Source organism: Caldicellulosiruptor hydrothermalis 108 (genome assembly GCF_000166355.1).
Classification (GTDB): Bacteria; Bacillota; Thermoanaerobacteria; order Caldicellulosiruptorales; family Caldicellulosiruptoraceae; genus Caldicellulosiruptor; species Caldicellulosiruptor hydrothermalis.
Map to the genome: position 1 here is coordinate 2,276,100 of NC_014652.1, position 57,671 is coordinate 2,333,770.

48 protein-coding genes, 1 tRNA gene and 1 other RNA gene (2 of these 50 cut by a window edge) are annotated in these 57,671 nt (G+C 36.2%); 11 read left to right on the plus strand and 39 right to left on the minus strand.

Features of this window, described 5'->3' with window-relative positions; genetic code table 11:
• Positions 1 to 115, plus strand: a transfer-messenger RNA (tmRNA) gene (ssrA, locus tag CALHY_RS13470); it begins 250 nt to the left of the window's first position.
• A 28-nt stretch (positions 116 to 143) separates the two neighbouring features.
• Here the strand turns inward: ssrA and CALHY_RS11150 are convergent.
• From CALHY_RS11150 to CALHY_RS11160, 3 genes are read right to left on the minus strand one after another with little or no spacing between them, the layout of a single operon-like run.
• Positions 144 to 1,001, minus strand: a complete 858-nt coding sequence (locus CALHY_RS11150) for a hypothetical protein (protein ID WP_013404053.1) — start codon at positions 999 to 1,001, stop codon at positions 144 to 146.
• 27 nt (positions 1,002 to 1,028) lie between these two features.
• The gene (locus CALHY_RS11155; RefSeq protein ID WP_013404054.1) at positions 1,029 to 2,369 is read right to left on the minus strand and encodes a sugar transferase; all 1,341 of its coding nucleotides are present in this window, start codon (positions 2,367 to 2,369) and stop codon (positions 1,029 to 1,031) included.
• A gap of 16 nt (positions 2,370 to 2,385) precedes the next feature.
• Entirely contained in the window at positions 2,386 to 3,609 is a 1,224-nt protein-coding gene (locus CALHY_RS11160; RefSeq protein WP_013404055.1) for a glycosyltransferase family 4 protein, read from the minus strand.
• A 261-nt stretch (positions 3,610 to 3,870) separates the two neighbouring features.
• Between CALHY_RS11160 and CALHY_RS11165 the strand changes: the two genes are divergently transcribed.
• The 3 genes from CALHY_RS11165 (at position 3,871) to CALHY_RS11175 (ending at position 10,303) form a co-directional block, all read left to right on the plus strand.
• On the plus strand, positions 3,871 to 6,306 hold the full coding sequence (locus tag CALHY_RS11165; RefSeq protein ID WP_013404056.1) for a GH36-type glycosyl hydrolase domain-containing protein: 2,436 nt from the start codon (positions 3,871 to 3,873) through the stop codon (positions 6,304 to 6,306).
• A 25-nt stretch (positions 6,307 to 6,331) separates the two neighbouring features.
• The gene (locus tag CALHY_RS11170; protein WP_013404057.1) at positions 6,332 to 8,704 is read left to right on the plus strand and encodes a GH36-type glycosyl hydrolase domain-containing protein; all 2,373 of its coding nucleotides are present in this window, start codon (positions 6,332 to 6,334) and stop codon (positions 8,702 to 8,704) included.
• Positions 8,705 to 8,944: 240 nt separating this feature from the next.
• Positions 8,945 to 10,303, plus strand: a complete 1,359-nt coding sequence (locus CALHY_RS11175) for a GH1 family beta-glucosidase (RefSeq protein WP_013404058.1) — start codon at positions 8,945 to 8,947, stop codon at positions 10,301 to 10,303.
• Positions 10,304 to 10,332: 29 nt separating this feature from the next.
• On the opposite strand, the gene CALHY_RS11180 is transcribed toward CALHY_RS11175, so the two are convergent.
• The 3 genes from CALHY_RS11180 to rlmD are packed head-to-tail and all read right to left on the minus strand — an operon-like array spanning position 10,333 to position 12,588.
• Entirely contained in the window at positions 10,333 to 10,815 is a 483-nt protein-coding gene (locus tag CALHY_RS11180) for a methylated-DNA--[protein]-cysteine S-methyltransferase (protein ID WP_013404059.1), read from the minus strand.
• A gap of 19 nt (positions 10,816 to 10,834) precedes the next feature.
• Positions 10,835 to 11,218 (minus strand): YkvA family protein, encoded by a 384-nt coding sequence (locus CALHY_RS11185; protein ID WP_013404060.1) that lies wholly within the window; start codon positions 11,216 to 11,218, stop codon positions 10,835 to 10,837.
• Positions 11,219 to 11,232: 14 nt separating this feature from the next.
• Positions 11,233 to 12,588 carry a 23S rRNA (uracil(1939)-C(5))-methyltransferase RlmD gene (gene rlmD / locus CALHY_RS11190; protein WP_013404061.1) on the minus strand — a complete coding sequence of 452 codons (1,356 nt, stop codon included), beginning with the start codon at positions 12,586 to 12,588 and terminating at the stop codon, positions 11,233 to 11,235.
• A gap of 163 nt (positions 12,589 to 12,751) precedes the next feature.
• On the opposite strand from rlmD, the gene CALHY_RS11195 reads away from it, so the two are divergent.
• On the plus strand, positions 12,752 to 14,017 hold the full coding sequence (locus tag CALHY_RS11195; protein ID WP_013404062.1) for a hypothetical protein: 1,266 nt from the start codon (positions 12,752 to 12,754) through the stop codon (positions 14,015 to 14,017).
• 60 nt (positions 14,018 to 14,077) lie between these two features.
• Here the strand turns inward: CALHY_RS11195 and CALHY_RS11200 are convergent, their stop codons facing one another.
• Positions 14,078 to 14,494, minus strand: a complete 417-nt coding sequence (locus CALHY_RS11200; protein WP_013404063.1) for a bacteriohemerythrin — start codon at positions 14,492 to 14,494, stop codon at positions 14,078 to 14,080.
• Between the two features lie 306 nt (positions 14,495 to 14,800).
• Positions 14,801 to 14,889 (minus strand) — tRNA-Leu (locus CALHY_RS11205).
• 228 nt (positions 14,890 to 15,117) lie between these two features.
• On the opposite strand from CALHY_RS11205, the gene CALHY_RS11210 reads away from it, so the two are divergent.
• A complete protein-coding gene (locus CALHY_RS11210; RefSeq protein WP_013404064.1) occupies positions 15,118 to 16,263 on the plus strand; it encodes a DUF58 domain-containing protein in 1,146 nt (381 codons plus the stop codon).
• Positions 16,264 to 16,340: 77 nt separating this feature from the next.
• On the opposite strand, the gene pulA is transcribed toward CALHY_RS11210, so the two are convergent.
• Positions 16,341 to 18,818: a type I pullulanase gene (gene pulA / locus CALHY_RS11215; protein WP_013404065.1), complete on the minus strand. Its 2,478-nt coding sequence runs from the start codon at positions 18,816 to 18,818 to the stop codon at positions 16,341 to 16,343.
• Positions 18,819 to 19,006: 188 nt separating this feature from the next.
• Between pulA and CALHY_RS11220 the strand changes: the two genes are divergently transcribed.
• Positions 19,007 to 20,656 carry an EAL domain-containing protein gene (locus CALHY_RS11220; protein ID WP_041723456.1) on the plus strand — a complete coding sequence of 550 codons (1,650 nt, stop codon included), beginning with the start codon at positions 19,007 to 19,009 and terminating at the stop codon, positions 20,654 to 20,656.
• Between the two features lie 13 nt (positions 20,657 to 20,669).
• On the opposite strand, the gene rimI is transcribed toward CALHY_RS11220, so the two are convergent.
• The 14 genes from rimI to CALHY_RS11290 all read right to left on the minus strand — a co-directional run bounded on the left by rimI (position 20,670) and on the right by CALHY_RS11290 (position 33,581).
• The gene (gene rimI, locus CALHY_RS11225; protein ID WP_013404067.1) at positions 20,670 to 21,113 is read right to left on the minus strand and encodes a ribosomal protein S18-alanine N-acetyltransferase; all 444 of its coding nucleotides are present in this window, start codon (positions 21,111 to 21,113) and stop codon (positions 20,670 to 20,672) included.
• Positions 21,110 to 21,775 (minus strand): tRNA (adenosine(37)-N6)-threonylcarbamoyltransferase complex dimerization subunit type 1 TsaB, encoded by a 666-nt coding sequence (gene tsaB / locus CALHY_RS11230; RefSeq protein ID WP_013404068.1) that lies wholly within the window; start codon positions 21,773 to 21,775, stop codon positions 21,110 to 21,112. Before tsaB ends, rimI begins: the two co-directional genes overlap by 4 nt.
• Positions 21,756 to 22,229 (minus strand): tRNA (adenosine(37)-N6)-threonylcarbamoyltransferase complex ATPase subunit type 1 TsaE, encoded by a 474-nt coding sequence (gene tsaE / locus CALHY_RS11235; protein ID WP_013404069.1) that lies wholly within the window; start codon positions 22,227 to 22,229, stop codon positions 21,756 to 21,758. The genes tsaB and tsaE overlap by 20 nt, the downstream gene beginning before the upstream one ends.
• Positions 22,230 to 22,248: 19 nt before the next feature.
• Positions 22,249 to 23,415 carry an amidohydrolase gene (locus CALHY_RS11240; protein WP_013404070.1) on the minus strand — a complete coding sequence of 389 codons (1,167 nt, stop codon included), beginning with the start codon at positions 23,413 to 23,415 and terminating at the stop codon, positions 22,249 to 22,251.
• Positions 23,416 to 23,450: 35 nt separating this feature from the next.
• On the minus strand, positions 23,451 to 24,890 hold the full coding sequence (locus CALHY_RS11245; RefSeq protein WP_041723459.1) for a TMEM106 family protein: 1,440 nt from the start codon (positions 24,888 to 24,890) through the stop codon (positions 23,451 to 23,453).
• Between the two features lie 62 nt (positions 24,891 to 24,952).
• On the minus strand, positions 24,953 to 25,723 hold the full coding sequence (gene folE2, locus CALHY_RS11250; RefSeq protein WP_013404072.1) for a GTP cyclohydrolase FolE2: 771 nt from the start codon (positions 25,721 to 25,723) through the stop codon (positions 24,953 to 24,955).
• Positions 25,720 to 26,082, minus strand: a complete 363-nt coding sequence (queD, locus tag CALHY_RS11255) for a 6-carboxytetrahydropterin synthase QueD (RefSeq protein WP_013404073.1) — start codon at positions 26,080 to 26,082, stop codon at positions 25,720 to 25,722. Before queD ends, folE2 begins: the two co-directional genes overlap by 4 nt.
• 84 nt (positions 26,083 to 26,166) lie before the next feature.
• Positions 26,167 to 26,421: a hypothetical protein gene (locus CALHY_RS11260; protein ID WP_013404074.1), complete on the minus strand. Its 255-nt coding sequence runs from the start codon at positions 26,419 to 26,421 to the stop codon at positions 26,167 to 26,169.
• 92 nt (positions 26,422 to 26,513) lie between these two features.
• Complete coding sequence (locus CALHY_RS11265) at positions 26,514 to 29,987, minus strand: Ig-like domain-containing protein (protein WP_013404075.1); 3,474 nt, start codon at positions 29,985 to 29,987, stop codon at positions 26,514 to 26,516.
• 160 nt (positions 29,988 to 30,147) lie between these two features.
• On the minus strand, positions 30,148 to 30,918 hold the full coding sequence (locus CALHY_RS11270; protein WP_013404076.1) for a SigB/SigF/SigG family RNA polymerase sigma factor: 771 nt from the start codon (positions 30,916 to 30,918) through the stop codon (positions 30,148 to 30,150).
• 4 nt (positions 30,919 to 30,922) lie between these two features.
• Positions 30,923 to 31,279 (minus strand): ATP-binding protein, encoded by a 357-nt coding sequence (locus CALHY_RS11275; RefSeq protein WP_013404077.1) that lies wholly within the window; start codon positions 31,277 to 31,279, stop codon positions 30,923 to 30,925.
• 17 nt (positions 31,280 to 31,296) lie between these two features.
• On the minus strand, positions 31,297 to 31,605 hold the full coding sequence (locus tag CALHY_RS11280; protein WP_013404078.1) for an STAS domain-containing protein: 309 nt from the start codon (positions 31,603 to 31,605) through the stop codon (positions 31,297 to 31,299).
• 52 nt (positions 31,606 to 31,657) lie between these two features.
• A complete protein-coding gene (locus CALHY_RS11285; protein ID WP_013404079.1) occupies positions 31,658 to 33,046 on the minus strand; it encodes a hypothetical protein in 1,389 nt (462 codons plus the stop codon).
• Positions 33,039 to 33,581, minus strand: a complete 543-nt coding sequence (locus tag CALHY_RS11290; protein WP_013404080.1) for a sigma-70 family RNA polymerase sigma factor — start codon at positions 33,579 to 33,581, stop codon at positions 33,039 to 33,041. The genes CALHY_RS11285 and CALHY_RS11290 overlap by 8 nt, the downstream gene beginning before the upstream one ends.
• A gap of 160 nt (positions 33,582 to 33,741) precedes the next feature.
• On the opposite strand from CALHY_RS11290, the gene CALHY_RS11295 reads away from it, so the two are divergent.
• The gene (locus CALHY_RS11295; protein WP_013404081.1) at positions 33,742 to 34,371 is read left to right on the plus strand and encodes a manganese efflux pump; all 630 of its coding nucleotides are present in this window, start codon (positions 33,742 to 33,744) and stop codon (positions 34,369 to 34,371) included.
• Between the two features lie 60 nt (positions 34,372 to 34,431).
• Here CALHY_RS11295 and pepV read toward each other — a convergent pair whose 3' ends face one another.
• From pepV to zapA, 8 genes are read right to left on the minus strand one after another with little or no spacing between them, the layout of a single operon-like run.
• The gene (pepV, locus tag CALHY_RS11300; protein ID WP_013404082.1) at positions 34,432 to 35,823 is read right to left on the minus strand and encodes a dipeptidase PepV; all 1,392 of its coding nucleotides are present in this window, start codon (positions 35,821 to 35,823) and stop codon (positions 34,432 to 34,434) included.
• Positions 35,816 to 36,577 (minus strand): N-acetylmuramoyl-L-alanine amidase, encoded by a 762-nt coding sequence (locus CALHY_RS11305; protein WP_013404083.1) that lies wholly within the window; start codon positions 36,575 to 36,577, stop codon positions 35,816 to 35,818. The genes pepV and CALHY_RS11305 overlap by 8 nt, the downstream gene beginning before the upstream one ends.
• A 2-nt stretch (positions 36,578 to 36,579) precedes the next feature.
• Positions 36,580 to 37,281 carry a TVP38/TMEM64 family protein gene (locus tag CALHY_RS11310; RefSeq protein ID WP_013404084.1) on the minus strand — a complete coding sequence of 234 codons (702 nt, stop codon included), beginning with the start codon at positions 37,279 to 37,281 and terminating at the stop codon, positions 36,580 to 36,582.
• A gap of 1 nt (position 37,282) precedes the next feature.
• Positions 37,283 to 39,091, minus strand: coding sequence for an ASKHA domain-containing protein (locus tag CALHY_RS11315; RefSeq protein ID WP_013404085.1), 1,809 nt, complete (start codon positions 39,089 to 39,091; stop codon positions 37,283 to 37,285).
• Between the two features lies 1 nt (position 39,092).
• Positions 39,093 to 40,214, minus strand: a complete 1,122-nt coding sequence (ytvI, locus tag CALHY_RS11320; RefSeq protein WP_013404086.1) for a sporulation integral membrane protein YtvI — start codon at positions 40,212 to 40,214, stop codon at positions 39,093 to 39,095.
• Entirely contained in the window at positions 40,214 to 42,517 is a 2,304-nt protein-coding gene (locus CALHY_RS11325) for a peptidase U32 family protein (RefSeq protein ID WP_013404087.1), read from the minus strand. Before CALHY_RS11325 ends, ytvI begins: the two co-directional genes overlap by 1 nt.
• A complete protein-coding gene (locus CALHY_RS11330; protein WP_041723203.1) occupies positions 42,514 to 43,395 on the minus strand; it encodes an alkaline phosphatase family protein in 882 nt (293 codons plus the stop codon). The genes CALHY_RS11325 and CALHY_RS11330 overlap by 4 nt, the downstream gene beginning before the upstream one ends.
• Before the next feature lies 1 nt (position 43,396).
• On the minus strand, positions 43,397 to 43,870 hold the full coding sequence (gene zapA / locus CALHY_RS11335) for a cell division protein ZapA (protein WP_013404089.1): 474 nt from the start codon (positions 43,868 to 43,870) through the stop codon (positions 43,397 to 43,399).
• Between the two features lie 157 nt (positions 43,871 to 44,027).
• Between zapA and CALHY_RS11340 the strand changes: the two genes are divergently transcribed.
• A complete protein-coding gene (locus tag CALHY_RS11340) occupies positions 44,028 to 45,017 on the plus strand; it encodes an aldo/keto reductase (protein ID WP_013404090.1) in 990 nt (329 codons plus the stop codon).
• A gap of 55 nt (positions 45,018 to 45,072) precedes the next feature.
• Here the strand turns inward: CALHY_RS11340 and CALHY_RS11345 are convergent, their stop codons facing one another.
• Positions 45,073 to 45,627, minus strand: a complete 555-nt coding sequence (locus CALHY_RS11345) for a rubrerythrin family protein (protein WP_013404091.1) — start codon at positions 45,625 to 45,627, stop codon at positions 45,073 to 45,075.
• Positions 45,628 to 45,793: 166 nt separating this feature from the next.
• Here CALHY_RS11345 and CALHY_RS11350 point away from each other — a divergent pair, with 166 nt between their 5' ends.
• The gene (locus CALHY_RS11350) at positions 45,794 to 47,224 is read left to right on the plus strand and encodes an ISNCY-like element ISCahy1 family transposase (protein WP_013402019.1); all 1,431 of its coding nucleotides are present in this window, start codon (positions 45,794 to 45,796) and stop codon (positions 47,222 to 47,224) included.
• A gap of 274 nt (positions 47,225 to 47,498) precedes the next feature.
• Here CALHY_RS11350 and CALHY_RS11360 read toward each other — a convergent pair whose 3' ends face one another.
• Together CALHY_RS11360 and CALHY_RS11365 are read right to left on the minus strand one after the other, a co-directional pair.
• Positions 47,499 to 48,185 (minus strand): family 1 encapsulin nanocompartment shell protein, encoded by a 687-nt coding sequence (locus CALHY_RS11360; protein ID WP_238524531.1) that lies wholly within the window; start codon positions 48,183 to 48,185, stop codon positions 47,499 to 47,501.
• 108 nt (positions 48,186 to 48,293) lie between these two features.
• Positions 48,294 to 48,662: a hypothetical protein gene (locus tag CALHY_RS11365; protein WP_013404092.1), complete on the minus strand. Its 369-nt coding sequence runs from the start codon at positions 48,660 to 48,662 to the stop codon at positions 48,294 to 48,296.
• Positions 48,663 to 48,864: 202 nt separating this feature from the next.
• On the opposite strand from CALHY_RS11365, the gene CALHY_RS11370 reads away from it, so the two are divergent.
• Positions 48,865 to 51,210 carry a glycoside hydrolase family 65 protein gene (locus CALHY_RS11370; RefSeq protein ID WP_013404093.1) on the plus strand — a complete coding sequence of 782 codons (2,346 nt, stop codon included), beginning with the start codon at positions 48,865 to 48,867 and terminating at the stop codon, positions 51,208 to 51,210.
• A 71-nt stretch (positions 51,211 to 51,281) separates the two neighbouring features.
• Here the strand turns inward: CALHY_RS11370 and CALHY_RS11375 are convergent, their stop codons facing one another.
• The 5 genes from CALHY_RS11375 to CALHY_RS11395 all read right to left on the minus strand — a co-directional run.
• Entirely contained in the window at positions 51,282 to 52,301 is a 1,020-nt protein-coding gene (locus CALHY_RS11375; RefSeq protein WP_013404094.1) for a LacI family DNA-binding transcriptional regulator, read from the minus strand.
• Positions 52,302 to 52,392: 91 nt separating this feature from the next.
• On the minus strand, positions 52,393 to 53,226 hold the full coding sequence (locus tag CALHY_RS11380) for a carbohydrate ABC transporter permease (protein ID WP_013404095.1): 834 nt from the start codon (positions 53,224 to 53,226) through the stop codon (positions 52,393 to 52,395).
• Positions 53,227 to 53,269: 43 nt separating this feature from the next.
• On the minus strand, positions 53,270 to 54,157 hold the full coding sequence (locus CALHY_RS11385; protein ID WP_013404096.1) for a carbohydrate ABC transporter permease: 888 nt from the start codon (positions 54,155 to 54,157) through the stop codon (positions 53,270 to 53,272).
• Positions 54,158 to 54,256: 99 nt separating this feature from the next.
• Positions 54,257 to 55,483 (minus strand): ABC transporter substrate-binding protein, encoded by a 1,227-nt coding sequence (locus tag CALHY_RS11390; protein ID WP_013404097.1) that lies wholly within the window; start codon positions 55,481 to 55,483, stop codon positions 54,257 to 54,259.
• A 226-nt stretch (positions 55,484 to 55,709) separates the two neighbouring features.
• Positions 55,710 to 57,671: the 3' portion of a glycoside hydrolase family 65 protein gene (locus CALHY_RS11395; protein ID WP_013404098.1), read on the minus strand. Its footprint extends 306 nt past the window's final position; only the last 1,962 of its 2,268 coding nucleotides appear in the window; its start codon lies beyond the right edge, outside the window — the gene reads right to left on this strand; it ends in the stop codon at positions 55,710 to 55,712.

Genomic DNA, 57,671 nt, shown 5'->3' on the forward strand with positions numbered 1-57,671 from the left:
GAAAAAGCCTGTCAGTGGGCGTTTTCTTCCCGAGAGTTTAGTACACTGACTGCACCCGGAGAAGTTTGGGGTTCGATGCCTTCGGACGGGGGTTCAAATCCCCCCGCCTCCACCAATAAAAGGTAATTAAAAAAGTGGTTTAATTACATAAAAACACAACCAATGCTTATTAAATCATGTATAATAGATGCTAAGTCTTTTTCGCCGCTATTTACTTCAGGAACAAAAAAGCGCTTATGTTCATCGTCAAAGGTATCTTTTATACATTTCAAAAAAATCATCTTGGCTTCAAGATTGCCATTAAAATAAGAAGTTAAGTCTCCTATATGTGATTGACCTTTACCTTTTTTCCCCCATAAGTGTATTCCATAGATATAGTCTTTGATTTCTTTAATAATCTGAAATATTTCAGTAATTCTGTTTATATTGTCTGTATTTATATAATGGGCAGTTAATAACTGAGGAATATCTAATGTGATCCTTAATTCAATCTTCCTTTTTTCAATTTCATTTACCAGGTTCATTAACTGCTGGGATGTTGAAACAATAAACTTTCCTTTGCTATATAAACTACCACATCTATTTTCTATCAAAATTAAAGTGTTTTTATATCTTTCTTTTATTTTCACCTCAAATATGGTGTAAATGTCTATAAATTCTTTCAACGAAGTATAGTTGGAAAAAGGTGGATGAATTTCAATTATTGTAGGTTCTCTTTTTCCCCAGGTCAAGCTTAAAATAAACTCAGCAAACTCTTCTGCCCATTGTTTTGAGTACCAAAGCATAGGTATACCTTGATAGATAGCTTCTCTTAACACATTAAACTGTTGAAGTATTCTTGAACTCATATTTCGCTTAGAAAAACTATACTCTGTGTGTAGTGAATACGGCATAACTGGAGAAATTTCCTTCACATCAAAATGTCCAGCAATTTCTTCTATTTTTGGCAATATAGTAGCAGGATATCTGAAGCCATGATATTGGACCGGAATTAAGTACACTTAAAAACCCTCTCCTTTCTTTGGTTATTAATTCTTTTTTACCCCCTCAGCTGCCTCTTTGGTAAAAATTGTTTTTAAGGTCAACAGTAAAATCTTGATGTCCAAAAAAACAGAATAATTCTTTATATATATCAAATCAAGCCTGAGCTTGTCTTCTGGGGTTGTTGCATACTTGCCGTAAACCTGTGCAAGCCCTGTGAGCCCTGCCTTTACATTGTGGCGAAGAGAATACTCAGGATAGAGCTTTTTAAACTGCTCAACAAAATAAGGACGCTCTGGTCTTGGTCCTATAAAACTCATCTCACCCTTTAGAATATTTATAAGCTGCGGAAGTTCATCAAGTCTTGTTGCGCGCAAAAATCTCCCAACCCTTGTTATCCTCGGGTCGTTCTCGGTTGCCAGAACAGGGCCTGTCATCTTCTCGGCATCTTTCACCATTGTCCTAAACTTTAAAACATAAAACTCTCTCTCTCCTTCTGTAATCCTTTTTTGCCTGTAAATCACTGGTCCTTCAGAGTCAAGTTTTATGGCAATTGCAATCAAGATCATTATAGGAAAAGCAATAACCAGCGTAACTGTAGCAAGAAGAATATCGCACACCCTTTTTATGAGCTTTTGTTCAGAAGTTAGCTCTGGCTGTTCAATTGAAAGTGTTGCAACATCATCAAACTGAATCACCCTCGCTCTTGAAACCAATATATCTCTAAAGTCTGGTGCTATGAAAATATGTTTTTTGAATTCTATTGCCTTTCTTACAATCTCACTTTTTAAATTCTCATCCATTTTTGAATAAAGATAAATTGTATCAACAACTTTTATATATGGTATCAACTCTTCAATAGCCTTCGGCTCAAGAACATACTTTACATCAATCCACCCTTTTGAAATATTTTGAAGCTTTTGAGCAAACTCCTGCGCTTTTGGCATCTCTCCAATCACAAGTACATGCTTGACACCTTGAACTCTTTTGAAAACATATAGGACAAGCCCTCTCCAACCCAAAAGCAATAAAAATTGCACAAAAAAGGCAATTATAAATATACTGCGCGGGAAAGCAAAGTGTCTGTAGAAAAATGTTGATACAACTGTTAAAAATTGTAGAAGCATTAGAGCCAGACCCAGCGAAAATGCTATTTCGCTAATGGTTTTCATTGTTATTGTATAAAGTCCGTAAATATTCAAAAGTATAAGAGCAAAGAGAGTTATTTGAGGAATTAATGTATAATAAGGCATGAAATTTTTCTCTGGGAATGTAAAGTTGAATTTTATTATATATGCAAGAATGTAACCTGCGTGTATAAGTAAAATGTCCATAAGAACAACAAAAAATTTGCTAAGCTTGTGATAGCTTTTAATATACGACTTCATTTCCTACCATCTCCGCTTATAATATTTTTTCTAACCTGTCTGCAAGCATCTTTATATCATGGTGCTTTTGAACATACTCTCTTCCCTTTTGTCCAATTCTCTCTCTTTCTTCTTTTGACATAGCATACAAGCTCAATATTGCCTCAGCAAATGCTTTGCTGTCATAACTTTGGCAGGAAATTCCTGCACCCGACTCTTTGACAATATCATTTGCTACATTTCCCGCAAAAACAATCGGCTTTGCAGCACACAAATAGTCAAAAAGCTTATTAAGTGATATTCCAAACCTGTAAACTTTTAGATTGTGCATAGAAACAAGTGTTATGTCAACGCGCTCAAGTAAGCTTGGCACAGAAAGCTTTGAGATAGGAGAATAAAAAAATACATTTTTAAGTCCAAGCTCCTTTGCCATGTTTTCAAGCTTTTCTTTTTCAGGACCGTCACCTATTATCAAAAAATGGATTCTATCACCTACATTTTCCTGGACAATTTTTGCAGCCTCTATTATGGTCTCCATTGCATTTGCTTGTCCAAGCGCACCCAAGTAACAAGCCTTAAAACATCCTCGATGCTCATCTAAAATCTTTTTCGCTTCTTCTGAAAGAATACTTTTAAGACTATCAAACCTTTCTATATCACATCCGTTAGGAATATGAACAACTTTCTTTTTATCAATACCCAAACTTTCTATGTACTGGTCTGCCTTTGGCAATACCGTTACAACATAGTCTGCTTTTGTGTAAATAAACTTTTCAAGACTTCTCAAAAGCTTTACAATTATACTCTCTTCCTTCAACGCACCAAGGTCAATACCACTTTGGGGCCAAAGGTCCCTAACCTCTGCAATGAATCTGCATTTAAATTTTTTTGATAGTAGATACCCTACAATCCATGCAAGAGGATGAAACGAAGATGCCAATATTACATCAGGCCTTTCAAACTTTCTTGCAATGAAATAAAGGTTTTTGGCATATGAAAATATGTTAAAAAGTCTTTTTATATCATTCTTTTTATAAGGAAACGTCTTTATCCACACAAACTTTACTTTCTCATATTCCTCTATTTTAAATTTCTTGCCTTTTTCTAACATCTCAACCCTCTGTTTGTGGTCAAAACTTGAAGCAAAGATGGTAACGCTATAACCTCTTTCTGCAAGCTGCTTAGCAAAATCAAAATGCCTTGTAATTCCTCCAACTTTTGGTGGAATTGCATAGTGATTAAATATCCAAACCTTTTTCAACTTTCTTCTTCCTCTCTGCAAGACTACTTTTCTAAAACTTTGCCTTTGTAACAAATCCGAAACATTGTCCATATTGAGTATATCACAATTCGGACTGATTATTAATATCCAAAATCAAACTGATATAATTGACTGTTTTATGTCAAAATAGTGCAAAATAAAGGCAAAATAATTAAAGTAGGCAGTTTGGCAAAAAAGATATAATTAAGATAAGTTCATTGGCTAACAAAGACTTTCTTTTAGAAAGGAGTTTAATAAAAAATGAAGTTTGGATATTTTGACGATGCCAAAAGAGAGTATGTCATAACAACACCTCTTACACCATATCCTTGGATAAACTATCTTGGAATGAAAGACTTTTTATCTTTAATCTCAAACCACGCTGGAGGTTACTGTTTTTATAAGGATGCAAGGCTTCGAAGAATAACAAGATTCCGTTATAACAATGTTCCACTTGATATGGGCGGAAGATATTTCTATATAAAAGACAATGAGGATTTCTGGTCACCCTCATGGATGCCAACAAGAAAAGATCTTGAGTTTTATGAATGTCGCCATGGTCTTGGATATACAATCATAACAGGAAGAAGAAATGGCGTTGAGGTGGAGCAAACATTTTTTGTGCCAGTTGATGAAAACTGTGAGATACACTATCTTAAGATAACAAACAAATCTACCCAGCCAAAGGATTTGACACTCTTTTCATTGATTGAGTTTTGTCTTTGGAACGCGCTTGACGATATGACAAACTTCCAAAGAAATTTAAGTACAGGTGAGGTTGAAATAGAAGGCTCTGTGATTTACCATAAAACAGAGTACAGAGAGCGTAGAAATCATTATTCTTTTTATTCTGTAAACGTTCCAATCGATGGATTTGACACAGACAGGGACACATTTCTTGGTCTTTACAGAGGGTTTGATGCGCCTGTGGCAGTTGAAAATGGGCAAAGTTTTAATTCAGAAGCTCACGGCTGGTCACCTATTGCATCGCATATGATAAAAATCTCTTTGCAGCCAGGGGAGACAAAAGAGCTTGTATTTGTGCTGGGTTATGTAGAAAATGATGAAGATAAAAAATGGCTCAAAAAAGGCGTCATAAACAAAGAAAAGGCTTACAAAATGATAGAAAAATTCAAAAACCCAGAAGACGTCCAAAGATCATTCGAAAATTTGAGGCTATTTTGGAGCAATCTAGTGAACAAGTTTAACGTTCTAACTGGCATAGACAAGGTAGATAGAATGGTAAATATCTGGAACCAGTATCAGTGTATGGTAACATTCAACCTGTCAAGAAGTGCTTCATACTTTGAGTCTGGAATAGGAAGAGGAATGGGGTTCAGAGATTCTAACCAAGATATTCTTGGTTTTGTTCACCAGATACCAGAACGGGCAAGAGAAAGAATATTGGATTTAGCCGCAACCCAGCTTGAAGATGGCGGTGCTTACCATCAATATCAGCCTCTTACAAAAAGAGGCAACAATGAAATAGGTAGCAATTTCAACGACGACCCGTTGTGGCTCATACTCTCAACTGCACATTACATCAAGGAAACAGGAGACTGGTCCATTCTTGATGAAATTGTTCCTTTTGAAAATGACCCGCAAAAGGCTGCTTCAATGTTTGAACACCTGAGAAGGGCATTTTACCATGTTGTGAACAACTTAGGACCGCATGGACTTCCACTCATAGGCAGGGCTGACTGGAATGACTGTTTGAACCTCAATGCTTTTTCAACAAACCCTGATGAGTCGTTCCAGACATGTGATAACAAGGACGGCAAAACTGCAGAATCTGTTATGATAGCAGGGATGTTTGTCTATGTTGGAAAGGAATTTGTAAAGATTTGTGAAAGGTTGGGTAAAGAAGATATTGCAAAAGATGCACAATACCACATTGAAAAGATGAAAGAGGCAATTTTAAATTATGGTTACGATGGCGAGTGGTTTTTAAGAGCATATGACTACTTTGGAAACAAAGTTGGAAGCAAAGAAAATGATGAGGGTAAGATATTTATTGAAACACAAGGTTTTTGTGTAATGGCAGGAATAGGACTTGATGATGGAAAGGCTATCTCTGCACTTGATTCTGTTAAAAAGTATCTTGATACAGAACATGGAATTGTACTGGTTCAGCCGGCATTTACTGAGTATAAAATTCATTTAGGAGAGATTACAAGCTATCCACCCGGCTATAAGGAAAATGCAGCAGTTTTTTGTCACAACAACCCGTGGATTATAATAGCAGAGTGCATAGTTGGAAGAGGAGACAGAGCATTTGAATACTGGGCAAAGATCGCACCATCGTACAGAGAAGAGATAAGCGATGTGCACAAGCTTGAACCATATGTATACTGCCAGATGATTGCTGGAAAAGATGCATACAAACCGGGAGAAGCAAAAAATTCATGGCTCACTGGATCTGCTGCATGGAATTTTGTTGCAATGACACAGTGGATTTTAGGAATAAGACCTGACTTTGACGGACTTTTAATAGATCCTTGCATACCAAGAGAGTGGAAAGGATTTACTGTAAAGAGGGTGTTCAGAAATGCAGTTTACAATATCCAAGTAAAAAACCCTGATGGCGTTTCAAAAGGTGTCAAAAAAGTGGTTGTTGATGGTAAAGAACTTTCTGGCAATTTAATACCAGCTTTCTCAGATGGCAAAGAGCATTTTGTTGAAGTGACAATGGGATAGAAAAATTTTAAGGAGGGTATTTTTTATGAATTATGGATACTTTGATTCTCAAAACAGAGAGTATGTTATAACAAACCCCAAAACACCAACTTCATGGGTAAATTATTTAGGAACAAGTGACTATTGTCTTATAATCTCAAATAATGCTTCAGGTTATTCTTTTTACAAATCCCCAAAGCTTGGAAGAGTGACACGTTTTAGGTTTAACAGCATTTCAATGGGCAGACCTGGAAGATATGTATATATCAAGGATGAAAAGACAAAAGACTTCTGGTCAATAAGCTGGCAACCTGTTGGAAAGCCTCTTGAAAGTTTTAACAGCATCTGTCGACATGGTCTTGGATATTCAATATTTGAAAGTAAATATAGCAACATAACCTCATCTTTAAAAATCTTTGTGCCAGTAGACAAACCAATTGAAATCTGGGAAGTTAAAATCAAGAATGAGTCAGGTGAGAAAAAGGAACTATCGGTATTTACTTATACAGAGTTCTGTCTTTGGAATTCCATGCTTGACATGATGGATTTTCAGTATATTCTTTACACCTGCAGAATGGGTTACAACAAAGAAGATGAAATTGTAGATTATTCTATCAAGCTCTGGAGTCCTTATGAACCAAAAGCTTTTTTCACATGCACAAATAAAAAGATTGAAAGTTTTGATACAGACAGAGATGTGTTTATTGGTCCATATAACAGTGAGGCTAATCCAGAAGCTATTCAAAATGGCAGGTGTTTTGGGTCAATTGCAATAGGTGGAAACCCATGCGCTGCAACACAGGTAAAAATTGAACTTCAGCCCGGTCAGGAAGAATATTTAGTGTTTGTACTGGGAATAGGAGATGCATACAAGGAAGGAAAAGAATATAAAAAACTATTTGCATCAAAAGAAAATATCCAAAAAGAATTTGAAAAGGTGCAAAAGTACTGGGATGACAGACTTAGCAAGTTCAAATGCTCAACACCAAACGAAAAGATGAATTTGATGTTGAACATATGGAACCAGTATCAGTGCCATACAACATTTAACTGGTCAAGATCTGCATCATTTATAGAGGCTGGCGGAAGAGACGGACTTGGCTTTAGAGATTCTTCACAGGATGTATTAGGCGTTGCACATTCAATCCCTCAAGAGGTAAGAAAAAGACTTATTGAACTTTTGAAGGCTCAGCTTTCTGAAGGATATGCGATGCATCATTTCCAGCCTCTTACATGGGCTCAAGGAGAACATAATATACCACCACGTGAGAGAATTTATTCAGACGACCACTTATGGCTTTTGATTGCTGTGCCACACTATATAAAAGAAACAGGTGATTTTTCTATCTTAGATGAAGTTGTTGAGTATGCGGACAAGTCAAGTGCTTCTGTTTATGAGCATTTAAAACAAGCTTTGGAGTTTTCATGGAGGCATAGGGGAAAACATGGACTTTTGCTTGGTCTTGCTGCTGACTGGAATGACTGTATCAACCTCAAAGACGGTGGCGAGAGTACATGGTCAACCCAGCTTTATTACAAGGCTTTATCTGAGTTTATAGAACTTGCTGAGTATATTGGAAAGACTGATGATGTTGAAAAGTACAAAGCTTATAGAGATGAAATCAAAAAGGCAATGGAAGAGTATACATGGGATGGCGAGTGGTTTGTAAGAGGGTATTTGGCAAGCGGCAAAAAACTTGGATCAAAAGAAAGTGATCAGAGCAAGATTTTCCTAAATTCTCAGTCATGGTCAGTATTCTCTGGCGCTTTTGTTGATGAAAAAGGCAAAATGGCAATGGACAGTGTCAAAAAGTATCTCGCAACAGAACATGGGTGTGTCAAAAACTGGCCAGCTTATGTTGATTATATTATAGAGGTTGGGGCTGTAACCTCTTTCCCGCCGGGATTAAAAGAAAATGCTGCTATTTTCTGTCATGCTAATACATGGGTAATTATTGCAGAGGCTGTACTTGGAAGAGGCGATTATGCTTTTGAATACTATATGTCGTTTCTTCCTGCAAACAAAAATGATATTGCTGAAATCTATACCATAGAACCTTATGTTTATTCCCAGTTTATTACCGGAAAAGAACATCCATATTATTTTGGTCGTTCGCGAAATCCATGGTTGACAGGTACTGCAACATGGGCATTTGTTGCAGCAACACAGTATATCCTTGGAATAAGACCTCACTATAAAGGGCTTATTATTGACCCATGCATACCACAGCAGTGGGACGGTTTTGAAGTTGAGAGAGTTTTCAGAGGAAGAAAACTTTCCATTAAGGTTTCAAATCCAGACCATATTTCAAAAGGTGTTAAAAAGATATTAGTAAATGGAAAAGAGATTGTGAGTAATTTGATTCCAGTAGAATTGCTTGACAATGAGAATGTAATTGAAGTTGTAATGGGAAAATAATATTTAAGACAGGAAAATAAAACTACAAAAAAGAGGAGGCACACCATTGCATATTTAAAGTGGTGTGTCTCTTTTTTTGTTTCTTTTCTAAAACATCTACTGGTGAAAAACATCTAAAAATTTTGCTATATTCACTTAAAATTTTTATTTGCAAACTCAAATTTTATATGGCAATATATTTTGATATGAGTGTAATTGATTTCAAAAGAAACAAAAGCTTTATGTCAAGGAGGTCACAACATGAGTTTTCCAAAAGGATTTCTGTGGGGTGCTGCAACTGCATCATATCAGATTGAAGGTGCATGGAACGAAGATGGAAAAGGCGAGTCTATTTGGGACAGGTTTTCTCACCAGAAAGGAAATATTCTATACGGTCATACAGGCGATGTTGCGTGTGACCATTACCACAGGTTCGAAGAAGATGTTTCTCTTATGAAAGAGCTTGGACTCAAAGCCTACAGGTTTTCCATTGCATGGGCAAGAATCTTTCCAGATGGCTATGGTACTGTGAATCAGAAAGGTCTTGAGTTTTATGATAGACTCATCAACAAGCTTGTTGAAAACGGTATCGAACCTGTTGTCACCATTTATCACTGGGATCTTCCTCAAAAGCTACAAGATATCGGTGGCTGGGCAAACAAGGAAATTGTAAACCATTATTTTGAATATGCAATGCTTCTTATAAACCGCTACAAAGATAAAGTAAAAAAATGGATAACATTTAATGAACCTTATTGTATTGCCTTTTTGGGTCATTGGCATGGAGTTCACGCACCAGGAATAAAAGATTTTAAAGTTGCGATGGATGTCGTGCACAACATTATGCTTTCTCACTTTAAAGTTGTAAAAGCTGTAAAGGAAAACAATATTGATGTTGAGGTAGGAATTACACTAAATTTAACTCCAGTTTACCTTCAAACAGAGCGTCTTGGATATAAGGTAAGCGAAATTGAAAGAGAAATGGTAAACCTCAGCAGCCAGCTTGACAATGAACTTTTCCTTGACCCAGTGCTCAAGGGAAGCTATCCACAAAAGCTCCTAAATTATCTTGTTCAAAAAGATTTGTTAGATAGCCAAAAAGCCGAAAAGATGCAGCAGGAAGTAAAAGAAAATTTCATCTTCCCTGATTTTCTTGGTATCAACTACTACACACGTGCAGTCAGGCTTTACGATGAAAATTCTTCTTGGATATTTCCAATAAGATGGGAACATCCTGCAGGAGAATACACCGAGATGGGCTGGGAAGTGTTCCCGCAAGGACTTTTTGACCTTTTGATGTGGATTAAAGAAAACTATCCACAAATTCTAATTTATATAACAGAAAATGGTGCTGCCTATAACGACAAGGTAGAAGATGGAAGAGTTCATGACCAAAAGAGAGTGGAGTACTTAAAACATCACTTTGAGGCAGCAAGAAAGGCAATTGAAAATGGAGTGGATTTGCGAGGCTATTTTGTGTGGTCTTTGATGGACAATTTTGAATGGGCAATGGGGTATACAAAAAGGTTTGGAATTATATATGTAGATTATGAAACTCAAAAAAGGATTAAAAAAGACAGCTTCTATTTTTATCAGCAGTATATAAAGGAAAATTCGTAATTACAAATAGAAGCGGGCTTTTGGAAAAATCACTTTCTCAAAAGCCCGTTTTCTATTTTCCATCCCTCATGTGAAAGTAGCCAAATCTTTTTTTCAAGCCCACCACTAAAACCGCCCAAGGACAAATCTGACTTGACCACCCGGTGGCATGGAACAATTATCACAGCTGGATTTTTCCCAACAGCATTCCCAACTGCTCTTGCACCCTGGAGCTTTCCAACTTTTTTGGCAAGTTCTCTATAAGAAATTACACTTCCAAAGTGAACTTTTATAAGTTCATTCCAAACTCTTTTTTGAAACTCTGTCCCTTGCAGCTGAAGTTTTAGCTCAAAAGTGGTTCTCTTCCCTTCAAAATACTCTTCAAGTTGCAAAATAGCTTCCCTTACAACAGGGCTTATTACCTCTCCCTCATCTTTGCGTGAAACAAACTCCACTGATACTATGCTATCGTCTTGTCCTACAATCTTTATCAGTCCAATTGGAGATAGCAGATAACCAACAGATTTTTTCAATTTAAATTCCCCCGCTCTTTTAACTAATACTTTTAACAACTTTGTATATAATCGCTCCAATAATTAAGCTCCAAAAAATAATAATAGGAATACCATAATACCATTTCTTTGGCTTTCCTTCTTGCCAAAGATTTTCTGCCTCTTTCTGGCATTCATTTAAAATAGAATCTGGTATAAGCTTTATTGTTATTGTAACCAGAAGTGGAAGAATTATTATATCATCAAGATAACCCAAAATTGGTACAAAATCTGGTACAAAGTCAATTGGCGACAAGGCATATGCAATGGTAATTAAAGCAAATATCTTAGCTAAAAGAGGTGTATCTCTTCTTTTCATAGCTAAAAAAATAGCCGGAATTTGTTTTTTTAACAATTTTGCTTTTTCTCTTATATTTTTTCTCAATGAATCCACCTCTTTTAACTGTAGCCTTTTTTAAACAATGCTACGCACTCTACATGAAATGTCTGTGGAAACATATCAACAGGTTGAACTTCTAAAATCTCATAGCCGCCCGAATAAAGTATGTTAGCATCTCTTGCAAGTGTTGAAGGATTGCAGGATACATAGATTATGTTTGAAATCTTGTGCTCTATCAAGCTTTCTAAGAGCTCTTTTTCACATCCACTTCGCGGAGGGTCAAGAATCACAGCCTGGGGTATAATTCCGCTTTTCAATAACTTTGGAATTTCAATCTCAGCACAGCCGCATATAAATTCAATATTCGAAATGCTGTTATTCTTGCTGCTTTTTTTAGCATCTTCAACTGCATCTTCAACAATCTCTATAGCGTAAACCTTTTTGCAAAAAGGAGCAATGAACATTGAAATGGTGCCTATCCCGGAGTATATGTCAAATACAACTTCTGCTTCAATATTACGCAGATATTTAACTACCTGACTGTAGAGCACCTCTGTTTGTACAGAATTTACCTGAAAAAATGATTTTGGAGAAATTTCAAATGTTAAATTCCCTATCTTATCTTTTATTGTGCTACTGCCCCAGATTAATATGTCTTCATCACCCAGTATTACATTTGTCCTTTTAGGGTTCAAGTTTAAATAGAGTGATTTAATTTTGGGAAACTTGTCTAAAATGTCTTTTTTAATAGCCTCTAAATTCTCTGGTACTTTTGCGCAAACAAGAATGAGCATCATCTCATCAAATGCAAATGAATTTCTAACAACAATGTGCCTCAAAACTCCCTGATGCTTTCTTTCGTCATAAACCTCTATCTTGTGCTTTTTTATCATCTCTTTCATACCTTTTATCACATCATCGCAAAACTCATGCTGAATAAGACAGTAATCTATATCAACAATATCATGTGTCATCTTTTTATAAAATCCTATTTGGGGTTTTTTATAATCTCCTCCTACTGGAAGTGCAGTTTTGTTTCTGTACCTAAAAGGTTTTTCCATTCCAATAACATCATTTATTTTGGGGCTGAGCTTCCCTATTCGCCTAAAAGCATCTTCAACAAGAAGTTTTTTTAGGCTTAGCTGATGCTGGTATTTTGCATGCATTAAATGACATCCACCACATAAGTGGTAATAAGGGCATTCTGGGTCTTTTCTATATGGGCTTTTTTCTAAAAATTCGACCAGTTTTGCTTTGGCATATTCCTTTTTTACCTCTTCTATTTTGATTTTTACAACCTCATCAATAAGAACATTGTCAACAAACACTACAAACCCATCAATTCTTGCAATGCCCTGTGCCTGGTGATTGAGCGTGTCAATCTTGACAATATACTCTTGCGATTTTTTTACCACATCTTTTCCCCCTGATACTTCTTTGTTTTTTTCGCTTTAATATTTTACACCATTTTTTAATAGCAAGAAAATAATAATTTCATAAAGTCTTAGAGAAAATATATATTGAAAATCCAAAAGCTACTGTTCATTCGACATTTAATCTAAAGGAGGTTTGAAAAAATTGTTCAACCCGTTTGAAGAAAAGCCAAAGCCGATTGAGAATTTTCTCATGGACTGGAAAACAATATATCCCAAGTCATACTGCAAAAATGAAGTTGACCCTTACACAAAGACAAGAATAATTCTCATGAACGGGATTGAAGTTGAAGCCTCGATGTTTTCTCATCAGTTCCATCGTCACTGCACTGACAATCAAACAAGGCAAGACTTAGCAATGATGAGAAGAATTGAGCAGATGCAACAAAAGCATATCAACTGGTTAAAACCTATTGATGAAACACCACTTGAAACTACAATTGGATACGAACACGTTGCTGTAGACCTTACCGCCTGGCTTGCTCAAAACGAACCTGACCCTTATGTTAAACAAACTCTTGATTTTATTTTGCTTGAAGATTTTGACCATCTTTATCGCTATGCAAATCTTCTTGACATGGATTCAAACATCCAAGCAAACAATCTGGTAAAAAACTATGTTGAAATCATCCCTGGTCGGCCGACAATTGCACATCACAGACACCCTTATGATACTGTCAGCAGATATGTTGATTTCAAAAAAGCAGATATTAGAACAAAGCTAAACATTTTCATTATAACAGCCGGTGAGCAGCAGACAATGAATTTTTATAATAACATCGGCAACACTTATTATAACGACCTTGGAAGACAGCTCTATTTAGAAATAGCCTTAGTGGAAGAAGAACACGTAACCCAGTATGGTTCGTTGATTGACCCGAGACTCACATGGTTCGAAAGTCTTCTTTTGCATGAATACACAGAATGCTATCTGTATTATTCATTTTACGAATCTGAGGTTGACCCAAATGTAAAATCTATATGGGAGATGCACCTTGATGCTGAAATTGCCCATCTTCACAAAGCTGCAGAACTTTTGCAAAAACATGAGAACAAATCTTGGTACGAGGTCACCCCTGGCGGACAGTTCCCGAATCTTTTAATGTTCCATGACACACGCGAATATGTGCGCAAAGTTCTTTCACAGATGGTTGAAATCACAGCTGACAAAGAGGACCTGAGAAACGTAAATGACTTGCCAGATAGTCACACATTTTTCTGGTTCCAAAACAAAGTAAATCACGATATAAATTCAGTTGCAAGCCATGTGGTAATTGATAAGCACAAAATAATAAAAGGCGAAGATTACAGGTGTGAGATGGCTCCACACCCAGTTGAAAGTTTGAGAAATAGAAAAGAAGACAATTTCTTAATTGGAAGAACAAAGCAGAAAAAGCTTGTTAGCATATAAACAAAAAAGCTGTCTACCCTTGCGGTGGACAGCTTTTTACAATATTTTAAAATCTATTATCTACTTTGATTGCATCTTTTCTTTTAAAAAAGCTCCAAGTTTTCTATCTGTACCAAGGATATGATTTTTGAGCCAGTCAACAACAAGTCTGTTTGTCTTTATAACTGCTGCAACTCCTGCTCCCTCTTTCTCTATCTCCTCTCGAAACTTTTTGTATGTTTCAACAAAGTTATCATGTTCATTTTTGTGAGCAGCATAGTGGGGGTATAAATACTCTTTCATGTACTTTTCTTCTGTGGAGAAATGAAATACTACATAATCACCTAAAAAATCCAAAACCTCTGGCAACACCTTTTTCCCTTCCCCTTGAGAACAAGCATCTAAGAGTTTGTTTATCCTTGCAAATAGTTCTTTGTGCTGATTGTCTATTGACTCAACTCCAACAGAGTACTGGTCAAGCCATTCAATTTGCGGCATTTTTTCACTCCTTTCCACTTCAAATGATTTTTCAAAATATTTTATACCCTTTAGATTAGTACTCTTAACATATCTTCTTACAATCTTTTTTCTTTCTGGCTTTGTCCAATATTTTGCATAATTTAGTTATAAATAAATCAATGAACTTTAAAATTTGAATATTATGTTAACCCTAATGAATTTATCTTCCATTTTAGCATCATTCTAACATTTACTGCCATTTATTTTCAACTCTAAAAAGCAAAAATAAAAAACCCCTTCTTAAACCCTTGCAGGTTTAAAAAAGGGGTTATATGCGAATACTTATGGTGCCGAAGGCGGGAGTCGAACCCGCACGGGGTGTGAGCCCCACTGGATTTTGAGTCCAGCGCGTCTGCCAGTTCCACCACTTCGGCACATTTTCCTTTTGAATTTTCAAGCAAGATTGATTATATCATAAATTTTTGAGGTTGTCAAAGCGGTAGATTTTGATAAAATCCTGCCGGTAGATTGAATTACCAACTTCATTTTACCGTCTTTCAAGGTAAAAAGTCAAGGGTCTAAAAGTGGAAATTTCTAATTTTAATATTCAGACTGTTAGGTTATAATAGAAATAAATTCAAAAAAAACGCGAGGTTATTTGTATGGAAACCTTTTGGCTGTTTATAATATGCTCTTTGTTATTTGCTCTGAACTTTTTTATAACTAAAAAGTTCGGACTCAAAAATGTAGAGTATGAAATCTACTTTGAAGAGAACAAAAAGACTGAAGGTGATGAGATTCACATTGTCGAAAGAATATACAACGGTAAGATCCTGCCACTTCCTTGGGTAAAATCTGAATTTGAAGTGTCAGCATCCTTTTTCATGGAAAATGCAAAAAATTATGTAGTGGGAGATAAGCTAAGGTACATCAGCATTTTCTTTCTTCTGCCTTACCAGCAAATAGTAAGACGGCACAGATTTGTTGCAACAAAAAGAGGATTTTATAAGCTTGACAAAATCTATCTTGTCACAGGAGACCTTTTCGGTCTTTCAATGGATGACAGGTGCTACTATGTAAATTCTAACATTACCATTTACCCTGCATTTTTGGACCTGAAAAAACATCTTCTGCCCCGTTCAAGCCTCTCGGGTGAAGTTGTGGTAAAAAGACATTATTATGAAGATATATTTCACTTTGCAGGAATAAGAGAGTATCAGTCTTTTGATTCTTTCAATAGAATAAACTGGAACGCAACTGCAAAGTATAATACTTTGATGGTAAACAAGTACGAATACACCTCATCAGGTGATGCTTTAATACTTTTGAATGTCCAAAGTTCAGAGTATGAAAGAAAAGAGGTTTTTAACAAAAACGCAATTGAACTTGGAATAAAGATTGCAGCAAGCTTGGCAAAAGAATGCTTGGATGCTCACATTCCAGTTGGTTTTGTTTGCAATGGTATAGATGAAGAAACCTTGCAGCCACTTGAAATTCTTCTTCCATCACAAGATTCAAATCAGCTTCTAAAAATTCTCGAAACCCTTGCACATATTAAGATTCAGGTGAACGATTACTTTGAAGCTTTGCTTTATCAGGTCTTAAGAAGTTACAACTTTCGCGAGCTTTTTATAATTACCTCATTTGTTAACAAGGAGATGGAAGACTCTATTCTTCTTTATTCCTCGCTCGGAGTTAAGTTTACCATTATTCTTCTTGAATATGATGAGAAAGCTTTAAACTTAGAATCAGAAAATGTAAGAATTTTCCTGGCAAAACATCATCTTTTAGAAAGCGCCAGAGTATAAGTAAAAATCGCCGCAGGCAAATTCTATGTTTGTATTCGCACCTGCGGCTTAATATTTTTTGGGATACCAAAAAGATATCATTTCTGATATGCTATGAAAAGACTGCTAGGTGCAATTTCAAAACTACCTATTGCTTCCTGTTCATTTTCTTCTGAAAATATTATGCCATCATTTGCTTTTATTTTCCATACTCCTTCAGGAAGTGTAATTACCTTTTTTTCTTTAAAAGGATTGTAGGCGACAATAATTTTTTTCCATACATCATAGGGATACGAAATCAAAAAAGCCACAATGCCATCAGGTGCTGGCAAGAATTTTAGATATTTTCTTATTTCACCTGATGAGCGCATTCTAAATGCCAAATGTTCTTTTCGCAATTTTATAAGGTCACAATAAAATTTAAAGGTGTCATAGAACTTTTCTTTTAAACTCCAGTCAATCTTGTTTATACTATCCCCTGCGTTGTATGTGTTTGGATGCCCTCCTTTGCTCCTATTGAACTCAACTCCACCGTGCAAAAACGCAATGCCCTGAGATGTTAAAATGATTGCATTTGCCAAGCGGCATGCACGGTCAATCCAGAATATATCTTCACCAACCATTGTCTTTTGTGCCTTGTCAAAGAGGGTCAAGTTGTCATGGCAGGAACAATAATTTACACACTCATCTGGTTCTTTTGCAAAATCGTCAATAGCTGCCTTTATACCTTGTTTTAATCTCTCAACATCAGAAAGGTTTCCATGCATATACCCAGTTTTAAAGCCATCAAGGTCACCTCTTATACTGTCTCTTATTCTATCGTTAAAAAGTCCAATAGAATACCCCTGGTGTACTGTTGACTCAATTGTTGCCATCTCCTCTAACAGGCATAAACTATCACCCATAACCCACCCTTCACCATAAATGAGGGCACGAGGATTTCGCTTCCGCACTTCTCTTGCAATCATTCTCATAGTTAGACCATCAATAAGCCCCATTAAGTCAAATCTAAAGCCATCTATGTGAAATTCTTCTGTCCAGTATATTATGGTATCAAGTATAAATTTTCTTACCATTGGTTTTTCTGTCGCAAGCTCATTACCACAGCCTGTTGCGTTTGAATAATCGCCATAGTCATCTATCCTGTAAAAATATCCTGGAACAATTTTGTCAAAAATAGAAAACTTACCGCCCCTTGTGTGGTACGTGTGGTTGAAAACAACGTCCATCACAACTCCTATGCCGTTTTGGTGTAAAGTTCTAACCATAGTTCTCAGCTCTTTTAAAGCCTCAATTCCTCCACTTTTTGTTGAGTACCAGTACTCCGGGCACTGATACAAAACAGGGTCATACCCCCAGTTGTACTTTTTATCAGGATTTTTATCATCAACACTTCCAAAGTCAGAAATCGGAAGAAGATGGATGTGGGTAATTCCAAGCTCTTTTAGATGCAAAAGACCGGTTGAAAACTTTTCTTTGTAAAAGCTCTGCTGACAAAGCCCCAGGAACTTCCCTCTAAATTTTTCATCTACACATGAGGTTTTATCAATTGTAAAGTCTCGGACGTGCATCTCGTAAATGATAGCATCTTGTTGTTTTTCTATCGTTTTCACAAACTCATCCTGTTGCCAGCCTTCAATAAGCGTATCTGCCGGGTCAAATATGAAAGATTTTTGAGAGTTTGAAGAAGAAGCTTTTGAGTAAGGGTCAGGAACCTCATACACAATAAACCCTTCGTCCTCATCATAATTGTAATGCCAAACCTCATAAAGATAGTAGTGGTTTTTCAAGTCACCTGTAAGGTGTATATTCCATGTACCGTTTTCGGACCGAGCCATCTCTTTTTCAAATCTGAAATTTTCGCTTTCATCAAATATCTTAACCTTTACTTTGTATGCTGTGGGTGCCCATAGTTTAAAGTACGTACAATATGGCTCATATTTTATTCCAAGCTCACCAGGGTAAAAAAACTCAGGTCTTGTTAGAATTTCTCTTGGTCTTGCCCAGATATGCTCTGTTTTGTAGACAATTTTGTATTTCAAATTCGGCAAAAGCCTCTTTGAAGTAAAAATTCTTATCATATTTGTAAAGGCAGCTTCTCTCTCGAAGTATTCTGATATTACAATATCATTACCAAATCCCGGTGGATACCAAAGCTTCTGGCTTGCACCTTCTGCAAATTTAAATTTTTGTCCAATTTTTATTTCTTTTAAGTCCTTTATAAGTTCATATCTTCCACGCAGTTTTGAATATGTCATTTCCCACTCGGGTGAAATCTGCCAGCCATTCATCTCACCAATGACAAACACTGGTTTTCTGAGCGGTTTTCGGTGATAGTCAAAATGCCCTTCCTTTAAAACAAATCTAATTTTTCCTTTTTGATCGCAAATCTCATAGCCTCTTATTTCTGCTTCAAAAGGATTGTCGGAGTGAGGAATTATCTTGTCTATTCTTTCTATGTCTATTTCTTCTTCATTCAAAAATACTTTAAAATCTTCTTTCTTTACAGAGTGAACCATTTGGGATAGTACAACAACTATTTCGTTAAAATCATCTATATATGCTCTCACTATCATTAAAACCACCCGTCTTTTTCTAAAGAATAGGATATGCAATATGCAGAAATTATATATCATTTATACCCTTTTTGAAAGTGAAAAAATTGCAGCTTAAGAATACATATGCAAAAGATGTTTTTAGTCTCTTTTTTCTGGGTATAAATATGAGAAGAAAATTTCCTACAGATTCTGTGGTGATTAACAAAATGTCTGAGAAGAATAAAGATTTAAACTGTAAAGCCAACAATTATGCAGCTAAAATATCAATAATATATGCAGTTGTGAGCGCAGTTTGGATTTTAGTCTCTGACATGCTAACAACAACTCTTTTTGCAAAGAAAGGGCTTTTTACTGTTTTTTCGATCATTAAAGGTTGGCTCTTTGTGCTTATCACTGCAAGCCTTTTGTATTTTATGATTCGCAAAAAAATCTATTCGCTTTACCTTTCTGAAAATAAGCTCCAAAATGCTATCGAGGAACTTCAAAAGACAAATGATGAGCTTTCCAAAACACAGGAAAAGCTTGTTGTCCAGTACAAAAAACTTGCAAAAAACCAGGAAAAGATAAAAGAGCTTGCTTACTTTGACCAGCTAACTAATCTGCCAAATAGAAATCATTTTATGCTGGTACTTGAAAAGGCTATTAAAGATGCACATTTCAAAGGCCAGCAACTTGCCCTGATATGTATCGATATAGATAATTTTGGTAAAATCAACAACACTTTGGGTCATGCAACTGGTGATGTTGTATTAAAAGAAATTGCACAAAGACTCAAAGACACAGTTGGTAATAACGGGTTTGTTGCAAGACTAACAGGAGATGAATTTGGAATAATAATTTATAATTTTCTTGATTTTAACGTCTTGAATTACTTCATCTATAAAATTTTTAATTCATTTTCAATGTCATGGGAGATAATGGAATATGACTTTTACATTACACCAAGTATGGGAGTTGCCATATATCCTTCAGATGGGCAGGATAGTGTATCCCTGTTGAAAAGTGCTGATAAAGCTTTAAACCTCGCAAAAGAAAAAGGTAAAAATACTTTTTGCTTTTACAACTTGGAAATGGATAATATACTTCAACAGAGACTTGAATTCGAATCAGACTTGAGAAAGGCGATTGAAAAAGACCAGTTCGTTTTGTATTATCAGCCTATTGTAGACCTTGAAAAAATGCAGCTATGCGGAGCAGAAGCACTCATTCGCTGGATACATCCACAAAAAGGTATAATACCACCCATGTCTTTTATCCCAATTGCTGAGCAGACAGGGCTTATATCACAAATTGGTCAATGGGTATTGGCAAAGGTCATAGCGGATTTGAAGAGCATCAGAGAAGTAACAAACCACAACTTTTATATTTCTTTCAATGCGTCCTTAAGAGAGTTTTCAAGCGCAAATTTTGTTGATAACGTACTTTATACAATTGAAGCCTTAAAAGGTGACCCAACTTCTTTGGGAATAGAGATTACCGAATCGGTTGCAATGGCAGACCCTCAAAATACCATAAAGTCGCTCAATACCTTTAAAGAAAAAGGTATTAAAGTTTTTCTTGACGACTTTGGCACAGGCTACTCTTCTTTAAACTATCTAAAACAGCTTCCCATTGACGTTGTTAAAATCGACAGAAGTTTCATAGCCAATATGAGCACTGACACTAAAGAACAAAAAATAGCCAAAAGCCTGATTAACCTTTCTCACATCTTAGATTTAAAAGTTGTGGCAGAGGGCATTGAGGATAGTCAGCAGGCTGAGATACTAAAATCTTTTGAGTGTGATTTTGGACAGGGATATTTGTTTGGAAAACCTCTTCCAAAAGACCAATTTATAGAGTTTGCAAAGAGGTTTTGAATAGTATTAAATTCTAAAGCCACAGCCACATAATTATGGCATCATCCGGTGGGTCGGAATAATAATTTTTTCTTATACCCTCCTGGACAAATCCAAAGCTCTTGTAAAGTGAGATAGCAACGTGGTTTTTGCTTCTCACCTCAAGTGTAAGACCAACCAAACCATTTTCTTTTGCATATGAAATGAGGGCAGAAAGTAAAAGTTTTCCTATTCCCTGCCCTCTTTTTTGAGGATGTACAGCAATATTTGTAATGTGCCCTTCATCTACAATATGATGCATTCCTGCAAAACCCCATACTCTGCCATCTTCTTCGTATACATAATATATTGCAGACTCATTTTGAGCCTCATACTCAAAGCTTTCTCTGCTCCATGGAACAGAAAATGATAAAACTTCTATTTCATACACCATATCTATATCCTCTTTTGTCATCCTTCTTATTGTGCCTTTTTTCATGTGTCCTGGTTCCTTTCTGCATACGATTTTTTAAGGTAAACTGGTATAAGGTCAAAATGAGAACAAATCTTGCCTTCCTGGGCAAGCTCGAAAGCCAAAATTCCAACATTTGATGCTTTTTGATACTGTAAAAACTTAGGCGAATTTCTAAACTCGGAAAAATCATAAATGTCTAAACCTTCGCCAAGCAAAACAGGGTTATACTTTTTTGCAAGTTCTTTTGCTTCTTCGATATCAAGTATCGAAGTTGGATGATATGTTTTGAGTTTGCCCTTCTCGAATCTGAAAATTCCAGTAAATACCTTTTGCGACTTTGCATCCAAAATGGGCATCAGAAAATCTGAACAAGCCCAGAAGTTGTAGCAAAGAGCCTTCAGGGTATCAACACCTATACATGGCTTTGAAGTAGCATAGCAAAAACCTTTTATTGTTGAAACACCAATTCTGAGCCCAGTAAAAGAACCAGGTCCTATTGATACCGCAAATAGGTCAACATCTTCTATTTTACTCGAGGCATTTTTTAATACCTGATCAATTAAATCGATTAACATCACAGAGTGAACAAGTTTTGTGTTAAGAACTATCTCAGAAATTACCTTGCAATCTTCCAGCAAAGCAGCGCTTGCAACCTTGCCAGACGTCTCAATCGCCAATATCTTCATCTTTTTCTATCACATCCTCAACATTTTTGTACTTTTCCCCAACACCTGTTATCAATATTTTTCGAACATCTTCATCTATCTTCTGAATCTCAACCTTTAAATATTCCTTGGGATGAAGCCTTTTTAACTTATCAGCCCACTCAATTATCACAATACCATCACCATAAAAATACTCCTCATACCCTATATCCTCAAGCTCTGTCTCTTCAATCCTGTAAATGTCAAAATGATAAACTAAAATGCCATCTTTTCCTTCATACACATGAAATATGGTAAACGTTGGACTCGAAATATCTTCAATTCCAAAAGCCTTGGCAATTCCACGTGTTAGTGCAGTCTTTCCGCTACCAAGATCACCTTCTAAGGTAACAATAGCACCTTTGAAAAGATTTTTCCCAATTTTATAACCAATCGACACTGTCTCATCATACGAATAAGACATTATCTCCTTCATTTTTCATAATTTCCCCTTTTTATTTGCGATGATATACAACTTTACCATCAATCAAGACATATTCAACCTCAGAAAATATGTCAAAAGGATGACCCTTGTATATTACAATATCAGCATCTTTGCCTTCCTTTATACTCCCAACTCTGTTATCAATTCCTAAAATCTTTGCAGGGTTTATGGTAATTGCTTTTAGAGCCTCTATCTCATCCATTCCGCTCTTGCATGCAAGCGCGCTACATAGCACAAGATATTTTTGCGGAATGACAGGATGGTCGGTCATAATAGCAACAAGAATGCCTTCTTTAGAAAGTATACCTGGATTTTTAAAATCAAGGTTTTTAAGCTCAACCTTTGACCTATCAGTAAGGTTTGGTCCAACAATGCATGGGATATTTTCTTGTTTTAGCTCATCCACAATCAAATATCCGTCTGTCACATGGTCAAGGGTGAGATTTACATCAAATTCTTTGGCAATCCTTATTGCCGTGAATATGTCATCTGCCCTGTGAGCATGTGCTTTCAGCGGAATTTCTTTTGTCAAAACCTTTATAAGACTTTCACTTTTCATATCAAACTCTGGCATATCTTTTTCCTCATCCTGCTGAGCCTCAAGTTTTTTATTTAGGTACTCTCTTGCTTTAAAAAGTGCCTCTCTTAAGATTGCAGCAGTTGCCATGCGTGTTTGAGGCATCTGATGTTTTTCGTGGTACACGCTTTTTGGATTTTCACCAAACGCAACCTTCATTGCAGCAGGTTCTTTCACAACCATTTTGTCAACTCTCTTGCCAAACGTCTTGATGACACAAAACTGCCCGCCTATCACGTTAGCGCTTCCCGGTCCTGTTGCAACACATGTAACACCACCTTCAATTGCCTCTTCAAAACTTCTGTCAAACGGATTTATAGCATCAATTGCTCTAAGGTGTGGCGTGACAGGGTCTGAGTCTTCGTTTCCATCGGCACCTTCAAACCCGACAGAGTCTTCCCACATTCCTATGTGTGAGTGCGCATCTATAAACCCTGGAAAGACAAGCCTGCCTGTTGCATCTATTACCATGCTACTATCTTCATTTATGTTTTGGTCAATCATTGCTATCTTGCCATCCTTGATAAGTATATCGCCTTTTTCAATAATTCCTTTTTCATCCATTGTATAAATTTTTGCATTTTTTATTAAGATGTCCATCGCTGCAGCTTTCCTCCTTTGAATATATTGCAAGATTATTTTGTTGCATGCATAAGATATGTCATGTCAAATTTGGGTTTTAGCGCTAAGTGCGCCTCAACAGGTTTCTGGTAAAGATATACTTTCCCATATTCTTTTGTTAAGACATAAACCTCTTCAAATCCACTTGATTTTATGAGATTTATATACTCGGATGGACTTTTTAGAGTTTTCACCTTTTCCATAAACTCTGGTCTTATGCCCAAATCAAAATCAAGTTTTAATACTTCTCCAGAAAGTTTATCAAATGTAATTTCCAGTTTTCCATTTATTATGTAGGCATTACCTATATAGAGCTTGTAACTTACAGTGTGCTGATTGTCATTTTCGAATATATAAGATTTTGCAACAACATATTTTCCAGCAAGCACCTGCATAATCTGTTCGGCTCTATCGTTTAAGACCTTAGAGTCAACCTTTTTTATTTCACCAGATGATTTTAAATCTGCCATGGCTTTTAATATGTTCCCGTACTTGTCGGCAGTTATATTTACAGTGCCAAAAAAACTTTTTTTAGTGTATGAGTATTCACCGCCTGAAGAAACACTGAATTCGGAAGCAGAAAAAGAAATACGTCTTGCCTGAGAAGAAAGGAGATTTAAAATCTTTCCAAATTTCAACTTTACATATTCAACTTGTGCTTTTTTTTGAGCATACTCAACATAGCTATTGTAATCCCGAATATTTAAAGTGTTTGTAGGTAGATTAATCTGTGGATACACCTTACCATCAACAAAGTCATAGTAGACATCCTTTAATCCAAGTATATTGTTCATTGTTGTATATTTTAAAAAAGAATCACTACTCAAAACAGGTACAACCTTTATGCTACTTAAGATTTTACCCTCTTCGTCGCCTTTTTTGCCTGCATTTTTAAAGTTAATATCTTGATGCCAGTTTATACTAAACTCTAAAAGTTCACCATTATCTTTGTTAAGTACAACCGTTGCCCAGTTTCCTAAAACCTTTTTGTCGCCTTCATATCGATTAAAAACACAAATGTAGGCGTTTGGCATTGATGCTACCTCAATCTCAACATTTCCTTTTGTGTAAGGCGCAAACTTGTATAAAGTCTTGAAAGCTTTTGGTTTTACATCGCTAATCGAAAACCTGTTAACTATATCTGAAGGAGTAAATTTTTTAAAATATACTATCGACTGGTCTTCTTTCATGTATATTTCATATTTTGATTTTGAGTCTTCAAAAAGATACTTGAACATAAAGGTATCGTCTGGTAACTTCTCGATGACAATGTTGTCTTCAACAAGCTTTGCATTTTTCAGTTCAAACATATTTTTTATATAGGTTATGTTGTCATTTTGGGTTGGTGTATTTTTGAGCGTAAAATTTCTGATTAAAAGGATTATAAACAAAATTCCAAATACAAATACTGCAATGCTTATCCCAAGCCTTTTTGTATAAATCTTTATTTTCATAACAATCGGTTTTTTAAAAACCTTCCCTCGCTTTTTCAAAGCAGATTGTTACTTTAATTGTATCATTTTGTTATTTCACCTTCAATATACGCAAAGGCATTGTGGTTGTGAATGCTCTCAATTGACTCAACAAAAACCTTATACCATTTTATTCGCCCATCTTCCTTTATTTTCAAAACAACCTCTCTCAAAAGGTCTTCAACAAAGCGAGGGTTCTGGTAAGCTCTCTCTGTTACCCATTTCTCGTCAGGTCTTTTCAAGATAGAATAAAGAGGGCATGATGCAGAAGCTTCTGCAATCTCAACAAGTTCCTCAATCCACATAAACTTCTTCATCCTCACCTCTATCGTCACATAAGCTCTCTGGTTGTGAGCTCCATACTCTGAAATTTCTTTTGAGCATGGGCACAGAGTGTGAACAGGAACAACCACACCCACTTTAAGGTCAAATTTCTGATCTTTTTCAGCTTCAAAATAACAGTCAACTTTAAGTGGTGAGAGGGTCCCTGTCACAGGTGTTCTTTTGTTGATAAAGTAGGGAAAATCAAACCTTATATAGGCTCTATCCGAAAGAAGCTTTTCTTTTATCCTATCCAACAGCTTTTCTATTTCCTTGGGTCCGACAACTTTCAGCTCATCTATCGCTTCAATGAACCTGGACATGTGAGTACCTCTGATATCACCTTTTAGCTCTGCTGCAGCGGTGATCTTTGCAATTGTTGTCTGAGTTTTGTTTTCTCTGTCCATTACAACAATTGGCCAATTTAAGTCTTTTATCCCTACTTTCTGGATGGAGATTCCTCTCTGGTCTTTTTGACTCTGAACATCAATCACTCATCTTCACCTCTGTATATAACGCTACTGTCCTCTGTCTCCCATACTTCAATTTCATAAAGCCTGCAGCCTTGCTCTTCTATCTTTCTGCTAAGTTTTTTCCATATCCATTTTGCAATGTTCTCAGCAGTAGGGTTTTCTATAATATCGTTTATATATGCATGGTCTAAGACGTCAATTACCTCATCCTGTACAATCTTCTTTAAAAGCACAAAGTCTATTACCATGTCCTGGTTATCGGGTTTGCCTTCCACTGTCACAACAAGCTTGTATGTGTGCCCGTGAAGGTTTTCACATTTTCCATTGTACTTTGTGAGATTATGCGCTGCATCAAATTTGAAGATTTTTTTGAGAAGCATAACTAATCTCCCCTTTTATAAAAGTTAACGAAAAAATTTAAGAGGCTGCTCTTCAAGACCCAAAACACAGCCTCTTTTAAAGCTCTAAGTAGAAAAGATGTGAATAAACTCTTTTGGAGTAATCATTTTTATTTCAACACTTTGTATGCCTTCATCACGGGTACCAAAATAATCCGCATGTACTCTTTTTGAACAAACTATTTGCAGGGCATCTTCCAAGTCTTTATACCCGCTCTTTAATGATTTTATTATATCACTTTTTAAAATACTCACAATATCAATTTTTTTAAACATTATGAGTAACAATTTTCTAATTTTCTCCTCTATATTTATCCACATCAGGAATTATCTTTTCTGCATCTATTATCATTACAAACCACCTCATTTATATATCACTTGCTTTCAAAATTTATTATACCACATTCTTTCCCCTATTTTCTCACCGCCTGGACTGACACTGAATTACCTGCCAAGTCCTTCACATTTGGTGATATATTTACAATGCTTCCTGCCGGAAGCGGGTTTGTGAATGTGATTTCAACAACTCTGTTATCAGAAGACTTTACAAAGCTTACAATGCTGCCGCCTGCAACGCATGAGAAGTTTTGAGCAATTAGTGTTGAAGCATCCATAGGTTCAGAAAATGTGAGTTTGACTTTTCTTGTATCCGTCGAAGAAAACTCTGCTGTGACATCAGGGGAAGTCTTTTCTGTCACAGGCTCAACAGTTTGAGCTTTTAACACAACAGAAGAATTTCCATTGCTATCTACTATTAAGTCTGGTCTTTTTATCTCCACAGTTAACTTGCTGTCTACAGTCCCTGGTTTTTTGACCTTCACATAAACTATGCCGTTTTGGATGTAAGCTGTGTAGTCAACATCAGGAATTAAAGTAATACCTCCAACCTTTAGCTCAATTCCTGCAGCCAGCACTGTGGTATTTATACCTGGCAGGGCAAAAACTGGTTCGTCAAATGTAATAGCTATTGTGTCTGATGCTGCAGAACTTCCAACAGACACGCCTGTCTGCTGCGGACAGATTCTGTCTTTGAGTAATATCGAAGGATAAAAGCTAATATCAAGTGTTGGCGGAATTACAAGGCTCTGTTCAAACTGGTCTTTTATATTCGAATTTACTGTAAATATTTTCAGCTGTTCAGCATCTTGACCAGAATCATTTGTATCAGCCATAGCGCTTGAGGTCAAAGAAATTGATGTTTTTAAAGTAATGGTCTTTTTGTCTTGAGAAATTGTATAACTTACAATTCCAAGACTGACCACTTTATCGTTGTCAGGATTTCCATTTAAACTTGAAGTCGAATATGCGTTTCTGAACATTATTGCTGCAGGGTCAAACGATGCAAAGATGTATCCATTCAAGCTTCTTATTTCAATTGTATTTTTGTCCACTGCAACAACTTCTATGTCTTGCGCAGATATCCCTCTAAAGTTTGCCGACACAGAAACTGGCATTGCTATTGTAGCATTTGCTATAAAATTGCCTGCCTTGTCAGTGAGGGTAGGAGCTGCCAATTTGTCTATCACACCACCAGATTGACTCCACTTGCCAGGCAATGTATCGTCTGCCCCTGGAATTAAAAGGGTGATTCTGTCGCCGTTTGGTGAGATATAATCAACTTTTGCACCTTTTACGCTCGAAAGTGGAATTGTTGCACTTGATGCCCCTACAAAATAACTGCTCAAATTCTTTAGTTTTTCAACATCCATAGGTTCTGAGAAAAATATGTCTATTTTGTCCACATCCGAAGAAGAATCATACTTGGCAATTGCAGCAGTTATGGTTGGTGCAAGTGTGTCTTTTGCATCTATTGCATATGTGCTACTGTCCATAACATTTTCCCTCACAGATGTATCACAGATGCCTGAAATCTTCAAAGTATATCTTCCACCATTTATTGCTGCAAGTGTTGAAAACTCAACAGCAAACATTGAGTTATCTTCTTCTTTTAACGGTTTTACTACTTTAGCCTGAGCTTCTGCTATCTGTGTACCATCTGCTGAAAGCAGAGAAAAACTTTGAACCTTACCATCAGCATTCACGTTTTCAGTAAATGTTACCTTAATTATATTCCCATCCAAAACCTCGACACTTTTGACTGCCGGTTTTGTAGTATCATCCTGAGCTTTGGATGTTACTGATACCCAATCTGATACCTTGTTGCCAAGAAGGTCTTCAACGTATCGGAACCTCACTTCAAATGAAACAAGTGCCCTGCTATCAAGCTTCAATTGTGGATTTAACTGAATGTCAATTGTTTTTTCATCTGAAAGAAGTGTTATTTTTGCGCCAATTGCATGGTTGGTACTGTCCTGTGCTTGGTAAACCTCATACTCGCCTGTTGGAATCAAACCATTTAAGCTTCTTATCTCTTCATCAAATACAAGCCTTATTCGATTGTTTGAAACAAGGTCTAAGGACACAAGCTTTGGCGGATTTTTTTCAAGTACTGTTGTAAATGTAGCTTTAAAGTCAGGAGCTTTATATCCTGCAAAGTCTTTCGCTTCTGTTATTTCAATTGTGTGAGTCCCATCAGCAAGAGGATATAAAAGTTCAATGTCAATAGCATTCTCTTGATGTTTTGGTGTAAGCTTGGCATATGCATAATTTGAATCAATTCTAATGTTTGCCCCAACCGAAGACAAATCGCATACCTTGTAAGCATTTGCCGAATCAATGTTCATAGGCTCAGAAAAGACAACCTTAAACCTTTTGCTATTGACTATCTTAAAATCCACAACCTTTGGCTGAGTTGCATCAATGATTGTTAACTCTTTTGTTATGCTTAAGCTCTGGCCTGTTTCTGAAAGAAGGTTTGAAATCTCAACCATCAGTTTGTCAGTTTGATTTAATCTGCTTGGGAAGATTATACTCACAGTTTTAAAATCGCTCGAGAGAACTTTCCTTACATCTGTAATTTCTTTGCTATTTACATAAATTTTTATCGGCAGGTTATCCTGCTGGCTCTTTGAAATCGACTTTGTAAACTTCAAATCCACTTTCTTTAAACTCTCTATTTTGATATCCTCTGCAAAGGAAAAAGGCATTGTCTTTGCCACAAACTTTAAAGTTGTAGCTTGCCCTTTGTAAAAAAGCGTGTACTCTTTCCCTTCTTGCTGTGCAGATGTTTTTATCTCAACAACCTTTTTGCTTGAGTCTGCAAACTTCGCATCCACAACAGAAAGTCCACCATCAAACGAAAAGTCAGATTTAACAATTGAAGAAAGCTCCTTATCAAATGTTACCTTTAAAGTTTGCGGGTCAATTATTTCAAGCCCGACAGGCTTTGCAGCTTTTAAGCTTTCGTTCAAAAACGCATTGTAAAGTATAGCTGCTGTCTGGCCTCTTGTGACAAGCTTTCCTATCTCAATTTCGGATTCTATTCCATAAAAAATATTCATCGAATATGCTTTCTGGATATAGTTTAGTGGCCACTTGCCTTTGAGCTCCGACTCCTTCACACCAAGTGCCCTTACAACTATGGCAGTTAACTCTTCAACTTTTAAATACTGTTCTGGCTTGAAAGTCCCATCTGTATACCCTGAAATCAATCCTATTGCTTTTGCTGCTTCTATGTAGCCAAGTCCCCAGTAATCTGTCTTCACATCTTTAAAAGAAGATTTTTTTTGATTTGCATAAAAATCAGCTAAAGGCTTTTTGCCAAGCAGCATGATAATCATTTTAGAAATCTCTGAACGTTTGAGAGGTTTGTCAAGATTCAAATTTCCTTTTGTGTCACCTGTCATTATTCCTTTTTGCTTTAAAACCTGTGCCGCCTGCTGATAGTAAGAAAGGTTTTGAGAAAATGAAGTATTTACCAAAAAGCTTAACAGAAAACTCAGGAGGCTCAAAAAAACAAAAATTCTCTTACCCCATTTTTTTAACATTGCTGTTCTCTCCTTTGTTCAATATTTGTATTCCTTCACAGCATTTATATAAGATATTATATCATGTTTTTTGGAAAATGTTTAGAAAAAGGAAGATAAAAAAGACTGCCGTGCAGGAAAAAATTGGGTTTTGTCCTCCACGGCAGTCTTGTATGTTTTTTTATTCCTCTTTTTTCTCTTCAATGAAATCCTTTAATTTTTTTAGCACCTTTTTTTCAAGCCGTGAAATGTACATCTGTGAAACGTTCATCTCCTCTGCAATTTCCTTTTGAGTCTTTTCTTCAAAAAACCGCTTTTGAACAAACTCTCTCTCAAAAGGTGAAAGCCTTTCAATTGCCTTCTTTACAGCTTCAACATTTTCTACCTGCAAGATGTTCTCATCGCTCTTGCCAAGAACATCTCCAAGCGTCATCTCTTCATCCTCATACATGGTCTGGTCCAAAGACTGGGGAAGATAGTTGTTAGATGCTTCCATTACCTCTAAGACTTCTTCTGTGCTCATGTTAAGATGACGAGCAATCTCTTCTACCTTCGGCGGTCTTTTTAATTTTGTAGAAAGCACCTCTGTTGCAAGTTTTATCTTGGCAGAGGTTTCATAGATTCTTCTTGGTAGTCTGATTATTGAAGCTCTATCCCTGAAATATCTTTTTATCTCTCCCATTATGGTTGGGGTCGCAAAACTTGTGAATTTATAACCTTTGTTGGGTTCAAATCTCTCAACAGCATTTATAAGTGCAATGCATGCAACCTGATAAAGGTCTTCATAGTCTATTCCTCTTCCAACAAACTTTTTTGCTATAATCTCGGCTATATAAAGGTGCTTGTTTACAAGTTCATTTCTAAGTTCAATAGCCTTGGTTCTCTGATACTCTTCGAAGAGTCTATCTATTTTTTCAACATCAATCTCTAATGTCCTTTTTTCATCAACCATCAAATCAGACCCCTCGATGATATTTTTTTAGTTTCACAATATGACCGTCTTCAGTTTTTTCAAACTCAGCTTCATCAATCAAGGTTTGAAGAATCATCTTTGCAAGTTCGTTGTCTGTTAGCTCACCATTGGGCACATCAATTCTTATGTCCAAATACTCACTTGCAATGTTAAACTCTACAGATATTTTTCCTTTTAGCTTTTCTATCTCAAAAAGGTTAAAAACCTCTGATATGGCCATTTTCAAATCTTCTATTGTCTCAAAATCAAAGCCTGCTCGCGCTGCTATCCCAGATAGTGTTAGCCTTACTACCATAATATATTCAGCTTTGGGCGGAATTGTTAACATAATTTGGTCCATATTTGACTTTTGCCCCCTCATTCAATTCTAAACACCTTGTCAAGCCCGGTGATAGTGAAAACCTTCTTCACGTTGGGTTTTAAGTTCTTAAGAACAATGTTTGTGCCTTTTTGCTTTGATTTTTTCAAAGCGCCTACAAATACACCAAGCCCGGTTGAGTCTATATAGCTTACATCGTTCATATCAATAATAACGTCATTTGATGATGTATCAATCAATGAATAGAGCTTGTCTTTCAAAGTTGGTGAAGAAAATATGTCAAGCTCTCCTTTAAGCTCTATCACAACACCATTTTCAGAAATCCTCTCTTTTAAATCAAGGTTCATAACAAAAACCTCCGTAAACATTTTTGTATATCTTATTATATCATTTTAAACTCTACTTTTCCAACCAGTATATTTTGTTTTCATAAATGTAAATATATACTGGAATAAAAAGTTCTCCTGTTTTCTTATATACAATATCAATATCAGATGGATCTACGTCTTTGAGGTTGTATCTTTTCTCAAACTCTTTTGCCGCCGTTTTTGCATCTATTATTTTCACACTTTTTAATTTTGAAAAGCTTTTAAGATAAATCTTACCACCAATAACATCTGCACTGCTTGAATAATCTATATAACTATCTGCATCAAATATCCTGTATCCGTCAAAGTAAATGGCAATCTCTGCTCTGTAGCCATCCTGCTTAGGAAAGACAGAAATTTTGTAATCCTTTATACCAAGTTTTTGTAAAATAAGGTCGGTCTTATCATAAACGCTCTTAAAAACATTTTCCTGCGCTTTAAGTTCTGAGAATCGGTAAATTGACACTTGAGTATCGCTTTTGGCTAACTCAAAATTAAAATAACCATCATAGACATGAGCCTGAACAATATTTTGTGGAGTAAAATACACTTTTTCATACACATTAGATGACACAACGCTTGATAAAATATCTAAAACATGTTCTTCGTCTATTTTTAGATCTTCTTCTCTCAAAACATAAACACTTTCCAACACATTCTCTTCTTGCGCTTTTACTACCATATCTTGCTTCTCTTTTTCAACTTCTTTACTCTGTTTTGTGACAATTACGGATGTGTCTGAGCTTTCGTTTTTAGAATTTGACTCAGAAGCCTTCTTGATACTCTGTTTTGTTTTATTTTTCACATCACTTTTAACAATTTTTTTGCTCGAAGTATTCGGCAAAGAGCTACTGACAGCTGAAACTTTCTTGCTTGATATATTTTTGTTTCCATTTATAGTAGAACTTGATTTTTTTGTAATGTCAGAAGATTTTTCAGACTCTGACTTTGTTGAAGATGATGTTACAAACGCCCTTTTGTTGCCACTGCTGCTCTTATGAGCATCATTTGAACTTTGTTTTTTCTTTGTGCTCTGCGTCTGACTTTTCTTAGGAACATCACTATCTTGCGAAGTTTTCTGCTGGGTAGAAAGATTGCTATTTTTGCTATTGTTATCATTTTGCTCGGTCTCTTGTCTTGTACTTGTATCCTGCTGCTGGAAAACTCTTTCCATCTCCGTCTTTACAAACGAAGTGTCCTGAACATTTAATCTCATCAAATCAAGTTTTAAAGCCCCAAAAGCAACAATGGCTAAAACTATACATGCTGCAACCACTGTTGATATTCTCAAGAGAAATCTTCCTTTTTTTCTCTTATCATATTCTTTTAATAGCAAATCTTTTAATTCCTGTTTAAACTCTTTCCGATACTCCACTTTAAAAGCCTCTTCAAAAATTCTGTCAAGTTTTTCATCATTCACTTTCATGCACCTCTTTTAAAAGCATTTCTTTGAGCGAATGCATTGCTCTGAAAAATAGGGCTCTTACAGCTACATCCGATTTGTTTTTTACCTTTGCAATCTCGTGAAATTTCATATTCGCGCCATACCGCAGAATCACAACTTCCTGCTGGTCTTTTGTAAGCCTTTTAAGTGCATTTTTAATTATATCTTTCTCAACTTTATCTAAAAGCTCATCCTCCGGATTTTTCAGCCATGAACTGTCCGAAATTTTCTCAATATCAACAAACTCTTTTTTGTTCCTGTAATAGTCATTTACAACATTCTGGGCAATACGGAATATCCATGCTGAAAAAGAACCATTTTCTTTCCATTCAAACCTGTCAAGTGACCTTAGCACTTTTATAAAGGTCTCGCTGGTCAGGTCTTCTGTAATTGGATGGTTGAATGTTCTGTAGTATATGTAAGAGTAAATCTTGTCAAAATACATCTCATATAACTTTTCAAAGTATTTCTTATCCTTCTTTGCCCTTTCCACCAATTCTCTCTCATCCATTGTCTACTTTTAATCCCCTCTTGCTTATTTTTTATCACACACCTAAATTTTACTATATTTATTATAACGCGAAAAGCAAAAATTTCGTTTCGTTACCAAAATAACTTGTTTGCTCGTATAATAATAAAGACCAAAAGATGGTGGGTGCACACATTTTAGAATGAATATATATCAGTTCTTTGTGGTAATTTTGTCACTTAACATCGACGCACTTTTCTTTGGAGTTGCATTTGGTACAAAAGGAATTAAAATCTTGACAAAGTCAAAATTGATAATCTTTTTTACATCTACGATCATTACCACAGTTTCGTTTTTCATGGGAAAATGGTTCGGGAAATTTCTTGAACCACAACTTTCTTCGCACTTGGGTGCTGTTTTTATGATAATAATCGGTATAGCACTTGTAATTAGAACACTGATTGAGAAGAAGAACAACACCCCTCTACCTAAGACACTTGTTAGTTTTTCATTGAAATCGCTCGGACTAACGGTAAAAGTAATAAAAGAACCGCTGCTGTCTGACTTTGACAGCTCAGGCACAATAGAACCGGTAGAAGCATTCCTGGTTGCTCTTGCGCTTTCGTTTGACGGTCTTTCAGCTTCATTCTCATTGGGTCTTTCAAACCTTGCAAATATAGAGCAAATACTTCTCATACCAGTCTTTCAATTTATAGCTATCTCTGCAGGAAATGTCTTTGCCTACTTTTTTAAGACCTTCAGAAAATCCCTTATTGCCAATTACATCCCAGGAATTGTTCTAATTGTTCTTGGAATTTACAATCTATTTTAAAAAAGACAAAGAGGCTGAAAAGTCCTGTGCATACCAAGACTACAGCCTCTTTGCTTTTTACTATTCTTTTGCAAGCCTGTAAATAGCATTTGCATAGATTTTGCTGCACAGTATGAGCCTGTCTATAAGGATATACTCATCTTTTTGGTGGGCAACCTCTTCATCACCCGGCATATTTGGACCAAAAGCAACCACATTTTTTGCCCACCTTGCGTATGTTCCACCGCCAATCACAAGCGGCTGTGTATCGTCATTTGTAAATTCTCTGTAAACCTCAAGCAAGGTCCTGATTAAAAAGTGGTCAGCTTCAAAATAAAGAGGGGGAACGTTTGTCACCAAACGATATTCAATATTATAATCCTGCAGCACTTCCTTTACTTTATTTTCTATCTCCTCATATGAGGTGTCAACTGGATAGCGAACATTTATTGTAAGGACAAGTCTGCCTTTTTCTTTGCGTATCATCCCGACATTTAACACAAGCTTGCCTGACTTTTCATCCTCAAACCCAATTGAAAGTTTCTCGCCAAACACGTCAAACCCAATGTGAGTATTATAAAAGTCAATAAATCTTCTAAACTCATCCTCTTTTGTCCAAAGCTCATCTAAAATATCAAACATGTACGATATAGCATTTTCGCCTTTGAAAGGCAGGCTCCCGTGTGCAGATACTCCCTTTGTAACTATAAAGGTCTTACCAGCTTCTTCAAAAACCTCTGCCTTATCATTCAGCCCTTTTTTTGCAATAATTTCTTTGGCCTTTTGGACATCAAAACTGCCTTCGAACCTGCACCTGTCAGGCACCATGTTGGGTCGCTGTCCGCCCTCAATCTCAAAGGTATCTTTCACATCTTTTGCAAGCTCAAACACCAAAAAACCTTTTTCACCTTGAATGACAGGAAAATCCGCATCTGGGGTAAAACCAACAGTTGGATATTTTGCTCTTTCAAAATAATACTGAAGACACTTAGAGCCACCCTCTTCGTTTGTACCAAAAACAAACCTTAGCTTTCTTTTAAGAGAAATCTTCCCTTCCTGGGCAAGCTTTTTAACCACATACATGCCATAAAGAGCTGCCACAGTTGGACCTTTGTCATCAACCGCACCACGTCCAAAAATCTTACCGTCCTTTACAACGCCTTCATAAGGCGGTACACTCCACCCTTCCCCTTCGGGTACAACATCCAGATGACCTATCACGCACACATCCTCATCCTGATTCCCATATACTGCCTCAAGCGCATATCCGTCATAGTTCTTTGTTTCAAATCCCAAGTTTTTGCAAAGATTTTCACACGTAAGCAGAGCATCGTTTATTCCCTTGCCAAAGGGCATATTAGGTGCAGGCATATCCTCAACGCTCCTGATTTTTATAAGCTGCAAAGTAGTATTTATTATTTCATCTTTTAAACTTTCAATTTCTTTGTCTATCAGCGTCTTTACATCATCCACTTTTTGTCATCTCCTCCCTTTGGTCTAAATAGTTTAAAACTCCTTTCAATATTGAGTATGAAAGCCAGTCCTGATACTCCTGGCTTTGGAGCAAAGATAGTTCCATCTTGTTTGACATAAAACCACATTCCACCAATATGGCAGGAATTTTGAGGTTTTTTAGGATATACACATCTATTGGTTTTGGCTGTCGTCTGTTTACAAGTCCATTTGGCATATATCTTAGCTCATTTTGGACAAACAAAGCAACTTTTTTCGCCTCCTCATTTGATTTATCATAAAACACCTGCGCACCAAAGTACTTGCTCACAGGAAAGCTGTTTAAATGAATGGAGATAAAAACTTGAGGATTGTTTTCTAACACAATCTCTTTTCTCTTTTTCAGGTCATGCGACTTTTTGTCGTGCTCGCTCAAATCATCTTCTGTTGAGCGCGTAAGAACCACTCTAAATCCGAACATCTCAAAATACTCTTTCAGCTTTCTTGCAATCTGAAGGTTTATCACAGACTCTTTTATATTGCCGCTCACTGCCCCCGGGTCAAACCCACCATGCCCAGGGTCAATAACAACAAGATTTTTTGCTTGACAATTATTTTCACTAAATATCTCAGCAACTTTGAACATATTGGTATTTACGAACAAAAAAGCTGTTAAAGCTACAAAAGCTAAAAATGCTGTGCAAACTGAAAATAGCTTTACTTTTTTATTTTTCAAGCCTTTTATTCCTTCCTTTATCTTTATCTCCCATTTCATAATTAAATTTTATGCTTATCCTCTTCTTCTTTATCATTCTGCAAAAATTCTTTTATTGTCTTTGCAAAAAGAACTGGCGTGAGGGATATAACAATTACCAAACACAAGCTTAAATAAAATCCTGTAGAAAACGGTCTTAAGATATTTTCACCAAGATAAGCATACAAAAAACATGCAGGTACTGTTCCAATAAAGGTGGCAAGTATAAAGTCTCTGTACCTTATCTTTGAAAGACCACATATATAGTTTATAGCATCATAAGGAAGGATTGGCACAAGCCTCAAAAGTAGTATGATTAAAAAACCTTTCTCAGCTATCTTCTTGCCCACATTAGAAAACTTTGTGTTTTTTAGCTTTTTTTGTACATAGTCTTTACCAAAATACCTTGCAAACACAAAACCAATGGTAGATGAAAGAAGAGTCCCCACAATTAGAATAAGTGCTCCAAACAATGTGCCAAACGAAAGTCCTGCTGCCAACATAAATACTCCTGCCGGGATAAAGATTATAAACGATTTTACTGAGTATAGTATTAAAAACACAAGCGGTGCCCAAACCCCAAAATGGGAGATATACTGTTTGATATACTTAGGGTTTAGTTGATGCTGTTTCTCAGCATATACAAGAGCAAATATGGAAAGTACCATGATAAAGATGAATATCCACAGTTTTATTTTATCTTTTATCCTTATTTCTTCAACCATTTTACCTCTCTTCACCTTCTTGGCTATCGTTCTCAAACATCATACTTTCAACAAAAAATTGGTTGAAATCTTGAGAGTTTGAAAGCTCAATGTATTTTACTTTCCTGCCAATCTCCTGTGCCTCAAGCGCTATTTTGCGGTTCAGAAGCACAAGCACAGCACCTGCACCTGCACTGTTTCCAACAGGAATTATCTTGTTTTGCAATTTCTTTGGAATGATACCAATTTCAATGGCTGACCATGGATTTATGTAATTTCCAAACCCACCTGCTAAATATATATTTTCGATGTCATCTTCTGTAATTTTTGCATGTTCAATCATTGTCTTTATCCCAGCTGAGATTGCTGCCTTTGCAAGCTGAATCTCTCTTATGTCTTTCTGAGTTATATAGACTGAGTCGGTTATGAAAAAGGCTTGTTGACCGTTTACTTCTTTCATGTATGATTTATAAGCATCATTTTTATCGCAAAACCTGCCAGTTTCATCTATTATACCTTCTTTCAGCATATAAGCAATGGCATCCACTACTCCAGAACCACAAATTCCAACTGGCTGCTTTGCTCCTATTGTGGTAAAATGCACTTTGCCATTTTCTATTTTAACACTGTCAATTGCACCTTCCACCGCGCCCATCCCGCACGAGATGTTAACACCTTCAAATGCAGGCCCTGCGGCAGTTGAGCATGCAAGCATAAAGTTACTGTTGCCAAGCACCATCTCACCGTTTGTCCCAAGGTCCAAAAGAAGAGAAACCTTGGAGCTTTTGTGCATCTGGGTTGAGAGTATTCCCGCAACAATATCTGCTCCAACATATGCTGAGATGCTGTTTAAAATCTCAATGGTACCGGCTGGATTTATTTCAAGCCCCAAGTCATTCGGTTTTGCGCAAATACTTTCAGTAAAAACTGGCACAAAAGGGGAAACTGCAATTGTCTGAGGGTCAACTCCCAAGAGAAGGTGTAGCATTGTTGGGTTCCCAACAAAAACCATGCGATAGATATCATCTTTTGAAATAGAGTTTTTATCAGCAAGAATTTGTATAGCTGTATTTAGCTCTTTTATAATCTCGTTTTGAAGGATAAAAACTCCTTCTTCTTTTTCTCTTGCAAAATCTATTCGGGAAATAACATCGGCACCAAATTTCTTCTGAGGATTTACAAACGAATAAAAATCTACAACCTTACCTTCAGCCAGATCGACAAGGTAGCACACAACGGTGGTTGTCCCAATATCCACAGCAAGGCCAAATGCCAAGGAACAGTTTTTCACATCCACAACCTCATCTGAATATACAACTGCATAAAACTCCTGGTCCTTTAGTCTTGCAAGCTTTTGCAAAGTTCTTGGCAAAACTTTTAGATTGCAATCACCAATTATTTCTTTTAGCCTCAACTCAAAGCTCTTCTGGTCGTCTAAAGAAGGTTTCTGTAAAACCACTTTTTCTACAATTATATTTTCTTCATACTCAAAATCATTCACGGCAAAATGTGAAAGTATATTTGCCCTCTCAGAGGATTTTTCTAAAAACACATCTAAATCTTCGCAAACCTCTACTTTACATGCAAGCCGAACACCTCTTGATATCTCATCTTCTCTCAGGTGTCTTTTTTCTTCTGGCGTAAGATTTTCCAAGTAGGGTTTTTGACCTTTTTTGACTCTCACCTTGCACTTTCCACATACGCCTTTCCCACCACAGCTTGCTTCAATGTCAAATGAGTTTCTTTGTAGGATATCCAGAAGATTTGAGTTTTTTTCTACTTCTATCTCTGCCACAGCTTCATTTTTCGCATAAACTTTTACAACTGGCATTTTATACACTTTCACTCCTTTTTGACAAAAAGAGATTTTCTCTTATCTTTTTAATTGCACCTGTCTCATACACTGCTTTCAAAAACACAACCAAAAGCGGACCTATCACAAATCCCCATGCGCCAAACACTTCAACACCTGCATAGATAGAGACAAGTGTTGTAAAGGTCGAAATTCCCACCTGGCTCGCAACAATCTTGATAGATGCAAACTCACGAATACCTAAAATTATTAGATATACAATCAAAAGTTTTATTCCAAATTTTGTATCTCCAGCTATGAAACTGCCAACTATCCATGGAAGTAAAATAATTCCTGAGCCTACAATTGGAATTATGCTCAAAAGGCCCAAAAGAAGGCTTATTACTAAAAAATAAGGTGCTTTTATTATTGAAAGCCCTATTATGCCTGTTAGGAACATTAAAATTGCCAGAATTATCTGAGACTTTGCATAGTCTACAACAGAGTCTATAACTTTAAAAATAACTGAAGAAAGTTCTCTGTAAAGCTGGACTGAAAAATTTTGAATTAGCCATGCCCTCATTTTGTGTCTGTCGCGCATAAAGAAAAAGGCTGATAGCACAGAAAAAAACCACACTGTGATTCCTTTTAAAGTTGCTGGTATTACTTTTATCACTTTCAAACTCATTGTAGCAATCTGATTGAGGACATTTGTGAGCTCATCAACACCAGATTGAATGAAATTCACAATAGGTCCCGGCAGCCCTGAATATATATTTTTTACGCTTGCAAAGAGCTTGTCTAAAGCCTGGTAAATCTTGTCATAATCAATATTTTGAAGGCTTGTAACTAAACTCATGCACTCATTTACAAGAATATATATGCCCTCTGCAAGCATAAAACCAAGTATTATGTTCAAAACAATCAGTATAAGAATTGCAGAGATTGTCCTGCTTACCTTTCTTTTTTCCAAGTATTTTAAAAGCGGTTCAGACACCTCTGCAATAAAAAGTCCAATAATAACCGGAATGAAAGCTTTTATCACAAACCTCACAAAAAGGTCAAATGTCTTGATTAAATATGCACATGAAAAGATAAATGCGCTAATTAGGATAACATAAATCATAGCAACCACAAACCGGTTTTTTGTAAACTCCCTCATCATGGCAAATAATACCCCTTTGTAATTTTTAGACCAATCTCTTTGTTATCAAAATATCCTTTCAAAGCTTTCTCCATTTCTTTTTTATTCATGCCTGTAAAGTCAAACCTCAACACATCAGCCGGCACATCTTTGTCGTTTATATACAAAAATGCAGGGTTTAAAATTTCATTTTTCCCACACTGAGTTTTTATGAGTTTCAAAAGCTCACCGTTTCTGTCTTGCAAATATTCTCCCTTTTCGAAAAATTTAAGCCTGTTTACCATCAGAGGAATTCTACCAAAGACAATTACTTCTATCTCACTTTCTTGTGCGTTTTTGTAAATTTCTATAATTCTTGTTTTAGATAGCTCAACCGAAAGACAGATTCTTTTACCACCAAGTAGTTCTAAAAATTTTAATGAAACAGAATTTGTAGTGTTTAAGCTAAAATCAAAATAAATTTCAAAGTTGTGCTTGAAAATCTCGTACTGTCCAAGGTTCCTTACCAAAACCTTCTTTATACCCTTTTCTTTTATCTTCTCAACTTCAACCCTTTTCAAATCTTCATCGTGTGTTATTCTGTCAAGATAAGCAACCATGTTGTCATATGGGCTCAAATCGAAAATCATATTGTAAGGCACGTATATTTCATAGTTCGAAAGATTTAGCGCCTCACACCACTTTTTGAGCTTTTCAAGTTGCCAAAGTGAATCTACCATGAAAGAAAACCTGTAACTCTTATTAAATGACCTTACACGACCATCTCCAAGATACCTTGAAATTTCAACATCTTGTTTTAGACTTCTCTTGCAAGAGTTAATTATCTTTTGAGAAAGCTTTTCAATCAATACCTTTCTCAGCCTGTTTAGCTCTGAAACCTTCACAAAACAGCCATCTTCAATATGCGCATCAAAATTTCCCATCTCAAAAATTGTTCCACCCAGTTTTGAAAAGCTGCTGATTACAGCAGCAGATGTAACCTTTTTCTCTTTTGCCTGCTGAACAACTTCCCCCTCTTCTTCTACCTCAAATCCATCACACAGTGCTAAAGCTTTTATCCTTTTCCCTTTTTCTATCCATACCTTGAAATCGACCTTCCTAAACTTTTTCTCCATCTTCGGCTCTTTTTCTATCTCTTTTTCATGTTCTTTACTTCTTACAATAAACACCTGACCCTGTGAAAATTCTTTCAATCTCTTTTTTCTCTCAAAATCAACTTTCACCTCAAATCTTTTGTCATCTTTCTTAATAATATTGTTATTTATTTCAAGAAGAATCTCTTCAAAATTTTTGTTTCTAAAAGAAATTACATCGCCGTTTGAAAGGTTATATGAAGTCTGCAAAAAAAGTTTTTCATTTTCAAAATAAAATTTTCCAATAAAAAGACCTGTATTGTTAGGCGCTTTCTTAAAGATTATGCTGTCTATATCAGCATTTTCTAAATATCCAGTGCTGAAGTTCCCTCTGTTGAAAACAAGCAAGAGTTTTTGCCTATCAGCGCTGTCGATTGTTATTTTGCCTTTCTCGTAATACATATCAATATATTTTCTATAGATTGAGCTCACAGTGTACACATAATATTGGTCCTTTAATCTTCCCTCTATCTTGAAAGAGTCAACTCCTGCTTCGATTAGCTTATCTATGTTTTCCAAAAGACAAATGTCCTTTGGTGAAAGAAGATATCCTTCATCAATTTCTTTTTTCTCCTTATCTAAAAGCTTATAATAAAGCCTGCAAGGCTGGGCACACTGCCCTCTGTTGCCACTTCTTTTGAAAATTATGCTTGAAAAAAGACACTGACCAGAATATGAAATACACAAAGCTCCATGCACAAAAACCTCAAGTTCAATACTGCTTTGCTGTCTTATGTTCTTTATCTCATCCAAAGAAAGCTCTCTTGAGAGTATAACTCTCTTTACTCCTAAGCCTTCCAAAAACTTTACCTGAGCCAAGTTATGAACTGTCATCTGTGTACTTGCATGAACAGGCATACCTGGAAACTCTTTTAAAATAATAAAGAGTAGACCCAAATCCTGCACAATTACAGCATCAATTCCTTCCTTGTATGCATATTCTATAAGATTTACAGCTTTGTGCATCTCATCATTGTAAATCAGGGTGTTTATTGCAAGATATATCTTTTTTCCTCTCTCATGACAAAAATCTATAGCTTTTTTGAGATCATCTTCTGAAAAGTTCTTTGCATATGCTCTTGCTGAAAACTCTTTTGCACCAACATACACACTGTCAGCTCCAGCTTTTATGGCTGCAATGAGCTCTTCAAACCCGCCTGCTGGTGATAATAGCTCTACCTTTTTCATTCTTCTTTGTCATCCCTCTGCGTTCCTATTTTGAAGTATTTTAAAATGCTGCTATAAATCTGTTCAATTGACTCAATAGCAAAGATTTCTTTTTTATTCCCATATGCTAAAAAAGGTACTTTATTTTTTGTATGTGTCTTTGTCGATAAATCTTCTATGTTACCGTGGTCAGATGTCACAACAAGGCAAGCATCCTCTGGAAGATCTTCAATTAAGCTGATTATAAACGCATCTAAAAGTTTTAAAAGCTCTAAAGCTTTTTCCATATCACATGAGTGTCCTATGATGTCCGTTTTAAAATGTTCAAACAGAACAAAATCATTTTTTTGTAGCACATTCAAAAGATTTTCAGCTGCCTTTTCAGGTGAAAAAACTGGTACTTTATATCCACTTTCAATTAAAACGTGGTTTGTGATGTCAAAATATACCCCTTCAGATTTCAAAAGGTCTTCCACTGTTTTGAACCTTATGCCTGCCGTCAAAGCCATATAACTTGTCACAGACATCTTAAAATTCTTGTCATTTAATAGCTTTTGCAAATACTCGTTTCTGTAAACATTTGCAAAGTCTACTTTCAAACCGTGCCGGGAAAGAGTAGTAAAGATATTTTGTTTGTCAATTATTTTCTTGAGGCTTGGTGTAATCTGCCCGTTGATATGAAACCCTACCTCTTTTGCTGCGTTTATGCCTGAATAGATTGTAACCTGGCCTGTGGCACTTTGCGGTAGACCTTCAACGCCAAGCGTTGCGTCCAAAAACAGGACATTGCCTTCTTTTAAAAATATGTCGTATGTTTTTGGATGATAATAAAAAAAGGGGTTAACTTCACTTTTCTCCCCTTTTCCAACACCGTCCAAAAATACAAAAAGCATTTTCATTTTACCTATCACCGTCAAATGCGTTTATGAAATCATCAAGTTCTTTTTTGGTCTTTTCAAGTTCCTGTTTTGTCTTTTCAAGTTCTTGGTTAAGATTTTGAATAATTTCATTTAACTTTTCAATCTCTTGACTTTGCTGCAAGATCTTTTCCTCTGCCTCTTTTAATTTCTCTTTATATTCCTCAACCTCTTTTTGATATTTTTCGCTTTCAACACCTATCTTTGAAAGCTTCTCATCACATTCTAAAAGGTGTTTAAAATACTCATCTGCCACCAAAAAAGCTGTAAGCATTGCAGAAAGAGATGTTGAAAGCTGAGGCTCATTTGCTACAACTTCAGACATCTTTTTGTTTATATAATTTGCAATCTTCATTATGTATTCTTCATCTTCGTCAGTCTTTAATACATAATTCATACCCGCAATTTTCACTTCAATTCTCTTCAAATTATCTTCTCTCCTGATATTTTCATCCATCGGCATACATCCTTAAAAAGCTTTGAAAGTGTTGTTATCTATATTATAGATTTTTTTAGCACTCTTTGCAATTGAGATTTGGGAAAGTACTTGTATTATTGAATTCAAAAGGATAAAATCAAATTATTAAAAATACTTTAAAAGGGGATAACTTAGCATGTATGTAGCAGATTCGAACAGATACAATAACATGCTATACCTGCGCTGTGGAAATAGCGGGTTAAAACTTTCTGCAATCTCTCTTGGTTTTTGGCACAATTTTGGAGACAGTGACCCATTTGATAACATGCGAAAAATTGTGCAAAGAGCTTTTGACCTTGGAATAACATACTTTGACCTTGCAAACAATTATGGTCCCCCTCCAGGTGCGGCTGAAGAAAATTTTGGAAGGATTTTGAAGTTTGATTTAAAGCCTTACAGAGATGAGATAATCATAGCAACAAAGGCGGGCTACAAGATGTGGGAAGGTCCTTACGGCGACTGGGGCTCAAAGAAATACCTTCTTGCAAGCTTGGACCAGAGCCTTAAAAGAATGAACCTTGACTATGTTGATATCTTCTACTCTCACAGACCAGACCCTCAAACGCCAATTGAAGAGACAATGGAGGCTTTGTACAAGGCAGTCCATAGTGGAAAAGCCTTATACGCTGGGATATCAAATTATAATCCTGAACAAACCAAATTGGCATATTCAGCTGCCAAGCAAATGGGATTAAAACTCATTGTAAATCAAGTTCGATACAATATGTTTGCAAGAGATGTTGAAAATGGTCTTTTTAATACATTAAATGAGCTTGGCATGGGAGCTGTGATATATTCTCCTCTTGCTCAAGGGCTTTTAACTGAGCGTTACTTAGATGGAATTCCTGAGGATTCAAGAGTAAGAAAATCGGGAGTGTTTTTAAAAGAAAGTGATATAACTCCTGAGAGAATTGAAAAGGTTAAAAAGTTATCTGAGATTGCAAAAAGGCGTGGCCAGACAGTTTCACAGCTTGCACTTTCGTGGATTTTGCGCAACAAAGTTGTGGCTTCAGTAATTGTCGGTGCAAGCAAAGTGTCTCAGATTGAAGATAATGTGGGTTGTATTAATAATCTTGAGTTTTCAGAAGAAGAATTGAAAGAAATTGAGGAGATTTTGAAAGGGTAATATAAAAGGGGCTGTTTTGCAAAAATTTGGATAACAGCCCCTTTTTAATTTGTATTCAAAACTTTTTATACATCTCTCTTTTTGTGCCACATATTGGGCAAAATTCAGGAGCTTCGTCTAAGACTGTGTGTCCGCAAACAGGGCAGATATAAACATTTTTAATCTCTATATCCTTTCCTCCTTTTGCGCTATCTTGAGCCATTTTAAAAAGCTGAGCATGAATCTTTTCTGCCTCAATTGCAAAATGAAAGCTTCTTTCTGCATCTTTTTCGTTTTGATATCTTGCCGCATTTAAGTAAACATCATACATCTGGTTTACCTCAAAAAGCTCACCGTCAATTGCACCTTGAAGATTTTCCACTGTTGTGCCAACTCCAAACACTGCATCAGATGCAACCATATGCCCACCTTTGATGTTGCCAAGTACTTTAAAATGGTTGTTTGCATGGACCTGCTCAGCATATGAGATTGCTCTAAAAAGTCTTGCAATGTTTGGAAAACCTTCTTTTTCAGCAATGTCACCCCATAGCAAATACCTCATGTGAGCCATGCTCTCCCCACCATATGCAGACCTCAAAAATCCTATTGTCATATCATTCTTTACGCTCATCTTTATTCCTCCTTTTATTTTAAATTTTATTAGCCTTTTGCAAAAACGCTCAAGATGAGCGTTATCAAGCTTTACATAGAATCAAAAAAGACTGGTCACCCTCCTCATAATTGTAGTAAAATATGATTATATAAAACAAATTTTCTACTATGAGGAGGGTTCCAAAATGTTCAACACCAAACCTAAACAACTTTCTTTCATAGACCTATTCTCCCACCTAAAGGCTTCGGCTCTCTACAAGCCTGAAAGCCTCTTGGGCTTGTTCAATAAATTCATTGACTTGTCACATTATATACCTTCTTCTTTCTACAATGCCTACTACAAATATTTCGGTAAGCATAGATACTTCTCTTTAGAATCTATGCTTTGTTGCTTCCTCGTCCAAAAATTGCTCAAACTCAATACTTTAACTCAGCTTCGTGCTGTCTTACTCAACTCATTCGAACTTCGCTCATTTTGTAATCTTCATGGCAATGTCCCTTCTATCTCTACTCTCTCTCGCTTTAGAAAAATATTTGCAAGTGAAATCCATAAACTTTTTCAAAATATCTCTATCCATGCACATAATATTTCCATCCAACAATGCCCTCAAGATTCTTCAATCTTAATCTTCGACACAACAGGTATTGTCCCAAAGGTTCGTGAAAACAATCCTAAATTCATTCATCTACTGCTGAAAAATACCTCAAAAGCTAACCCTGAACTTCCCTCTGAAAAAGTCTACTCTCTCGTTTATTCTTCTTTGCCTAAAACTGCTAACGCTAATTCTAACATCCGTCTTATGTTTGTAAATGGCCATTTCTGCTGGGCTTTAAAATTTGCAGTCATTACCAACGCTCTCGGTATCCCTTTAGCTTTAGTACCTCTGTTTAACTATGATTCCCCTTCCTCTGACCCACAAGAAGCAAAAGCTATCTCCGACTCTAAAGGTTTAATTCCTTCGCTCGAAACTTTATTCTCTTATATCCCCAAAAATTTCTCCACTTTCATCGCCGACAGTGCTTTGGATTCCCACAACATATACTCCACTTTAAAAAATACCTTTAACTTCTCCAAAATCGTTATTCCACTAAATACAAGAGCTTCTAAAAATACTACACCTACATCAGACCCCAATATCGTTATTTCTGAAGATGGTATCCCTATCTGCAAAAAGTTCAACAAACCTTTTAAACCCGAAGGCAAATGTCAGGGTAAAAATCGCTCTTTGCGCCTTAAATGGACTTGCCCTATGTCACAATACAAAGATGGCAAACGCATCTGCTCTTGCCCTCAGCCTTGTACTACCTCTAAATCGGGTAGAATGTTCTATACATACCCAGATAACTTTCGCTCTTTCCCAGGTATCAACAGAAATTCACAAGAGTTTTTTGACCTCTACAAAAAACGTGTCGCTGTAGAGCAGACTATTTACCACCTGAAATCCTACATGGGCTCTGATACTATCTCTACTTATGACCATATTTCTATTTTCTCTGATTTCTTGCTATCTGCCATTACTTTCTCGCTCTTGTTTATTCTCGCTCACAATATCAAACTCTATTGCTCTAAATTGACTATCAAAAAACTTAACAAGCTCAAAAAACTTATCGCTTAATACTACTATTTTTTAAATCTATTTCTTACAAAAAATTTCTGGTTTTGTTTTTACTTAACCTTCTAAAACAAGGAGTTAAGAAGGCTTAGGATATTATTGTCTTTTTTGAAGTTGTTAATTTTTGTCATATGTTTGTTGCTGATTATTTTTGTTGGTATTGATAATATTTGGTTTTCACTTCTCTTTTCTTTTTGTATCTTGATTGTATTTCATGTTAGTATTGGTGCCTTTTACCTTCAATCACCACCTATTTTGCAAACGCCTATTTTAAATTTTATTCAAATATTACAATAGAATCCTTGTTTTTAATACGAAGTACAATTGTTTCTATAATTCTAAACTCATGGTCAAGCTTGTCATTTCCCATATATGTTACAACCATATCTTGCCCTATCGTTAAATCGATGTTAGAAAACTCCGCACAAATTAAGACTGCTTTTCCTTCACCAAGTACTGGTGTTTTAAAAATGTTATTATCTACCAGCTTTGAAATTCTTTCAAGTTCCAACACTCCAGCCATTGGATTTATTCTTGAAAGCTGAACATAAATGTCTGGACTTAACACAAGAACAAGTTTACCTATATATCCTTTTCTTAGCAGCAGTTCTATTCCTTTTACTATCTCAGAATATGCAGTCTCTCCCTCGTTCCAATTTCCTTTTTTAAGTCTGTTTGTGCCAGTTGCAGTTAAAATTCCTTCCAGCCCAAGTTCTTTACAACCCCAGAATATAAATTCATCTTCTTTTTTTGCACATTCCAAAGTAGCTCTTGCAACTTGAGAAAAATCATAAGGTCCTGTCCCAGAGAGAATATATTCCAAATCATTCCAGCTAAGTTTAAAGTCTTCGTAAATTTGTTTTAAAGGGTAATATCTTCTTACTGCTTTTTTGCTTTCTGCTTCTTCAACAACATCGGCAAAAATAGTCTGTGTTTGTGGTCCTAAAGGACCAAAAAGATGCAAAAAACGTCTACCAACTAATATTTTTTTGCGGTATTAATCACAATCTCATCTATTACTTTCCAATGTTCACTTTTCAAAGGTGATTGGTCTCGCCCCAAGAAATACATCTTAATCTTTCTCCTTTCCTTCTTCAACTAAACTTCCAATTGTAAACCCACCCTGCTTTGCTTCAGTTTCAATTCCAAGTTCCTTGAGCATACTTTTCACTTCTTCCTCACCTTCTAAAAAGTGTTCAGCTTCCTCAGGGTCAAGTATCCTCAGGAGTGTCATTAGCTCTCCCACATGTGCTTTTTCTTCATCTCTGATATCTGCAATTACTCTTTTTGCTACTTCGTTATCTGTTGCCTGCACATGAGCATCATAGATAAAAATAGCTTCAAGCTCTGATGCAATGTCAAGCCTTATTGCCTGGATGAGCTCCTGTTTTGTCATTTTCCTGTTCACATTTCCCTGAAAAGGGTTTGCAAAACTTGGCATTTTGTATCTACCCCCATAAAATTGAATTTGACTTCTTTTATTTTTTACCCATCAAATTTACAATTAAACACAAAATTATACCGAAAATATTTCGGTAACATTCCCAAAACATATTTAAAAAGTAACTTCCAGCCATTGACTGTAAAATTATAATAAGGTATGATTACGTAAAAAAGATTTTGCTGCGAAAGGAGAATACAGCTTGAGAAAGCTCCCCAAAAAGCAATCTATACTATTGCCAGATGATTGGAACATAATAGAAGAAGGATTTCATCCTCAGCACAATTTTATGCTTGAGACCATATTCACAGTTGCAAATGGATATTTGGGTCTGAGGGGAAACTTGGATGAAGATTTTCCTGACAAATGCCAGAGCTTTAAAGCAACATATATCAATGGCTTTTATGAAGAGTATGATATAACTTATCCAGAGGGTGGATATGGATTTGCAAAGCGTGGCGAGGCAATGGTAAATGTGGCTGATGTAAAGACATTTGAAATAACAATTGAGGGTGAAAAATTCAATTTGTTCAGTGGGAAAATTTATAAACATATCAGAAAACTAGACATGAAGAGCGGAACGGTAGTACGCGAAATACTCTGGGAATCTGAACGTGGCAGAAAAATTTTTATATCTTTTGAGCGGCTTGCATGTTTTAAAAGGCAGCATTTAGGAGCAATTAATATTAGAATAAAACCTCTCAATTTTTCTGGCAGAATAAAGATTGTAAGTAAAATAGATGGAAACTCTTCAAATCTGCTTGAGACAGAAGATGTGAGGGTTGGATCTGGAATAGAAAAATTTCCTTTTGAGACATCTAAGGCTCATTGTTCTGAGCTCAAGGGTTTTCTGATGCAAAAAACTAAGAAGAGCAGGCTCTCATATGGCTGCATGGCAGAACACATCTTGAGCTTTGGTGATTTTCAACATAAATCTTTTGCTGACAAAGAAAAAAACCTTGTCATATTTGAAATTGAATTTGATGCTGAAAAAGATATGGAATATAATTTGACAAAATATTTTTCATATTTTACACAAAGAGATGTTGAAGAAGATTTGATTGAAGAGCGCTGTGCTGCTGAAATACTTGAGGCAAAAAAGATGGGGTTTGAAAACCTTTTGAAAGAACAAAGAGAATTTTTAGAAACTTTCTGGGAAAATGCTGATGTTGTGGTAAAAGGGGATCCTAAGATTCAGCAAGCTATAAGATTTAGCCTATTTTCGCTACTTCAATCAACAGGTAGAAACGGTATTTCAAACATTGCTGCAAAAGGCTTGACCGGTGAAGGTTACGGTGGACATTATTTCTGGGACTCTGAAATTTATATAATGCCGTTTTTTATATATTCCCAGCCAGAAATTGCAAAAATGCTTCTTTTATATAGATACAACATTTTAGATGCAGCAAGAAAGCGGGCAAGAGAGCTTCACCACAGAGGAGCACTATATCCCTGGCGAACCATTGCAGGAAAAGAGTGTTCAGCATATTTCCCCGCAGGGACTGCCCAATACCACATAAACGCTGATATTGTGTATGCCATAAAAAAGTATTTTGAAGCAACAGATGATTTGGAATTCATAAAAAACTATGGTGCAGAGATTGTATTTGAAGTTGCAAGATTCTTTTCAGAACTTGGCCATTTCAGTGAAGCAAAGGGCGGAAAGTTCTGCATATTCTGTGTCACCGGCCCTGATGAGTATACTGCACTTGTTGACAACAACGCTTATACAAACTACATGGTAAAGATGACCCTTGAGTTTGCTACAGAGCTTTATAATCTATTGAAAGAAAAAGATAGTAATGCTCTTGAGAAACTTTGTAGAAAAATTGAGCTCTTAAAAGATGAGGTTTTACTGTGGAAAAACATTGCTGATAACATGTATTTGCCGTACAATCCAGAGCTGAAAATTATTTCTCAGGACGATTCATTCATCTATAAAAAGAGGCTTGATTTGTCAAAAATCCCAGAGAATCAGTTTCCTCTTCTTTTGAACTGGCATTATTTAGACATCTATAGATATCAAGTTTGCAAACAGCCAGATGTTCTTTTGCTCATTTACCTTTTGAGAGAAAACTTTACATTTGAGGATCTAAAAAATAACTATGAATACTATGAGCCAATTACAACACATGACTCATCACTCTCACCTGCAATCTTTAGTATCCTTGCAGCAGAGCTTGGGTACTTAGACAAAGCATACGAATACTTTGTATATACAGCAAGAATGGACCTTGACGATTTAAATGACAACACAAAAGATGGAATTCACGCTGCTTGTATGGGCGGTGCTTGGCAAGCTTTGGTATTTGGTTTTGGTGGAATGAGAACAAACAAAGACCGACTTTCCTTTGCACCAAAGCTTCCTCAAAGGCTTGAATGTTTATCGTTTAAAGTAAGATACAAGGGAAAAGTTTTGAAAGTGGAAATCACAAAAGACAAAGCTTCCTATACACTTTTGGAAGGTGAAAGTGTTCAGCTTTCACATTATGGTAGCAGTTTTGAATTGAAAAGAGGGCAGGCTAAAGAATTTATACTTGCCAATTAAAATTTTAAAGGCTGTGAGAAGATTTGCGTTTTCTTCTCACAGCCGTTTTTGTTGAGCTTACAAAAATATATTTAGCGCAGTCTTGCTGTTGATTCTCTTTTTACAAGCTCTGGCTCTAAAATAATGTGGTTTATGGGCTGCTTTGAAATCAGGTTCAAAAGCAGATAAAAAGCTGATTTGCCCATTTCACTCTTGTTCTGTCTTATTGTTGTAAGAGTAGGGGTGATGTAACGTGCCAAGGATATATCGTCAAATCCAACAACCGAAACTTTTTTGGGTACATCAACCCCAAGTTCCTTTAATCTTTTTATAAGACCGATTGCCATCATGTCTGATGCAGCAAAAACTGCTGTGACACCTTTTTGGACAAAATAGTCTGCTGCTTTAAATCCACTTTCTTCTGTGAAATCACCTTCATAAATAAGTTCACTGTCAACCTGAAGTCCGTTTTTGCTAAGTGCCAATATATAACCGTTTAATCTTTCTTGGCTGACATATGCTTTTTTGTGACCATTCAAAAACCCTATTTTTTTGTGTCCAAGGTTAATCAAGTGTTCTGTTGCAAGCTGCGCACCTTTTAGATTGTTTGTTGTCACATAACCTACATTTGAGTTCTTTATTGGAATGTCAAGCAAAACAACAGGATAGCTGCTTTTTTGTATTTCATTCAGATACTCATCATCCATCTTAAGTCCCATGATAAATGCACCTTCAAGCCCTTTTTCCTGCATAACCGCATCAAAAGAGACTCTCTTTTGCTCCTCTGAAGACGTTGATAGCAAAACAACCTCATAACCATTGTCCATTGCAGCTTTCCTGAAACTTATAAGTATTTCATAATAGAAAACACCGTATATGCCTTCCTTCTCCATGTCTTCAATGAACAGTCCAACTCTTTTTGTCTTGTTTGTGACAAGGCTTTTTGCAAAGATGTTTGGTGTGTAATTTAGCTTTTTGGCCATCTCTATTACCTTGTCTCTTGTTTCAGGGTTTATATCTGAGTAATTATTGAGCGCTCTTGAAACAGTGCTTGGGGACAGTCCCAAAGCTTTTGCAATATCTTTTATGGTCACATTCTTGTTCTTTCTCATTCTTTCTTTTCTCCCTCTGTTTTTTGAAATGTTTCACTAAAACCTTGAAATTAATTATACACTTTCTTTGCCTTCTGTTTCAACATTTTTATTACTCTTTAAGTCCTGTTGTGACTATTCCTCTGACGAAATATTTCTGAAATGCCACGAAAACTATTATGGTTGGCAAAGAAAGAAGTATTGCCCCTGCTAAAACCTGGTTCCAAAATTGATAATACTGACCGTAAAATGAGTTGAGTCCTACTGGCAGGGTATACAGCTCTTCAGACGAAGCTATGATGCTTGGCCACATGAAACTATTCCAGTTGCCCACAAATATGAATATTGCTTGAGTTGCCAAAGCCGGCAATGATAGCGGCAAAAATATCTTGAAGAATATACCAAACCGCGACAGTCCATCAATCAATGCAGCTTCTTCTAAATCCTTAGGAATTGTCAAAAAGTACTGACGCATAAAAAATATATAGAATGCACTCACAAGCCATGGAATGATTAGTCCTTTGTACGAATCAATCCAGCCAAGTTTGTTTAGAATAAGGTAAATAGGAATCAAGAGTACCTGTCCAGGTATCATCATTGTGCCTATGATAATATAAAAAATAACCTTCTTGAATGGGAAGTTAAGCCTTGCAAGAGCATAGGCTGCCATGGAATTAAAAAGCAGATTACCAGCTGTCACAGCCACTGCAACTACAAAGCTGTTAAAAAGCCACCTCATAAACGGAAACTCTGTTGTGATATATTTATAGCTATCTAAGCTGAGTTTTCTAAAATCAATTGAAAATTTTGTTACATCTTCTACAGGTTTTAAAGAGGTTATAATAGCAATAAAGTATGGTACTAATGTTACTATTGTCCATAATATGCAGATTGTGTATAGCGCTATTTTAATTCCAATCCCATAGGTATTTTCCTTCTTCCACACCTTTTTCTCATCTCCTTTTTCGATAATCCAGAAAAATCATTACTTAATATGACATTTCCTCGCCAAATAATTTTCGCTGAATTAATGTTAATAGAAAGATAATCCCAAACACAACAAACGCCATAGCTGAGGCAACTCCCATGTTGAACTCTTTAAAAGCTGTTCTGTATATCATCACAACCATTGTCATTGCTTTTCCCATAGGACCACCATCAGAACCACCTATAATGTATGACAAATCAAACATCTGGAGAGTGCTAATAAAAGATACAACTGTGTTGAAAAATATCATCGGTTTTAAAAGAGGTACTGTGATTTTAATAAGCTTTGTAAGCTCTCCTGCACCTTCAACTTCTGCAGCTTCATAAAGCTGGTCTGGAATTGTTGAAAGCCCAGACAAAAATGTAACCATATAAAACCCTACAGACCCCCAAACAGCAACACTCACAATTGCGGGCATCACAAAAGAAGGTTCATTGAACCAGTTTCGGGGAGTAATCCCAATATGCCTTAAAATCTGATTCACAAGCCCATCTGTTTTGTACAAAAACAGAAATATAATTGATACTGCTACAGGTGATGTAACTGTGGGAAGATAATATGTTGTCCTGAAAAACTCCTTGAATTTCACCTTGTCATTTACTATCACAGCTAAAATGAGAGCAATAATAAGCTGAGTAGGAACAACTAAAACCGAATAATAAAGCGTGTTAAGAATAGAATCTAAAAACATCTTGTTTGTCAGCGCTTCTTTATAGTTAGCAAGGCCTACAAATTTAGGTGGAGCATCTCCTAAGAATGAAAAGTTCTGAAAACTTATCACAAAAGCCTTTACAAGCGGGTAAGCAAAAAATACACAAAAAGACAGTATATAAGGAAGCAGCATGACAAAAGCTGTCAAGTATTCTTGGGCTTTTGTTCTATTTCTCATTTTTTATTCACATCCCCCTATAACTTACAGTTATATTCTTATAAATCAAGGCAGGCTTTTTTACCTGCCTTGATTATTTTCCAGGTAGTATCTTCTATTTTACTTCATGATTTGCTTTACTCTTTCCTCAATGTTCTTCTTAAGATCATACTTTTTGCCAATTACATAATCTTCAAATGCTTTGTTGAAGACATCCACAACTTTTGTACCATCCAGACCATAGAAGTAGACCTGTGCATATTTTGCACCATCAACAAGCGCTTTTCTCTCTGGATAAGTTTTTGCAAAGTTTACACCTGCACTCTTTAATGAAGGAAGTGCTAGACCTGCTTCAACCACATACTTTTGACCACCTTCTCCAGTTAAGAATCTTATAAGTTTGAACGCTTCAGGTTTGTGCTTTGAATTTTTGCTCATTACATATGCAACGGTGAATGCCATTGTTGACTTGCCAGCTGGTCCTGCAGGAAGTTCTGCAATTCCATATGAGTCTTTTGGTATCTTTCTGTCGTTTAAGAATGGAATCATCCAGCCACCTTCAATTGTCATAGCAGCTTTCTTGTCAGCAAATGCATCCCCAACCCAGCCAGCACCTAAATCCTTCGGAGTCTTGCATATTCCTTCTTTGAAAAGGTCAAGTGCAAATTTTAAGCCTTCCAAGGCTTTCGGGTCGGTAAAGACTGGCTTTGTGCCATCAAATACTTTACCACCATTTTGATATGCAAAAGGTTGAATTCTTGCAAGCTCAAGATTCATTGTAAGACCTACAACCTTGCCTGTTGTAAGTTTCTTAGCATAATCTTTCAGTTCCTGCCAAGTCCTTGGTGGACGAGTTAGACCAGCTTGTTTGAACATCTCTTTGTTGTAGAACAAAACTAATGTATTATAATCCTTTGGAAGTCCATACACTTTTCCTTTGTATATGAATGGCTGGAGAAGTGATGACTCATAACCAATTGTTTTGACATTGTACTTTTTCATCCAGCTGTCAAGCGGCTCTAAAACACCTTTTGCAATATACTGCCATGCTGGCATTGAATCCATGTAAAAGATATCAGGCTCTGTTTTAGATGCCATGAGAAGCTGCATCTTTTGGTTGTAGTCACCGACAATTTCAGTAATTTTCACATCAACATTTGGATACAGCTTTTTGAATGCTGCAATTTGGTTTTGAACAATCTTCTTCTCAGCAGGGGAAGATGCCCACGCACCCAGTTTTAAAGTTATCTTGGAAGTGGCAAAAACTCCTTTTTGCGCAGCACCCATTCCTGCAATCAAGGAAAGTAGGAAAATTAGCGTTAATAAAATTGTTAGAAATTTTTTCATAAAACAAACCTCCTTTTTGAATTAAATATTTCGGAAATGTTTTCGATAATTTTATTATACAACAAGTTAGTAATTTTGTCTATAGGTTTTTTAATTAATTTTTGAATTTTGTTTATTAAGCATAAGTAAAGGATGCTTCATGTTCTCCTTACTATCAAACTTTTTCGAAATCTTTTCGTAAAATAAAACTCGCTGTGAAGATTTTCCTCACAGCGAAGTTTAAAAACTACAGGACTATTTCCTTGCCCTTAACTCTGACTTTTACTTTGCTTTTCTCCACTCTTTTTTTAATTTCAACATTTTCTTTAGTGACGACAAAATCCAGCAAGTTTCCTTTCCACCAGATGCTAAATTTCAAAGCTTCCCATTTTTCAGGAAGCCACGGATTGACAGATAGAACATCATTCTTTTCAACTTTTAAACCTCCAAAACCAAATATCAAAACTTGCCATGTGCCGCCCAAAGATGCAGCATGTATCCCCAAAGCTGTGTTGCCCTGATTGTCTTCAAGGTCTGTCAAAGCGGTACGCATAAAGTTTATATATGCTCTTTTTGTCTCACCCACTCTTACTCCCATCAAAGCATAGATGCTCGGACTCAAAGATGATTTGTGCATTGTCCTTTTCTCATAGTAATCATAGTTTATTTTCATAACCTCTTCATCAAACTGGTCGCCGAGCAAATACAAAAGCATCACAACGTCTGCCTGTTTAATGAGCTGATAGCTATTTAGCTTGTCAAGCTCAACACCTTTCGGCCAGACTGGCATATTATTGCTGTCGTATTCTTCAATAATAAAATCTTTAAGATTAAAATATCCCTCAAACTGTTCAATCAGCTTTGTTTCAGAATGGTATGGAATATAAATCTTTGATGCAACTTTTAGCCAGTTCAAAGGTTCATCTTCTGATAAGTTTATTTTTTTTACTAACCTTTCAAAATGGCTGGGGTAATTTTCCTTCAAGAATGTCAAAAGCTCAGAAGCCTTTTCTAAGTTCCACTTTGCAAGATAATTGGTGTAAGCATTGTTGTTGCAATGTTCATGGAACTCGTCCGGACCTATCACATCATTTATTTCATACCTATCCTTTTCTTCATTGTATTTACAAATTGAAGCCCAAAACCTTGCTGTTTCAATCACAATTTCCACACCATAGTTTAAAAGAAACTCTATGTCATCTGTTGCACGCACATACTCTAAAACTGCAAAAGCTATGTCTGCTGAAATATGATATTCTATATCCCCTGTCCATATTCGAACAGGATTGCCAAGATAATCGTACCCCCACTTTGGTGTCTCCTCTTGTCCGGTGTCTGCAGACTCCCAGGGGAACTGCGCACCTTTGTATCCATTTTTCCTTGCGTTCTCCCTTGCAGCGTCCAAAAGATTGTACCTGTACATCAGCATTGACCTTGCAGCTTTTGGATTTGTGTAAATGTAAAACGGGAGCATAAATATCTCTGTATCCCAAAAAACATGGCCTTTGTAGCCTTCTCCGTGAAGGCCTTTTGCACCAAGACTTACATGTTCATCTTCTGGATTTGCCATACTAAGTAGATGGAAAACGTTAAATTTGAGACTTCTATCTGCAACCTCATCACCAATTACTTCAAGTTTACTAACATCCCAGAGCTTGTCATACTCTTCTATATGCTCAGAAAACAGCCTCTCAACACCTAATTCTTTTGCTCTCTCAAGCTTGCTTATAGAACTTTTAAAAATATCCTCAACGTTTTCTCTCGAGGACACCAATACACTCAGCTTTACAATCTCATAACTTTTTCCCTCTTTTGCCTCAACCTCAAGGTTTTCGGTAATAATGCTTCCTAAATCTTTTACAAATCTATTAAAATAACATATCTGACCATCTAATAAAACCTCTGTAGAACTCGCTATTCCCACTTTGTATCTTTTATCCTTTGTTTTAATACCAAGGAATATACAGCTTTTGCAGTCCTTTTTATCTTCTACTTCATAATGTTTTACCCTATCGTTTGGAGTATCCTTGGAGTTCATGGTGTTCGCATCAATAAAACTTTCTACATTTAAGACTGCTGAGTAGTTCTCACAAACCACATTGTACTTTTGAACAATAAGATTTTTATTTTTCATGCTGACAAATCGGAATCCTTCTATTGATGTAATTCTACCTTTTTCATCTTTTAGTCTCAATTTTCTGAAAAGCAG

Coding starts and splice junctions, on each gene's coding strand:
- ytvI (WP_013404086.1), bottom strand. CDS start 40,214: ATGAGGGAGTTTACAAAAAACCGGTTTGTGGTTGCTATGATTTATGTT.
- CALHY_RS11280 (WP_013404078.1), bottom strand. CDS start 31,605: ATGAACCTTGATTTAAAAGAGAGGATTTCTGAAAATGGTGTTGTGATA.
- CALHY_RS11260 (WP_013404074.1), bottom strand. CDS start 26,421: ATGTGGATAAATATAGAGGAGAAAATTAGAAAATTGTTACTCATAATG.
- CALHY_RS11270 (WP_013404076.1), bottom strand. CDS start 30,918: ATGGTTGATGAAAAAAGGACATTAGAGATTGATGTTGAAAAAATAGAT.
- CALHY_RS11350 (WP_013402019.1), top strand. CDS start 45,794: ATGTTCAACACCAAACCTAAACAACTTTCTTTCATAGACCTATTCTCC.
- CALHY_RS11220 (WP_041723456.1), top strand. CDS start 19,007: ATGTCTGAGAAGAATAAAGATTTAAACTGTAAAGCCAACAATTATGCA.
- rimI (WP_013404067.1), bottom strand. CDS start 21,113: ATGAAAAAAGGCACAATAAGAAGGATGACAAAAGAGGATATAGATATG.
- CALHY_RS11200 (WP_013404063.1), bottom strand. CDS start 14,494: ATGCCGCAAATTGAATGGCTTGACCAGTACTCTGTTGGAGTTGAGTCA.
- tsaB (WP_013404068.1), bottom strand. CDS start 21,775: ATGAAGATATTGGCGATTGAGACGTCTGGCAAGGTTGCAAGCGCTGCT.
- CALHY_RS11305 (WP_013404083.1), bottom strand. CDS start 36,577: ATGAAATGGGAGATAAAGATAAAGGAAGGAATAAAAGGCTTGAAAAAT.
- CALHY_RS11170 (WP_013404057.1), top strand. CDS start 6,332: ATGAATTATGGATACTTTGATTCTCAAAACAGAGAGTATGTTATAACA.
- CALHY_RS11165 (WP_013404056.1), top strand. CDS start 3,871: ATGAAGTTTGGATATTTTGACGATGCCAAAAGAGAGTATGTCATAACA.
- CALHY_RS11385 (WP_013404096.1), bottom strand. CDS start 54,157: ATGAGAAATAGAACAAAAGCCCAAGAATACTTGACAGCTTTTGTCATG.
- CALHY_RS11375 (WP_013404094.1), bottom strand. CDS start 52,301: ATGAGAAAGAACAAGAATGTGACCATAAAAGATATTGCAAAAGCTTTG.
- zapA (WP_013404089.1), bottom strand. CDS start 43,870: ATGGATGAAAATATCAGGAGAGAAGATAATTTGAAGAGAATTGAAGTG.
- CALHY_RS11315 (WP_013404085.1), bottom strand. CDS start 39,091: ATGCCAGTTGTAAAAGTTTATGCGAAAAATGAAGCTGTGGCAGAGATA.
- CALHY_RS11240 (WP_013404070.1), bottom strand. CDS start 23,415: ATGGACATCTTAATAAAAAATGCAAAAATTTATACAATGGATGAAAAA.
- CALHY_RS11325 (WP_013404087.1), bottom strand. CDS start 42,517: ATGAAAAAGGTAGAGCTATTATCACCAGCAGGCGGGTTTGAAGAGCTC.
- CALHY_RS11365 (WP_013404092.1), bottom strand. CDS start 48,662: ATGCCAAGTTTTGCAAACCCTTTTCAGGGAAATGTGAACAGGAAAATG.
- CALHY_RS11265 (WP_013404075.1), bottom strand. CDS start 29,987: ATGTTAAAAAAATGGGGTAAGAGAATTTTTGTTTTTTTGAGCCTCCTG.
- CALHY_RS11345 (WP_013404091.1), bottom strand. CDS start 45,627: ATGAGCGTAAAGAATGATATGACAATAGGATTTTTGAGGTCTGCATAT.
- CALHY_RS11155 (WP_013404054.1), bottom strand. CDS start 2,369: ATGAAGTCGTATATTAAAAGCTATCACAAGCTTAGCAAATTTTTTGTT.
- CALHY_RS11245 (WP_041723459.1), bottom strand. CDS start 24,890: ATGAAAATAAAGATTTATACAAAAAGGCTTGGGATAAGCATTGCAGTA.
- queD (WP_013404073.1), bottom strand. CDS start 26,082: ATGCTTCTCAAAAAAATCTTCAAATTTGATGCAGCGCATAATCTCACA.
- CALHY_RS11295 (WP_013404081.1), top strand. CDS start 33,742: ATGAATATATATCAGTTCTTTGTGGTAATTTTGTCACTTAACATCGAC.
- pulA (WP_013404065.1), bottom strand. CDS start 18,818: ATGATAGTGAGAGCATATATAGATGATTTTAACGAAATAGTTGTTGTA.
- CALHY_RS11210 (WP_013404064.1), top strand. CDS start 15,118: ATGGAAACCTTTTGGCTGTTTATAATATGCTCTTTGTTATTTGCTCTG.
- tsaE (WP_013404069.1), bottom strand. CDS start 22,229: ATGAAGGAGATAATGTCTTATTCGTATGATGAGACAGTGTCGATTGGT.
- CALHY_RS11390 (WP_013404097.1), bottom strand. CDS start 55,483: ATGAAAAAATTTCTAACAATTTTATTAACGCTAATTTTCCTACTTTCC.
- CALHY_RS11310 (WP_013404084.1), bottom strand. CDS start 37,281: ATGGTTGAAGAAATAAGGATAAAAGATAAAATAAAACTGTGGATATTC.
- CALHY_RS11175 (WP_013404058.1), top strand. CDS start 8,945: ATGAGTTTTCCAAAAGGATTTCTGTGGGGTGCTGCAACTGCATCATAT.
- CALHY_RS11275 (WP_013404077.1), bottom strand. CDS start 31,279: ATGGACCAAATTATGTTAACAATTCCGCCCAAAGCTGAATATATTATG.
- CALHY_RS11340 (WP_013404090.1), top strand. CDS start 44,028: ATGTATGTAGCAGATTCGAACAGATACAATAACATGCTATACCTGCGC.
- CALHY_RS11290 (WP_013404080.1), bottom strand. CDS start 33,581: ATGGATGAGAGAGAATTGGTGGAAAGGGCAAAGAAGGATAAGAAATAC.
- CALHY_RS11330 (WP_041723203.1), bottom strand. CDS start 43,395: ATGAAAATGCTTTTTGTATTTTTGGACGGTGTTGGAAAAGGGGAGAAA.